This window comes from Sphingobium sp. AS12, assembly GCF_019097845.1.
Taxonomy (GTDB): domain Bacteria; phylum Pseudomonadota; class Alphaproteobacteria; order Sphingomonadales; family Sphingomonadaceae; genus Sphingobium.
In genome coordinates, this window is sequence record NZ_JAHRGM010000035.1 from 331005 (window position 1) to 386687 (window position 55683).

The following is a 55683-nucleotide window of genomic DNA, read 5'->3' on the forward strand; positions in this document are numbered from 1 at the left end:
GCCTGGGCATTTTCCCGAAAATCTCCTGCATCGATGATCTGCTGAACCCGCAGCAGGTGCCCCGGCTTCACGTCATCAAACGGATCGGGCACCTTCCACGGCTCGACAACGCCAATGCTGTCGCCAGGTGCGTGCCCGTCCATGGGGCCATTGCCCAAATCTACCGATACCAACTTATACCAGTCCGCCTTTTCGGCTGGCGCACGGTTGGCCTTGTCGTCTGCCACGCTGATGTACCGACGCCGGTCTTCCTGCGGGATGCCCAGCCGTTCAGCCTGTTCCGGCTCCATGCGGTTGATGACCAACGTCGAGCGCGACGCATTGATGAGCGCCACCGCGCCGCGCGCCGACAGCGCTGTGACCTCGCCAGCACCCGCCTTGCTAGTGTGGTGGACAAGCACGATGACGCAGTTCGCCGCCTTCGCGACCCGTCCCCATGCTTTAGCAATCTTGTCGATCTTGGTGTTCGCGTTCTCTTCTGCCTCATGGCTGGAGACGAAAGGATCTACTACCAGCACGTCGATCTTGCGCCGGAGCAGTTCGGCGGTAAGCGCCTCATAGACTGGGAGCAGAAGGCGGAACCCGTTGTCATCCTCTACTGCGGTGCAGAGGGTCGATCCTTCCATCCCGCTATCCACAAACAGCCGCCCCTCGACCTCGACCGGCTCAACGGCATAATGCTTTGCCGCCGCCTGTATCGACCGGGACAATTCGTCCAGATCATCTTCCAGGTTCCACAGCCAGACGCGCTTAGGTCCGTCCCAGACCGTCTTCCCGAGCAGCGACCGCCCCGACGCCAGGGCGAGAGCCGTACCCGCCAACATGGTGGACTTGCCGACGCCACCCGGCGCGACGACGCACGCGATCGTGCCGCGCAGGAACCAACGACCATAGGCCCATGGCCGAGGTGGGATGCTGGACGGATCGCGCCAGACGTAGGGCGTCGCGGTGATTGCATCGCTGTTGGCCGGAATAGGGCGCGCGGCCTTGATCGCCGCCCTGATGACATTGTCGCCCATATCTTTGCCGACATCCGCGAAGTCCCGCGCCTCCTGTTCGGTCATGCCGCCACCCCGCGAGGCGGCAATGCCACCCGACCACCGACAGCCGCCGCAGCCGCATAGGCAGCCTCCATGCCGAGATTTTTCCGAATGTTCGGATTGTCGATCAGGTGCGGGTCGTCATCGGCCAGGGCGATAATGTCGGAATCGGGATAGAGCGACCGGCAGGCGGTTGCCGTACGAACCATGTTGGCGGACGAGAAGGAAACCGCCACTGCCTCACCGGTGGCCCGACGCACCACGGCACAGGTCCCGTAGCCTTCGCCGATGCAGATAACGCCCTGCGGCTCGCCAATGACGCAGAACAGGCCTCGTTGCCGCCCGCCCTTGGCAAAGCGCTTCGTGCCGTCTGGCGCGATCCGCTGGAGATTCCAGAGCTTGCCGGCTTCATCACTCATCGGCACCAGTAGCAGGTTGCCGCGCTGGCGCAGGCCTTCGCCGTCGATGCCCTTGGCGACAAGATAGCCGTGACACGGATTGACCGGCCCGGCCCGCTCCCATTCCTGCTCGACTGCCTGCGCAGCCTGAACCTGCAAGCGAATGCGGTCTGCGGCCCGCGCTTCCTGTTCCTCTCGGATTGCGGCCGACCGTTCGCTCCGCTGCGCAGGCGAAAGCTGCTCCGCCACGCCCGCGCACCATTTCTGGGATAGGCCCAGTCTGTAGTTACCGAAGGCACCAGCGGGCACGCCGTCCAGATGCAGGATTGCCCAGCCGTTGAGCTTGCCGGGCTTGTCGCCCTCACATCGGAAGCGAAGCAGATCAGGGCCGAGCCGCGACAGAATGCCCTCGACGGGCTTCATGCCAACAGCTTCCATTGCAGACAGGAAGGCGAGCCGTGTGTCAGATTCCGACATGGGCGCTGATTTGGCCGGACTTGCCACGCGATGCTGGGGGAAGGAGTTTGTGACCATCATTCCGACCCCTCCGTTTTATCAATGACCGGCCAGCCATGGGCAGCATGGCGAGCATCTGCACACGCCCTAGCCTCGCCAAAGGTGCGGAATTCCAGGCTGGGCCACGCGATCGACCGCGGTTCGAACGTGACGACATAGCGTCCGCCAAACACGCACGCGCCGATGGTGATAGTGCGATCTTCCGTCATGCTGCACCGCCAGTCGGGTCAAAGGCAGGGCCCAGGATGTCGTCGAGCGAGGGTCGCGTGAATTGGACAGGCCCGGCGTAGAGTTCGCGCAGAATGGCGCGCTCACGGGCTGCACGACGCTCGCGCGCAGCACGCCAATGAGATTGGTCCAAGATGCGCGCAGTCATGCCGCACCTCGTTCAGCGAGAGGGGGCAGGCCGTGCTTGTCCAGCAGGATGCGAAGCCACTCATCCTGCTTCTCGGTCAGCGGGTTAAGGTCGAAGGCGATCCCGCCCAGGAATTGGCCTTCCTTCGGGCGAAGGTTTGCGCCGCTGACGATCACGGCCATGGCGGCTTCGCGATGGGTGGCGAACATCAGCGCACCTCCCCCACGACAACCCAGACGATCGCCTTCTTGCCGTTCGCATTCAGGCGACGCTGGCGAGAATCCCGGATGCGACCCTTGGCCCGAAGCTCCGACGTGCGCGGCTGAACGGAACCACGATCAATGCGCAGTGCGTCGGCCAGTTCGTTAGTTGTAAGGCCGCGAGACGCTGCGTCTGCAATGGCACGAAGCACCTTCGCCTGAAGATAGCTGAGCGAAGAAGTGAGGGACGCCGCAGCCGCCGCGCTGGTGTCGACCCCACGGTGGCCGGGGACAGATGGATAGTCGTGATCGTGCATCATGCGGGCTCTCCCCAGATCAGGCTGGAAATGAGATCAGCGCGTGGACCAATCAGACCAAGAGGCATCAGCCGTTGAAGGCGGACGGCGGCAATGCTATCCTCTACACCGCTGCTGATGAGCAAATTCGTGGAGGGTTGGACTGTGGCGGTCCGGCCCTTCCGCGTCTTACGGGCGACAGCCCCTGCTGCTGTGAACATGATCGATCACGCCGCTTCCAGCAGTGCGCGAATACTGGCAGTTTTTACCAAGGTGCGACGGCCGATCTTGACCGTGTCCAGTTTCCCTTGGCCGATCAACTCATAGATCTTGGTGTGACCGAGGCCGGTCACTTTCTTGGCGTCGTCGATGGTGAGAGTTAAAGGTTCCATCTCGTCCTCCGTGGCAGCGAATGGCGGTCATTCGCGAATGAGGACGAACGTGGGCGGAGTTCAGAATTTAATTGAGGGTGAAGAAAAAGGCTAAAATCGAATGGTAGATACCACGATCGGCAAGTACCGCCTTGTGAGGGGGGCATCGGTCCCTAAACAGACCAGCGCTTCGCTTAATTTTTCGATTTTCAACCGTGCCCGGAGGCGACGCACATGGCGCTCGTCGCTGCCTCTATGCCCTGCAATATGACGCGCAAGCGCTGATCCATTGTATTTTGGAGGGCCCTTCTTTCGGCGCGTAAGAAGTACGATCTTCTTCACCACTGGTTTCAGGTGTGCGGGCGTCGTTAGCACGGGGATAGAGCGTTGCATTTCCTCAATGCACTCACGAGATAGGCTGTAGAGGGAGACGACAGTACGTGGTCGCCCCTTAGAAGCCGGCTCCAATGCAGCGGCCAAGGCGTGCAGTCGTTGGTAGCGAGCCGACATTTGTAGAGAGACCTGTTCATCAGTGAGACCTGCGCGACCTAGCGCTGTAGGCTCCTGCAAGACCGCACGCCGCAAGAGCCCTGCAACAGCGAACGCTCTGTGCTGGGCAAGCCGTATTTGGACTGTCCCCCGTGGTCTCGTCATTCACCCACGCCCCTTCGTCGGGAAGTTCAAGATCGCCGCACCGGCGCGCAACTGGTCGAGATGATCCGACCACCATTGCGCCATCTCGACTCGCTCTTTCCAGTGTGCGCCGCGATGGTATGCGGCGCGGACATTATCGCTGTCCTGATGCGCCAATGCCCGCTCAATGGCGTCCGAATGCCATTTCCCGCTCTCATTGAGCAGGGTTGATGCCATGGCGCGGAAACCGTGCGCAGTCATCTCGTCGCCGGTGAAGCCTAGCCGCCGGAGCGCCGCGTTGACGGTATTTTCCGACATGGGACGGGCGGTGGAACGGATCGATGGGAAAACCAGCCCGAGCCTGCCGCCAGTCAATTCGTGCAACTCGTTCAATAGGGCGAGCGCCTGGCGGGAGAGGGGTACGTGATGCGGCTTGCGCATCTTCATCTTTTCGGCCGGGATCGTCCAAACAGCGCCCTCAATGTCGATCTCCTTCCACATGGCCGAACGTAATTCACCGGGGCGCACGAAAACATGCGGCGAGAGCTTCAAGGCATAGAGGGTGACATGGTTGCCATCGTAGCCATCGATCGCGCGCAGCAGTTCGCCCACCTTCACCGGGTCGATGATCGCGCCATGGTGTTTGGGCTTCGGCGCGATCAGCGCGCCCTTGAGATCGCGGGTGGGGTCAGATGTCAGCCGAGTCGTGGCGACCGCATAACGAAAGACCTGGCTGGCGAATTGGAGCATCCGTCGCGCTGTTTCCAGATTGCCCTTGCCCTCAACCCGCTTGAGAACAGGTATCAGATCGGCTGGCATAATCTCGGCCACTGGCATCCGTCCGATCGCGGGGCTCAGGTTGCCCAGCAGATATTCGGCTTTGGCCAGCGTGTTTTCCGCCCAGCCTTCCTTGGTCCGCTTGTTGATGAACTCAGCGGCGACCGTGGCAAAGGTGTTATCGGCGGAGATGCGATCCTGAACCTTCTTCCGCACCTTCTCGACACCGGGGTCTTTGCCTATGGCGATCAGCTCACGGGCCTTGTCGCGGCCCTTGCGTGCATCCCCAAGACTGACTTCGGGATAGGTGCCCAGACCCAGCTTTTTCTCCTTGCCATCGACACGGTATTTGAGCCGCCAGAGCTTTCCGCCGCTCGGCTGGACCAACAAAAAAAGCCCACCGGCGTCACCCATTTTATAGGGCTTATCCTTGGGCTTGGCATTTTTGATTGCCGTGTCGGTCAACGCCATCGTGGGGGCCATTTCCATGTCGCCAGGGGCCACGCAGAAAGTGGACCCCAATCTGGCCCCCAAAATCTCCGGCTGTCAGCGAATAACAGCGAATGCCAGCGAAGGAGCCGCCGCTGAATATGGCTGATTTGCTGGGTTTGTAAACCCGTCAGCGAATGATGGCGAAGGGGAATGTGGTGCCCGGAGACGGATTCGAACCGCCGACACAGCGATTTTCAATCGCTTGCTCTACCAACTGAGCTATCCAGGCACAGCCAACTGCGGATGGCTCCGCCCGATGGAAGCGTGCCTATAGTCGTCAATCTGCGTCGCTGTCTAGCCCATAATCGCTGCTTTTTTGCATCCCTTCTTCCGCTGGCGGACCGGGTACGCGATAGCCCTCGCCCAGCCATTGCAACAGGTCGCGGTCGCGGCAGGCGGGGCTGCAAAAGGGGCGGGTTTCCGGCTTTGCGGGCTGGCGACAGACCGGGCAGGCAGCCGCTTTAGGCGACATGGCCCGCCCCCAGCGCCAGCGTCGCGTCGGCCGTCAGGGTGATGGCCCCGCCGCGCCGCTTGGCCAGTTGTTCGATCCAGTCGCTCTTGCGATAGAGCAGGTCGATGATCGCGGGTGCGGCCGTCAGCGTCGCCGGGCCACCATTGCCGTGCCGCTCCGCCCGGCGCAGCAGCGCCAGCGCTGCCGTTTCGACCGGATCGGCGCGCAGCAGTTCGATGAGGTTGGCCCGCTCGCGCTTGCGGATGATCTGGAGGAAGCCGAAGCCGTTGACCGCAGTGCGCTCGAAGGGAAGCGGCAGATATTTGTCGATCTGCGCCGCCGCGATCATCCGCTCATCCTTGTTGTTCATCGTCGGAAGATCAATGCCGATCGATCCCGACAGCCCCATGCGGCGAATCGTTTGCGCCGCGATCTTGGCACCCTTCGGCCCCAACTGCGCAGGCGGCAGCGATCCGTCCACGTCGATCAGCAGCATGGCGGGCGTGACATAAAGGCGCAGAGCCGCGGCTTCGGTGCCGACATCGCCGCTGATCGCCTCTTCCATCAATTCGGTCCAGCCGACCGCCTCCAGCCGATCCTCCTCATGCGCGGGGCAGGGGACGACCGGGGTACCGGTGGCGCGCAGCCGTTGCAGCAGGCTTGGCCCGGCATGGGGCTTGCTGCCCGGCTGGGCGATGCGGCCCTTGGCGCGCTTGGGGCGACCCTCTTCGGGAATCGCTTCGCGCAATATTTCGACCAGCACGGTCGATCCTTCGGACGTGCGTGGCGGCAGCGGCTCGATCAGCACTTCTTCCTGGCTGATCAACCGCACGACGCCGCGCTTCTTGGGGATCAGCGTCTGGGTCAGGCGACCCTGCGCAACGGCACCTGCGCGCACGCCGCCGGTCTCGCGCTCGATCAGCGCCTCGACCAGGCGGCCTTTTTCCACCAGCGCGGCGCGGGCCTCGCCAATGCCTTCTTCATAAAGCCATTCGGCCATGTCAGTTCCTAATCGATTGCATAGCCCGCCGCCTTCAACAGCGTGCGGGTTTCATAAAGCGGCAGGCCCATGATTGCGCTGTGGCTGCCCTGAATTGCGCGGATCAGGCCTGCGGCCCGCCCCTGTATGGCATAGCCACCCGCCTTGCCCCGCCATTCGTCGCTGGCCATATAGCGGTCGATCTCGCTTCGCTCCAGCGGCTTGAAGGTGACGATATTGGTGGACAGGCGATGCCGCGCCTTGCCTGCGGCGTCGATCAGCGTGATCGCGCTCAGCACGCGATGCCGCCGCCCCGACAGCAAAGTGAGGCAGGTGCGCGCTTCCTCCTCCCTCTCCGCCTTGGGCAATATACGCCGACCCGCCGCGACGACCGTATCGCCCGACAGGATCAGTGCGCCCGGATGGCGCGCCGCGACGATCGCCGCCTTGTCCGCCGCGACCCGCGCGGCATAGACGGACGGCAATTCGCCCTTACGCGGGGTCTCATCGCAATCGGCCGGGTCCACGGCATCGGGCGCAACGCCGATCTGTCCCAGCAGCGCCAGGCGCCGGGGGGAAGCGGAAGCAAGAATGAGCCGCATCGGGCCTGACACCCGGTGGCTTATTTGAAGCGGTAAGTGATCCGACCCTTGGTCAGGTCGTAGGGCGTCAGTTCGACCAGCACCTCGTCCCCCACGAGGACGCGGATGCGATTCTTGCGCATTTTACCAGCGGTATGGCCGAGGATCTCATGATCATTCTCAAGCCGGACGCGGAACATGGCGTTGGGGAGAAGCTCCACAACCTGTCCGCGCATTTCAAGCAGTTCTTCTTTGGCCATAATATCCCGAATTCAAAAAATCGCGCCGCCATAGCGCCAATTCATCCAAAATGAAAGGCGGCTTCATGCGCTGAAATGATCGCCCGCTGCGACGAGCGCGGCAAAGACGCAATCAAGCTGCTGCGCGTCGATGCAATACGGCGGCATCAGATAGATGGTGTTGCCCAATGGCCGCAGCAAGAGGCCGTGTTGCAGGAAGAAGGCGCGCAGCCGCGGCGCGAGATCGGACAGATAGCCTGCGTCTGGCGTGACGATGTCGATCGCCGCGATCGTGCCCAGCTGGCGCGGATGGGCGAAGGCGGGGTGCTGCGCCAGTGTTGCGAGTCGCGTTGCAATCCCATCGGCCAATGCGGCGATTCGCCCGCGCACATCCTCTTCGCGCCAGATGGCGAGATTCGCGACCGCTGCGGCGCAGGCGATGGCGTTGGCGGTGTAGCTGGACGAATGGTAGAAGAGCCGGGCGCGATCGGTCGATCGGTGCGCCTCGAAAATGCGCGCCGTCGCCAGCGTTGCGGCCAGCGGGATCGCGCCGCCGGTGATCCCTTTGGCCACGGCCATGATGTCCGGCACAACGCCCGCCTGCTCGCAGGCGAACAGCGTGCCGGTGCGGCCCCAGCCGGTCATCACTTCGTCGGCGATGAACAGCACGTCATGGCGTCGGCAGATCGCCGCCATCTCGCGCAGCACATGCGGCGGATAGAGCAGCATCCCGCCCGCGCCCAGGATCAGCGGCTCGACGATGAAGGCAGCAGGTTTCTCGCGACAGGCGGCGTCCAGCGCGTCGAGGCAGGCCTGCTCCCGCCCCGGCGCGGGGAAGGGGATAGTGCCGACATCGAACAAGAGCGGCGACCAGGCGGCATTATAGACGCCGCGCTCGCCCACCGACATCGTGCCGATCGTGTCACCATGATAGCCATGTTCCAGCACGAGGATGCGGCTGCGTGGCTCCGCCAGCCCGTCGAGTGCCAGATTATGCCAGTAACCCAGCGCCATTTTGAGCGCGACCTCTACCGCCGTCGATCCGCTGTCGGAGAAAAAGACGTGGGCAAGCGTGTCGCAGTCCGGCGCATGGGGCGCGATCTCGATCAGCCCGCGCGCCACCGTTTCGGCCGGTTCATGGGTGTAACCGGCAAAGATCAGCTGATCGAGCTGCACCGCCTGCTGCGCAATGGCGGCGGCGATGCGCGGATGACAATGGCCATGCGTCGTCACCCACCAGCTGGAAATCCCGTCGATCAGCGTGTTCCCATCAGCCAGATGCAGCAACGCCCCCTCCGCGCGCACGACATGGGGGATCGGCTCGTTCAGGCCATGCTGGGTGAAAGGGTGCCAGACGGGGGAGGTCATGGGGCGGCTTTATCGGGTTGGCGGCAATTGACAAGGCAAGGCTGAAACCGCCATGATTCCGCCAAGGGGAGTCAAGCCGGGGGGCACATGCGGGGATTTTTCAAGAGCTTGGTGACGGTCGCGTTGCTGGCGACGGCTTTGCCGACGGCGGCGCAGGAAAAGACCGGCAACAAGCCCGGCTTTACCCTGACCCCCGGCACGGCACGGATCGTGCTGATGCGTCCGTCGATCCGGGTCGGCGAACAATCGACCGGCGGCATGTTCGAGCCGAACGCGGACTGGACGCTTCAGGCGCGCGATATGCTGGGCCGCGCGATCGGGTCGGTGCAGGGGCAGTTGGGCAACAGCGTCGTCGATCTGGTCGAGCCTGTCGGCGCGGACGCCAGCGCGCTGGCTGAATATCAGGCATTGTTCACGACGTTGGCAGACAGCGTGATCGTCTATCAATTCTTCCCCGGCAACCGCCTGCCCACCAAGAAGCGCAAGGGCCAGTTCAGCTGGACGCTGGGACCGGGCGTTGCCAGCCTGCCGGGGCTGAAGGGGGCCGACTATGCATTGTTCGTGACGACAGACGATCAGTTTGGATCTGCTGGCCGGAAAGCTGTGCAACTGCTGGCGGCCCTGGGCGGTGTTGGCATAACATCGGGCGTGCATAAGGGTTTCGCCGGACTGGTCGATATCAAGACCGGCGATCTGGTGTGGCTGAACGCGGACCTGCAAATGGGTGGTGATGTGCGGACCGAAGAAGGCGCGCAAAAACGGGTCGCGCAGTTGTTCGAGGGCTTTCCGGGGCGACCCGTCGCGTCAGCGGCAGGGCAATGAAGCGGCTTGCCGTCCTGTCGGGAATAGCTTTTGCGCTGACCGCCGCTGCGCCACTTCCGCCCTATACGCCCGCCTATGAACCGACCGGCGTGGATGAGCGCGGCATGTGGATGCAGGCGGACGAAGCCGAACGGCAGATGCGCGATTCGCCCTTCGTCCTGCGCGACCCGGCGCTCAACGCCTATGTGCGGGGGATATTGTGCCGGACAGTGGGGCAGGACCGTTGCCAGTCGACCCGGCTTTATATCCAGCGTTTGCCTATCTTCAACGCCACCATGTATCCAAACGGGATGATGACAGTCTGGTCTGGCCTGTTGCTGCGTGTGCGCAATGAGGCGGAACTGGGCGCGGTGCTGGGCCATGAATTTGGCCATTTCGAGCAACGCCATACGCTGGAAGGGTTCAAGCGGGCGCGGGGTCTGGGTGATTTATTGACCTGGACGGCCTTGCTGTCACCCACGCTCTATTCGTCGATGGCGACCAGCGTGATCGGCGGCTTCTATTCATTCAGTCGCGGGCAGGAAACCGAAGCCGACCTGCTTGGCCTTGCCTATCTGGCGCAGTCACCTTACCCCGCCGCTAGCGCTACGCCGGTCTGGGAACGGCTGATGGCGGAGGCGGACGCGACCGCCGCCGGGCGCAAGCGCAAGGTCAAGACGCATCGCTACAGTGCCGGTTTCTTCGCCAGCCACCCGACCGAACTGACCCGCGCCACCTATTTGCGCGACGCGGCGGCCAAGGCGAATGATCCCGGTGATCCGGCCGCAGCGGCCTATCGCGCGGCGCTGGCTCCGTTCATAGCGGACTTTCTGACCGATCAGATCAAGCTCAACGATTTTGGCGGCACCGATTATCTGCTGGCGCAACTGGCGGCGGATGGCTGGACGCCGGACCTGCTCTATGCCCGTGCCGAACTCTATCGCCAGCGGGGTAATCCGCGCGATCTGGCGAGCGCGGCGCAATTTTATCAGCAAGCGATCGACGGCGGTTTTGCTGGGGCGGAAGCGCAGCGCGGGTTGGGCCTGTCGCTGCTGCGGAGCCAGCAACTGGAAGCGGGCAAGGCGGCGTTGCGGCGCTATCTAGACGCCAAGCCGGGTGCGCCCGATGCTGCGATGATCGGGGCGCTGGTCGGACAATGAAGGGGATGGGGATGATCAGGATGATGGGCGCGACGGTCGCGCTGCTGGTGGCCGCGTCGCCGGTGCAGGCGGGTAACAGCCTGATCGCGCCGGGGGCCAAGATTCTCGTGGCGAAATCGGCGCTGGCCGTGACGCCCGCGAGCGAATGGAACAAGCTGGGCGCGCGGCCGGGGCGTAATTCGGAAAGCTGGACGCTGGATGGCGATGGCCTGAATGAGATCACCTTCTATGGCGGCATTCCCGACGGTCGCACGCTGTTTCGCGAGGTGGACAAGCGTAATCGGCCGTTGCCCAAAGTATCGGGGACGATGCTGATCACCGACATCCCGGCCTTGTTGGAAAGCAGCTACCGGATCGCACTCAATACGCCGCTGATGAGCATCGACAGTGTCGAACCGGCGCGCTTTGCGGGCGCGGCGGGGGTGCGCTTCACCTACAGCTATACGCGGCCCGATAGCGAAGTCCGGCGGCTGGGCGAGGCGCGTGCGGCGATGATTGGCGGGCTGCTCTACATGACCACCTATGAAGCGCCTGCGCTCTATTATTTCGAGCGTGACCTGACAGCCTTCCGCCAGATCGCGGACAGCGCCGCGCTGTAAGTTAAGGGGCGCGTCCCGCAACGCGCCCCGTTTTGTCCCTTACCAGATCTTCACCCGCTCGTTCGGCTTCAGGCTAAGCTTGCCGTCGGGCGCGGGTTTGAAGGCGTCGTACCAGGCGTCGAAATTGCGCACGATGTCGGCGCGATATTGCGACGGGGCGTGCGGATCGGTCACCAAGCGCTGGCGCAGGTTCGCCTCGCGATAATTGCGCCGCCATACCTGCGTCCAGCCCAGGAAAAAGCGCTGGTCGCCGGTCATGCCGTCGATCACCGGCGCGGGCTTGCCACCCAGCGAGGCATGATAGGCGTCGAGCGCCACCGCGAGGCCACCCAGGTCGCCGATATTCTCGCCCAGGGTGAAGGCGCCCTTCACATGCGCGCCGGGGAAGGGTTCATAGGCGTCATATTGCTTGACCAGCTTGTCGGTCAGTCCCTTGAAATTGGCGACGTCGGCATCGGTCCACCATTGGTTGAGCTTGCCGGTCTCGTCATATTTCGCGCCCTGATCGTCGAAATGATGGCTCAGTTCATGGCCGATCACCGCGCCGATACCGCCATAATTGACCGCCGGATCGGCATGGGGATCAAAGAAGGGCGGTTGCAGGATGGCGGCGGGAAAGACGATCTCGACCATGCCGAAATTGGCGTAAGCGTTGATCTCCATCGGGGTCATGCCCCATTCCCAGCGATAGATGGGCTTGCCCAGCTTGCCGATATTATAGTCGAAATCAAACTGGCTGGCGCGCATCGCATTGCCCAGCAGGTCGTCGCGCCGGATGGTCAGGCCCGCATAGTCGCGCCATTTGTCGGGATAACCGATTTTTGGGGTGAAAGCGGCCAGCTTCTTGTGCGCGCGCGCCTTGGCGGTGTCGCTCATCCACGGCAGGCCGTCGATGCGGCGACCCATGGCGGCAATCACATTCTTGACCAGAACGTCCATCGCCGCCTTGGTTTCGGGCGGGAAATATTGCGCGACATAGGCCTTGCCGACTTCCTCGCCGAGCGAATCTTTGAGGAAATCAACGCCCCGCTTCCACCGTGCCTCGCGCTCCGGCGTGCCGGACAGGGTGGTGCCGTAAAAGGCGAAATCGGCGTTGGCGATGCTGTCGGGCAGCTTGTCGGCATAGGCGTGCAGGCTGCGCAGCAGCAATGCGTCCTTCAGCACGCCGATCGGCGCGCTGGCGATCAGCGCGGCTTCCCCGGTGATCGCCGACGGCTGGGCGACGAGCAGGTCGGTGGGGGTCAGGCCGTTGGCCTTGAAATAGGCGGCGAAGTCGAAGCCGGGCGCGGCCTTTTGCAGCGCGGCCAGCGTCAGCTTGTTATAGGTCTTGTCGGCGTCGCGGCTGTCAATCTGGGTCCAGTGGACTTTGGCAATTTCCGTCTCGAACGCCATCAGCGCGGCGGCGCGGGCCTTGGCATCGCTTTCGCCCGCCAGCGTCAGCATGGTCTCCAGATGCGCGACATAGGCGGCGCGGATCTTGGCCATTTCCGGCTTTTCATCCAGATAAAAGTCGCGGTCGGGCAGGCCTAGACCGCTCTGGCTCATGGAGAGGATATAGGTTTCGGGGTCTTTGTCATCCTGCCCGACATAGAAGCGGAACGGGCCACTGATTCCGGTGCGGGCGGCCTTGGCAGCGACAAGCGCGTAGCTGGCCTTGTCCTTCACGCCCTTGATCTCGGCCAGCCAGGGCTTGATTGGGGCCAGCCCCTTCGCCTCGACCGCAGCGGTATCGAGATAGCTGGCATAGGCCGCGCCGATCTTGCTGTTGGCGTCGCCCTTGGCCGCGTCCAGGATCGCGCGGGTGCGGGTGCGCGACAGTTCGTCGAGCGTGTTGAACGCGCCATAGTTGGACTTGTCGGCGGGGATGGGCGTGTTTTTCGCCCATGTGCCGTTGGCATGGAGGTAGAAATCATCGCCGACCTTCACCGACGGGTCCATGCCTGCGGCGTCGAAGCCATAGCTGCCATAGGTCGGCTTGGCAGGTGCGGTAGCGGTCGGGGTAGCAGGCTGTTGCGCGTGCGCGATGGCGGCGGTCAGCGCGAGCGCGGAGGCGGCAGCGCGCAGGAGGAGGTGGTTCATCAAAGCATCCCTTGCTTGAGTGGGCGCGGCGAACCGCACCCTGCATGACGGGACTTGAACGCCTGTCCAACTATCCTGTCCATGTCGTTGGTCGAATATTATCAGCCGTTGAAAGGATCGGAAAGCCGGATATGCGTGGCAAAGGCGGCGGCCAGCGTGGCGGGATGGAGAGGATCGAGCAAAGGCAGGCGGCCAAGACTGGGAATATTGGCCAGTTGCGGGATGATCCGCTCATTCTCTTCATGGCGTTCGCCGATGAAGGCGATGCCTGCGATCGGCACATTGCGGGCGCGCAGGGCTTCGATGCTGAGCAGGCTGTGGTTGATCGTGCCGAGCGCGGTGCGGGCGCACAGTATGACCGGCTGACCCCAATGGGCGAACAGGTCGGCCATCAGCAGCGTCTCGCTGACCGGCACCAGCACGCCGCCCGCGCCCTCCACTACCAGCGGGCCATCGACCTGTGGCAGCGCCAGCCGGTCGAGAGAAATTTCCACCCCGTCGATCCGCGCGGCGAGATGGGGGGAGGCGGGGGTGGTCAGGCGATAGGCTTCGGGCAGGATATGGCTGGCGGGCAGGCCGGAAAGGCGGGCGACCTCCTCCTTGTCGCCGTCAGGATCGATGCCCGCCTGGATCGGCTTCCAGTAATAAGCGCGCAGTGCCGCGGCCAGGCCAGCGGCGAACACTGTCTTACCGATGCCAGTGTCTGTGCCGGTGACGACGAGGATGGTCATTTGACGATCCGTTGCAGCTCGCGGCCCAGCGCGGCGATGTCGGCGCGGCTGACGTTGAGGGTGAGCGAGATGCGCAGTCGGCTAGTGCCGGGCGGGACGGTGGGCGGGCGGATGCCGCGCACGTCGAAGCCTGCCTCCTGCAAGTCGGCGGCGACGGCCATGGTGCGGCTGTCCTCGCCCAATATGACCGGCACGATCTGGCTGCGCGGGGCGGGCAGGCCGAGCGGGCCGCAGATAGATTCGGCCGCGTCCTGCCGCAAAGTCGTCAGCCGGTCACGCAGGTCGCCCGCCTCCTCGATCCGGTCGAGCGCGGCGGAGACGGCGACCGCCATCAGTGGCGAGGGCGCGGTGGAAAAGATGAAGGCGCGGGCGCGGTTGATGAGATAGTCGATATGGATGCGCTGGCCGCAGATCAGCGCGCCTTCGACCCCCATCGCCTTGCCGCAGGTGTGCAGGGTGATGACATTGTGCAGGCCATCAAGCCCGGCTGAAAGCCCGCGCCCGCCCGGACCGAACACGCCGGTGCCATGGGCTTCGTCCAGGATCAGCATCCCGTGATGCTTTGCCGCGAGGCGGGCGAGATCGGTGAGCGAGGCGATGTCGCCGTCCATCGAATAGAGGGTTTCGGCCGCGATCCAGATGCGGCCCTTGCCCCCTTCGGCGCGGAAGGCGGCGATCAGATCGGCGAAGCTCTGCACGTCGTTGTGGCGGGCGAACACGGCGGCGGCCTTGCTCATGCGGATGCCGTCATGAGCGCTGGCATGGATCAGTTCATCGGCGACGATCAGGTCGCCGCGCTGGGGCAGGGTGGCGAACAGGGCGAGGTTGCCGACATAGCCATTGGCGACGAACAAAGCAGCCTGAGTGCGGAAGAAATCGGCGGCCTTCGCCTCCAGCCCTTCATGTTCGGGCGCATTGCCGCGCAGGAGGCGCGATCCGCCCGACCCGACCGGCACGCCGCGCCCGATCGCGTCGGCGACAGCGCCCGCAATGATCGGATCGCCTGACAGGCCCAGATAGTCGTTGGAGGCAAAATCGCGGCCCGACCGTGGGATCAGGCGGCGCAACCGGCCGCGCGATTCCAGCGCGGCCAGCTGTCTGGCAAAGGGTTCGGCAGTCATGGCCGGGGCTATAGGCGCGGGGGCGGAACTTCGCAAACTTCGCCCATGTTCATATATGCACATTTCAGGCGAAACTGTGCGCGGCCCCCGGTGCAATGGCAGGGGCGGGACGGACGATGGGAAAGAGCGGAGCGGGCGGAATTGTAGCAGGATGGGGGGATGTAGGACAGGGTGAGGTTGGCCTGACCGCAGGGCCATCGCATATGACTTTCCGTTATCCCCACACCGTCATGCTGAATTTATTGCAGCATCCATTTCTCGTCGCGAGCGGCGGCTTTTGCGGCACGATGGATGCTGAAACAAGTTCAGCATGACGTAGTAAAATATGGGAATGTTCTATATGCGACAGCCCTGCGCTTACCGGTTTTCAGAACGCAAAGCCCAGCGACAGCGACGCCACATGGTCGTTACTGTCGTCGGCACCAGGGCGGAAGCCGTGCTGGTGGAGATAGCCGATTTCCATGTTCACATTTTTGGCCAGCGGCGTGGAGATGGCGATCAGGTTGCGCATCCGCTCTTCGCCCTGCACCCGCTGGAAATTGGTCTTGTTCAGATCGAAAAAGCTCTCATGGCTCAGCACCAGCGCGGTCTTGCCGCCCTCCTGAAAGGGCAGGACGAATTTCACATAGGGGCGCAGGCGATAGGCGGTGCCGTCCACCCCGTCGCGCCATCGCTCCTCGATCCGCATCCGCGCGCTGAGCGACCCGCGACCGATTTTCAGGATATTGTCGGCGGTGATCTGCTGGCGGCCGCGATGCTCCATGACGGTGAAGTCGCCCCCTGCATATTGCGGGTCATGGGTGTAACCGGCCCAGAGCGTGACCTGCTTGCTCAGCTTGTAGCCGATCAGCGTGTTGGACTCGATCTCATACAACCCTTTGCGATCGTCACTGAAGCGGGCGACGACTTCCTGCGACAGCCGCCATTTGTCGCCCAGCTTCACTGTCGCATTGGCGGTGGTCCAGAGCTGCTCATCCTCGCTGGCACGGGCTGTCGTCGGCAGCGCCAGCACGGCGAGAAGGGGCAGCAGGGCAAAAGGCAGGCGCATGGATCATCGTCTCCGCCGCCAGTGTGGCGGTGCGGCGCCTCTATGAACATTGCGTGACGTTACAGTGACTAAAATGTTTCTTTTTTGTGACTAATCATTGCCATTAGGGCCTATCATGCCGGATTATGGGCCTTGAGAAATGCGTCCATCTGTTCGAGAAATTCCACCCGATCCGCCTCGCGGGAAAAATGATGATCGGCCAGCGGTTGTTCGACATAGATATAGTCGCGTCCCTGGACCTTGCCTGCGGCCTTCAGCTTTTCCGCCATCTCGCGTGATTGGTTGACCTGCACGCGACGGTCTTTCTTGCCGTGCATCAGCAGGATCGGCGTCACAAATTGCGCGGCGAAATGGACCGGCGATACCGCCACGAAATCGGGCGCCTGTTCCTTCAGCCAGGCCTTGCGCGTGCCATGGTTGAGGAAGCGACTGTCATAGCGCATCATCGCTGCCAGGTCCGATACGCCAGCATAGGAGATGGCGCAGCGATATTTCGCCGGGTCACGCTGGGCCGCGCGCATCGCGGCATAGCCGCCATAGGACGCCCCCACCATGCAGACGCGCTTGGGGTCGGCAATCCCTTGTTCGACCGCCCAGTCAACCGCATCATTCAGGTCGTCCTGCATGGCCAGGCCCCATTGTCCTTCACCCTTTTCCGCAAAGGCGGTGCCATAGCCCGACGACCCGCGATAATTGGGTTGCAGGACGGCATAGCCGCGCCACGCCAGGAATTGCACCCACCAGTCCCAATCCTCGCTGTCGCGGGCGAAGGGGCCGCCATGGGGCATCAGGATGAGCGGCAAGCCTTTTGCCGTCGAACCGACAGGGAGGGTCAGGACGGCAGCGATCTCCAGCCCATCGCGCGCCTTGTAGCGAATGGTCTTGACCGGACCGAGATGTGCCTTCGTGCTGAACCGGTCGCTGACCTTGGACAAGAGGCTCATCGCGCCAGCGTTGGTATCATAATAATAATAGGCACCTGGCTGATCGGCAGAGCCGACATGGACGATCATCCTTTGCCGGTCGCGGCTGAGCGATATGATACGCGCGCGCCGATCAGGAACCGCCTTGTCCAGATCCGCCTGAATCTTGGCCAGCGTGGCGTCGAACCAATGGACCGACGGCGCGTCTGCGGTATAGCCGACCCCGGCGAGCGCCATCCCGCTGCTGTCGGCCGATATGCTGCCTATATCAAAGCCCGGAACGGAAAAAATCTTTTTCCCCAGTTCCAGCGTGGCGAGGTCCAGTTCGTAGAGAGCATCGGTGCCTTCCCGATCATCCTCTGCAATCGCCTTGTTCGGATCAGCGGTAAAGAGCAGCGGCGAGACAAGCGATTCGTCACGACGGCGATCGGCGCGATCAATCGTGCGGAAAGAGGCTTTTCGGTCCGGGCGATAGAGCAGCGTCGCTGTCCGAGTGGCATCATTATAGCCCACGCCCATCCGAACAGTGCCGGTCGCGTCGGTAAACCAACGCCCGACATGGGGCTTTGGTGAGACGACACTGTGCATCCGTCCGGTGCTGACGTCGATTTCATCGACGCTGGGCCAGAAGCCCGGATCGTTGGAATATATCGAGCTTTGGTATGAAAGCATGATGCGCGGCGTTTCGTCGCGGGCAATCCAGATGACATCGTCGGCATTTTGCGCGGCGACTTTTTTTGCCAGCAAATTTACCTTGCTGCCGTCGCGCTTTATGCTGGCGACACGGCTGATATACCATGGCATCCCCTGCACATTGGTTTCGGTGCCGACGCCGGCTATCAGCCAGTCGTCATTGACCCATTGCCACCAGTTCAGGTCGTTTTCGCCCAGCCCTATGGAGCGCAGACCGTCACTCCCTTCAAATATGTCGGCGATGACGAGCCGTTGTACTCCGCCGATCGCAACACGGCTGGCGACATGCCGTCCGTTGGGCGACAGGGCCGGCGTGTTCATCAGCGGCAGGGCGGCGAAATCCTTTAACGTATAGGCGGGTTGAGCAGGCGGGGCCGGTGCAACGGTGGCATCGGTTTGCGCCATCGCGGCGAAAGGCAGGGCGGTGCCGACAAACCATGCAAAAACTGCCTTCATTCCTACCCCCAGAAAACCATCAACCCCGCCCTGGGAAATAGGGCGGGGTTGGCGCTTCGTCACGATTTTTTTGTTATCGTTTCAGTCCGTTGTGGAGCCTACATCCCCCCATGCGCCAGCGCGGCCAGCAGCAGCAGCGCAACGATGTTGGTGATCTTGATCATCGGGTTGACCGCTGGCCCGGCGGTGTCCTTGTAGGGATCACCCACCGTGTCGCCGGTGACGGCGGCTTTGTGGGCTTCGCTGCCCTTGCCGCCATGGTTGCCATCCTCGATATATTTCTTCGCATTGTCCCATGCGCCGCCGCCACTGGTCATGGAGATCGCAACGAACAGGCCCGACACGATGACGCCCAGCAGCAGCGCGCCCAAGGCGGCAAAGCCGTTGGAGACGCCCGCGACGGCGGCGATGATGAAATAGACGATGATGGGTGCCAGGACGGGCAGGAGCGAGGGGATGATCATTTCCTTGATCGCCGCCTTCGTCACCAGATCGACCGTGCGGGCATAGTCGGGCTTGCTGGTGCCGTCCATGATGCCCTTATTTTCCGCAAATTGCGCGCGGACGTCCTTCACCACGTCACCGGCGGCACGGCCCACGGCGGTCATGCCCATCGCCCCGAACAGATAGGGAAGCAAAGCACCCAGCAGCAGCCCGACGATGACATAGGGGTTGGAGAGGCTGAAATCGACCGGGGCGGTCAGGCCCAGCGCCGAATTGTAAAATTTCAGATCCTCCGTATAGGCGCCAAACAGCACCAGCGCGGCCAGGCCCGCCGAGCCGATGGCATAGCCCTTCGTCACCGCCTTGGTCGTGTTGCCGACCGCGTCCAATGCGTCGGTCTTGACCCGGACGCTGTCGTCCAGATGCGCCATTTCGGCGATCCCGCCCGCATTGTCGGTAACCGGGCCATAGGCGTCGAGCGCCACGACCATTCCGGCCAGCGCCAGCATGGCGGTGGCGGCAAAGGCGATGCCGATGAGGCCCGCCAACTGGTGCGCGACAATGATGCCTGCGACGATCACCAATGTGGGCAAAGCGGTCGATTCCAGGCTGACGGCCAGCCCCTGAATGACGTTGGTGCCGTGGCCGGTTTCCGATGCCTTGGCGATGGAGCGGACCGGGCGGTAATTGGTGCCGGTATAATATTCCGTGATGACGACCAGCAGCCCGGTGACGGCCAGGCCGACCATCATCGACCAGAACAGGTCCATGCCGGTATAGCCGCCGACCCCGTCCAGATCCGCGCCGAACACGGCGTGCATGTCGCCCAGCGTGCGCCAGGTGACATAATAGATGGCGGGGATGGACAGGATCGCTGTGACCCAGAAGCCCTTGTAGAGCGCGCCCATGATCGACTGGCTGGCCCCCAGCCGGACGAAATAGGTGCCGATGATGGAGGTGATGATGCACACGCCGCCCACGATCAGCGGGAGCGACATCAGGTTCATCTTGAAGGCGTTGTCGACCCCAGCAACCAGCAGCGCGATCAGCACCATGGTTGCGCCGACGGTGACAACATAGGTTTCAAACAGGTCGGCGGCCATGCCTGCGCAATCGCCGACATTGTCGCCGACATTGTCGGCGATGACGGCGGGGTTGCGCGGGTCATCCTCCGGTATTCCGGCCTCGACCTTGCCCACCAGATCCGCGCCGACGTCAGCCGCCTTGGTGAAGATGCCGCCGCCCAGACGCGCGAAGATGGAGATGAGGCTTGCGCCGAAGGCCAGCGCGACGAGGCTGTCGATGACGAGCCGGTCGTCAGGCGCATGGCCAGCCGGGCCGGTCAGATACCAGAAGAACAGGCTGATCGCGAGCAGGGCCAGGCCTGCCACGAGCATCCCGGTGATCGCGCCCGCCCGGAAAGCGACGGTCAATCCGCTTTGCAGCGTGCCGCGACAGGCTTCGGCGGTGCGGACATTGGCGCGCACCGAAATGTTCATGCCAATGAATCCCGCCGCGCCCGACAGGATCGCGCCGATCAGAAAGCCGACCGCCGAAGTCAGCCCCAGAAAATAGAATACCAGCAGCGCGACGACCGCGCCGACAATGGCGATGGTGGTATATTGGCGGCCGAGATAGGCCTTGGCCCCTTCCTGAATGGCGTCCGCGATGGATTGCATGGTGGCATTGCCCGCAGGGGCGCTTAGCACCTGGCGGCTGGTGAACAGGCCGTAGAGCACGGCCAGCAGGCCGCACCCTATGGCGATGGTGACAATTTGCATGGATGTTCCTCTCCCCCAATTATGACTTTCATCGGCCGCTCCGCAGGGAATGACGGGCGGACGAAGGGCGCATCGACGGGCGGCCGGACGGGTGGGGTCCGGCATCTGGCACCGCGTCAATCAGCATCAGGCACACGCACATAAGCGGTCCAACCGGGCTGAGAATAGGGTGAGATGAAGCTACAGGCCCGACAGCGCGCGTCAAGCGGGTTGGGGGACTATCCGTGTTCCCAGCCAAGTCTGGCCGGTAATGGCACGGTTGCGCCGTCGATCATCAGGGTCAGGCCCGCGCCGGTGCCGACATGGCCGATGCGGATGGCGCGCACCGGGGGCGTGGTGCCGCGCGGCAGGGTGAAGAGCAGTTCATAATCGTCGCCCGCTTGGGCCGCCGCGATCTGAACGGCGGTGCTGGCCCCGCGCACGCTTTCCAGCGCGGGGGAGAGCGGGATATGATCGATGGTGATGGCGACGTCGCTGGCCTGCGCCATGCGCTGCGCGTCGATCAGCAGCCCGTCCGACAGGTCCATCATCGCGGTGGCCAGCGGGGCGATCAGCGCGCCTTCGGACAGGCGGGGCCGGGGGCGGCGATAGGCGTCGACCAGCGGGCCTGCCGCGGCGGGATCGGCACGGGCGAGAGAGAGGCCAATGCCAGCGTCCCCCACCGGGCCAGTGATATAGAGCATGTCGCCCGGCTCCGCGCCCGATCGCGTGGGGATGGGGCCGCTTGCCTCGCCGATGGCGGTCAGGCTGTAGCTGCGTGGGGCACCGTCGGGCATCTTGACCGTATCGCCGCCCAGCAGCGGCAGGCCGTGCCGGTCGAGCGCCTCGCCCAGCCCGGCGAGAAAGGCGGCGTCCCAGCCTTCATCCCCCGACAGCGCATAGTTGAGCAGGCAACCGATGGGGCGCGCGCCCTTGGCCGCCAGGTCCGACAGGTTCACGGCGGCGAGTTTCCAGCCAATGTCGGCGGGCGGATCGGTGGGGAGATAATGGACCCCCTCCACCATCGTGTCGCTGGTGAGGATCAGGTGGGTATCGCCGATTGGCAGGACCGCGACATCATCCATCAACCCCTGCGCGGCAGGGTGGTTGGCCAGCAGGCGCAGCAGGGTGAGGAAGCGGGATTCGGCGGACATATTCTTTCCGTTCGGGCTGAGCCTGTCGAAGCCTTGTCCTTCTTATCGAAGAAGAACAGCCCTTCGACAAGCTCAGGGCGAACGGAGGGGCGTTACCCCCGCGCGTCCTTGGCCACCGCATCCAGCAAGCCGTTGACGAAGCCGGATTCGCGCTTGTCGTAAAAGGCGTGGGCGACGTCGACATATTCGCTGATGATCGTCGCGGTCGCGATGTCCGCGCGGGCCAGCAGTTCATAAGTGCCTGCGCGCAATATCTGGCGCATCGGCTTGTCGAGCCGGTCGAGGCTCCAGCCGCTCGACAAGCGGGCGACGATCAGCGCGTCGATCTCGTCGCGGCGCTTGTCCACGCCGGACACGACATCGTCGAAAAACGGCTCCTCCGCCGGGGCGTAGGTCACGTCCTCGATGGTGGCACCCAGGCGATGGGCATGAAATTCGTGCAGCAGGACATGGACGGGGGTTCCCTCCATTTCGAGCTGATACAGCGCCTGCACCGCGGCAAGGCGCGCGGCGGAGCGGGATTTGGAGCGTGCGTTCATAATGTCTTCCTTAGCCGTTCGGGCTGAGCTTGTCGAAGCCCTCTGCTGAGCGAAGCGAAGCGGCTTCGCCTTCGGCTCTGCCCAGCCCTTCGACTTCGCTCAGGGCGAACGGAATTTATGTTAAACGGAGAGATACTGACGCCGCGTGCGCTGGCAGGCCTTCGGCTTCGGCCAGCGCCACCGCCGCCGGGCCGATCGCGCGGATCGCGGCATCGTCGAGGCTCAGGAAGCTGGTGCGCTTCATGAAATCGAGCACCGACAGGCCCGACGAGAAGCGCGCACGGCGGCCGGTGGGCAGGACGTGGTTGGGACCGGCGACATAATCGCCGACCGCTTCGGGGGTCATGCGGCCCAGGAATACCGAACCCGCATGGCGCACCTTGGCGAACAAAGCGTCGGGAGCATCCACCGCCAGTTCGAGATGTTCGGCGGCCAGCCGGTTGACCAGCGGCATCGCCTCTTCAAAATCGCGCACGATGATGATCGCGCCATTGGCGGCCCAGCTGGCGCGGGCGACCTTTTCCGTGGCGAGCTGGCCAAGCCGACCCTCGACCGCGCGTTCGACCGCATCGGCAAAGGCCGCGTCATCGGTGAACAGGATCGACTGGCTGGTCGGGTCATGTTCGGACTGGCTCAAAAGGTCGGCGGCGATCCAGTCGGGGTCGTTCTTTGCGTCCGCGACCACCACAATTTCCGACGGACCAGCGACCATGTCGATGCCGACCACGCCATAAAGCTGGCGCTTGGCTTCAGCGACCCAGGCGTTGCCGGGACCGGTGATGACGTCCACCGGGGCGATCCGGTCCGTGCCATAGGCGAGCGCGGCGACGGCCTGCGCCCCGCCGACGCGCCAGATTTCCCCGATCCCCGCAATGTGTGCGGCGGCCAACACCAGCGGGTTGATCTCCCCATTGGGAGTCGGCGTGACCATGGCTATGCGCTGCACGCCCGCGACCTTGGCGGGGATGACGTTCATCAGCAGCGAGCTGGGATAGGCGGCGCGACCGCCCGGCACATAGAGGCCCGCTGCGTCCACCGCGCTCCAGCGCGCGCCCAGCCGCACGCCCGCGCTGTCCACGCCGTCGCTGTCCACGGGACGCTGCTTTTCATGATAGGCGGTGATCCGCGCGGCGGCGAGTTCAAGCGCGTCGCGCAGCGTGCTGGAAATGCCGTCGAGTGCGGCGCGGGTTTCCGCTGGCGTGACCGCCCATCCGGTGACGTTCAGGTCATGATGGTCGAAGCGCTGCGTATAGTCGGCCAGCGCCGCGTCGCCGCCAGCGCGCACGGCTTTCAGGATGGCGGTGACGTCGCGCGAGACATCCTCATCGGCTTCGCGGCGCGCATCGACCAGCGTGGTGAAGGCGGCGGCGAAATCGGGGGCGGTGGTGGTGAGGCACTGGGTCATTATATTATACTCGTCATCCCAGCGAAGGCTGGGATCTCATTTTTCTCGACCGAAGCGCGGAAAAGGAAGTGGGATCCCAGCATTCGCTGGGATGACGGAGCGGGTTCAAGCCGCATCCCGCACCCCCACCGCCTTGCGGAACGCCTCCACCATCGGCGCGAGTTCGGCCGAGCGCATCTTGAAGGCGGCGCGGTTGACGATCAGGCGGGCGCTGATCTGCATGATGATGTCGGTTTCGACCAGGCCATTGGCCTTGAGCGTCGCGCCTGACGAAACCAGATCAACGATCCGGCGCGACAGGCCAAGCGAGGGGGCCAGCTCCATCGCGCCATTCAGTTTGACGCATTCGGCCTGAAGCCCGCGCGCTTCATAATAGCGGCGCGTCAGGTGGGGATATTTGGTGGCGACGCGGACATGGCTGATCGCGGCTTCATCCTCGTCGGCCAGGTCCGCGGGCTGCGCGACCGACAGGCGGCAATGACCGATGTCGAGGTCCACGGGCGCGTAGAGTTCGGAATAGTCGAACTCCTCGACCACGTCGGAGCCGACAATGCCGATCTGGGCCGCGCCATGGGCGACGAAGGTGGCCACGTCGAACGCGCGCACGCGGATGATCGACACGTCGGGGTGATTGGTGGCGAAGCGCAGCGCGCGGCTTTTCTTGTCATGAAACTCCGCCTCCGGCTCGATACCGGCTTTGGCAAGCAAAGGCAGCGCCTCATCGAGGATGCGGCCCTTGGGAATGGCGAAGGTGAGGGTGCGAGTCATGACGCGCGGGCCTTAGCCGGGCGCGGGGGGGAGGGCAAGGATTTGGGGGATCGATAGCGCGGGTTGCAGATGCTACGCTTTGCGGTAACTTGCCTCATGACGGAAATTTATGATCTCGATGGCGATTGGTATGTAATCACCAGCGACACCGAACGCAGCGAACTTGAGAATGAATTGTCGCGCGAAATTTGTTCAGATCATATCTTGCATGGCGTAGCTGCGTCGGCAGTTGCACGGCGCTGGAGACGGGACGATGTTCTTTTCAAGCTGGGAGATGGCAAATTTGCACAACTCCACCTGACTCGTCGGCCTGAGAGCAATCCAACATTCCCAACTACGGACATCTACGAGACATTCGCCCATTGGAAGGCGGTTCCCGAAGAGGACCGCTGAAAAACGGCATCTTTCAACCGTCATCCCGGCGAAAGCCGGGATCCCGCTTCTTCTGTGGCTTACGAAGAAAAGCGGGATGCCGGGTCAGGCCCGGCATGACGGGGTGGGTGGAGGTTACGCCACTTCCACCATCGCACTCTGCGTACTGGCGATCCAGCCGCCGCCCAACACATGGTCGCCATTGTACAGCACCGCCGCCTGTCCCGGCGCGACGCCATATTCGGGGGCGTCGAACAATAATTGCCCGTCCACGAGCCGCGCGGGCACAGGTTTCGCCATCGATCGTACCTTGGCCGTCAGTGGCCCGGCAAAGTCGCGGCCCAGCCAGTTGATGTCGCTCAACGTCGCGCCCGATACCGCCAGCGCCGCCTTTGGTCCCACGATCACGCGCTTGCCCGCCGCATCCAGCCTTATGACGTAGAGCGGGTCAGGCTGGCCGCCAATGTCCAGCCCCTTGCGCTGGCCCACGGTGAAATGGATCATCCCCTTGTGCCGACCCAGCGTGCGGCCATCGATATGGACAATGTCGCCGCCCTCATCCGCGTCGGGGCGCAGTTTGCGGACGATCTTGGCATAATCGCCGTCTGGGACGAAGCAAATGTCCTGACTGTCGGGCTTCAACGCCACGGCCAGACCCAGTTCCGCAGCAATTTCGCGGACTTGTGGCTTGGGCAACCCGCCCAGCGGAAAGCGCAGATAATCAAGCTGCGCCTGGGTGGTGGCGAACAGGAAATAGCTCTGGTCGCGCGCGGGGTCGGCGGCGCGGTGCAGTTCCGCGCCGTTCGCGCCTTCGACCCGGCGAACATAATGGCCGGTGGCCAGGCAGTCGGCGCCCAGATCGCGCGCGATCTGGAACAGGTCGGTGAATTTCACCCCCATATTGCATTTGACGCAGGGGATGGGGGTGCGCCCGGCCATATATTCGTCGGCAAAGTCGGCGATCACCGAATCGCGGAAGCGGCTTTCATAGTCGAACACATAATGGGCGATGCCGATGCGGTCGGCGACCGCGCGCGCATCACGTATGTCCTGCCCCGCGCAACAACTGCCGGTGCGGCCGACAGCCGCGCCATGATCGTAAAGCTGGAGCGTGACGCCGATCACTTCCGCGCCGGTTTTGGCGGCAAGCGCGGCGACGACGGAGGAATCGACCCCGCCGGACATGGCAACGACAATGCGCCGCGCATCGAGCGGCTGGGTTAGCTGAAACTCAGGCTGCATGGCTGTGCCTATAGGGATGATGGGCGTCGGGTGCCAGTGTTTCAGCTTTGCGACAAAGCGAGCGCCCATTTACCGACCCTTATCCATTGCCGCGTAGAAGCAGCTTCATGGATTTGAGTTTTCTTCGGACAGGCGGGCTTACCCCCGCCAATGCCAGACCCCTAGGCCGCACGCGCGTGCCGGTCTGGCCGTTCCTGCGCGCTGCCTGTGCAGCACAGCAGGCGGCCAGCCCGACCGCCCAGGCGGTTGCGGGCGTCCTGCGGGGGCAGGATGGAACGGAGGACTGGATCCAGGAACTGGCGGGAATTTTCGCGCCACGTTCCGGCGGCATGATCGAAGCCGTTCGGCTCGCAGGAAGCTTTAATCCGCTGATCGCGAACCGTTTAGCTGTGGGGAAAGGATGATGAAGGTGGCGTTTACCTTGGCGCTTTAGCCGTTCTTCAGGGCTGATGTGGATAAGGGGTTCGCTGCTGGATTTGACAACGCCAGCGCCGCTTTTGAGGGTAGTAATGATCGAAAACCAGAAAATACGGCCAGCCCAGGTCGTCGGGCCGCTCGGAGAACCGCTGACGCTGGACAGCCTCCCGCCACCGGACACGACCCGCTGGGTCGTGCGGCGCAAGGCCGAAGTCGTGTCGGCCGTCAATGGCGGTTTGCTGACTGTGGACGAAGCGTGCGCGCGCTATAATCTGACGCTGGAAGAATTTGCCGGCTGGCAGCGGGCGGTCGACCGGTCTGGGATGCACGGCCTGCGCGTGACGCGCATCCAATATTATAAATCCCTCTACGAACGGCAGCAGAAATACTGATCCGCGCAGGCGGAGATATATTCAGACCAAGCAAAAAGGGGTCGCCGGGCAAGGCTCGGCGGCCCCTTTTGCTCACTGATCAGGAAAAACCGCCTGTAACGACGCGGGACGGGGATGGTTTCCCGCCCGGAATCATTTTTGGCTCATGGAACGCTCCGCCCCGTGCACCGTTAATCCCGCAGCACCCAACCCGCTGGGGGCGTGGTCAAGGAGAGTATCATGGGCATCATTATGTGGCTTGTCGTTGGTGGCATTATTGGCTGGCTTGCAAGCATGGTCATGCGGACTGACGCGCAGCAGGGCATCCTGCTCAATATCGTCGTCGGCATCGTCGGTGCGTTCATCGGCGGCATGATTTTCAGCGGCGGTTCGATCAACAATGCGGGCCTGACGCTGTACAGCTTCCTGGTGTCGCTGGTCGGCGCGATCATCCTGCTGGCGATCGTCAATCTGGTCCGTCGCGGGTCGGTGCGCTAACCGCACCTGTCACGACTGACCGCCCAAAAGGCCGCGCTCCTCACCGGGCGCGGTCTTTTTTGTTGGATACTGTCCAAAATGCGCCCTTCCGCGCATTTTCAAAAACTATCTCCGCGCGGCGAACCAGCGGTAGAGGGCCAGCACGGCGACCGATCCCAGGATCGCGGCGATGAAGCCTGCGCTCTGGCCCGGCGCATAGAAGCCGGCGAGTCGGCCGACAAAGCCCGCCAACAGCGCCCCGGCGATGCCCAGCAACATGGTGACGATACAGCCGCCAGGGTCGCGTCCCGGCATGATCAGCTTTGCGATTGCCCCGGCCAGCAGGCCGATAAAGATCCAACCCAGCAAATCCATGGCGCGCTCCTCTCCCTCGATGTTTCGCACCCGGCACATATAGCGCCATAATCGAGGGCTTTTGGCAAATGAATCCCGTTCCAGGCCGCCGCCGGTCGCGTTCGCGCCCAACGAACCATCGTGCCATTTCCGCCGGTTTGGCTTATACAGTCGCGCAATATCGCTTTGCCCTCCCCCTTTGACCCATGATATTGGGGCTTGAGGGCGGTGCTATATTCATATAATACAGTTGGTGGATGGCGAAGCGCCGGAGAGACAGAATCGCATGAATTACGAAACCCAGGTCATGGCCGACTCAGCGGTCGTCATCGACGACGAGGATGCGCGCACGCGCAAGCGGCGGCTGTGGCTGGTCGCGGCGGTGATCGTCGTGGCACTGGTCGGCAGTGCGGTGTGGATTTCGATGCGGGGCGGCGGTGCAGCAGCGCCTGCCGTTACAGCGCAGGTGCCGGTCGTCACGGTCAGCAGTCCGGGCCAGTCGACCGTTGCGCGCACGGTGACCGCCACTGGATCGCTTGGTGCGCGGATCGACATGCCGGTCGGCGTCGTAGGTGAAGGCGGCATGGTCAGCAGGGTGCTGGTGCAGCCGGGCGACTGGGTCCGCGCCGGACAGGTGCTGGCGGTGATCGAACGGTCGGTGCAGGTGCAGCAGGGCAATTCGCTCGCCGCGCAGGTCGAGGTTGCTCGCGCCGACGCCAAGCTGGCACAGGCGCAGCTGGATCGCGCCAAGGCGCTGGTCGGGCGCGGTTTCATCAGCGCGGCGGACATAGACCAGCGCACGGCGACCCGCGACGCGGCCAATGCGCGCGTCAACGTCGCCGTCGCCCAGCTGGCCGAACAGCGCGCCCGCACCGGGCGGCTGGACATTCGTGCGCCCGCCAACGGACTGGTGCTGACCCGCGCGGTCGAACCTGGACAGATTGTAGGGTCTGGCAGCGGCGTGCTGTTCCGCATGGCCAAGGATGGCGAGATGGAATTGCTGGCGCAGGTGGCCGAGGGTGATCTGGCGGTGCTGCGTCCGGGCAATAGCGCCATTGTAACGCCGGTGGGTGGCAAGGATCAGTTTGCCGGACGGGTATGGCAGGTGTCGCCCGTGGTCGATCCGCAGACGCGGCAGGGCATTGCCCGCATTGCGCTGCCCTATCAGGCGGCGATCCGGCCGGGCGGCTTTGCTGCCGTCACTATCACCAGCGGGTCGGGGAGCGCACCCTTGCTGCCGGAATCGGCGGTGCAGAGCGATCCGAAAGGCAATTATGTCTATATCGTCAATGGCAAGAATGAGGTCGAACGGCGCGCCGTGACCGTAGGTCAGGTGTCGGAGGCGGGGGTTGCCGTGACCAGCGGCATCACTGGCAATGAAAAGATTGTGACGTCGGCAGGCGCATTCCTGACGCCGGGGCAGAAGGTCAAGCCGGAGCGCCTGAAGGCTTCGTAGATATAGGTTGCGCCCTGTACAGGGCGGCTGTGCGACGGGATGAAGGGACGGATTGCGTCCGGCGAAGGAAGCTGTAGCCCATGAATTTTCGGAATATATCGGCTTGGGCCATTCGCAATCCGGTGACGCCGCTCGTCATGTTCGCGGCGTTGTTGCTGGCTGGTCTGGTCAGTTTCAGCCGCATGGACATCAACAATAATCCCGACATCAGCTTTCCGATGGTCAGCGTCGTCGTCAGCCAGCCCGGCGCGGCCCCGACCGAGCTGGAAACGCAGGTTACCCAGCGGGTCGAGGCGGCGGTGCGCGGCATCAGCGGCGTCGATGAAATCACATCCTTCGTGTCCGAAGGCCGGTCGCTGAGCAACGTCCAGTTCGTGATCGGCACGCCGGTCGACCGGGCCGTCAACGACGTCAAAAACGCGGTCGACCAGATTCGCAGCGACCTGCCCGACGGCATTTTGGAACCGCAGGTCACCCGCATCGACATTGATGGCGGGCCGATCGCCTATTTCAGCGCCGAAGCGACCGACATGACGCTGGAAGAGCTGTCCTGGTATGTCGACAATACCGTGGCCAAGCGGTTGCGGTCGATCAGCGGCATGGCGGCGGTCAATCGCGGTGGCGGCGTCAGCCGGGAAATCCGCGTCATTCTGGACCCCGCCAAATTGCAGGCGTTCGGGATCACCGCCGCGCAGGTCAACCAGCAGTTGCAGCAGGTCAACATCAACGCGGCGGGCGGGCGTACCGAAATTGCCGGGGCCGAACAGTCGATCCGCGTGCTGGGCAACGCCGCCAATGCGCGTGATCTGGGTGCGACCCAGATCGCCATCAGCGGCGGTCGCACGGTCAAGCTGGCCGACATTGCCGACGTGCGCGACATGTATGCCGAACAGCGCAACCTGTCGTTGATGAACGGGCGTCAGGTCACCAGTTTCAGCCTGGAAAAGGCCAAGGGCGCGTCCGACGTCACCGTCTATGACGAAGCGATGAAGGAGCTGGACAAGCTGCGCAAGGAAAACCCAAAGGTCACCTTCAAGCAGCTCTATACCAGCGTCGACTACACCAAGGACCAATATCATTCGGCGATGGCCGCGATGATCGAGGGCGCGGTGCTGGCGGTCGTGATCGTGTTCCTGTTCCTGCGTGACTGGCGATCGACGATGATTTCGGCGCTGGCCATCCCGCTGTCGGCGATTCCCGCCTTCTGGTTCATGGACATGATGGGCTTCACGCTCAACTTCATCTCGCTGCTGGCCTTGAGCCTGGTGGCAGGGGTACTGGTCGATGACGCCATCGTGGAAATTGAGAATATCGTGCGCCACATGCGCATGGGCAAAAGCGCCTATCAGGCGTCGATCGACGCGGCCGACGAAATCGGTCTGGCGGTGCTGGCGACGACCATGGCGATCGTCGCGGTGTTCCTGCCCGTTGCGTTGATGCCGGGTATTTCGGGGCAATTCTTCATCCAGTTCGGCATGACCGTGGTTGTGTCCGTCCTTATGAGCCTGGCGGTGGCGCGGCTGATCACACCGATGCTGGCTGCCTATTTCCTCAAGGCCCATGGTGCCCAGAGCCATGGCGAGGGGTGGATGATGGACCGCTATATGGACGTGCTGCGCTGGTCGCTTGATGAGCGCCGTGCCATCGCCCATCGAGCGCGGGGCGGATGGCGGCGCTTTACCGCGATTTTTCTGGATCACCGGATGTGGACCGTCGGCATCGGTTTTCTGGCCTTTGTCGGCACGATCATTGCCTTTGCGACCTTGCCCATGACCTTCCAGCCGGTCACCAACACCGATTTCAGTCAGGTGAAGATCGAGACGGTGCCAGGCAGCACATTGGCGCAGACGACCGCGATTACCCGCCGGGTCGCCGACATGCTGGCGGCCGACACTGACGTGGTCGATGCGGCTTTTGCCGACATCGAAACCACCAGTGCCGACATTTTCCTGACGCTCAAGAAAGATCGTCCGATTTCCTCGGTGGACTGGGAGCGCAAGATCGCACCGAAATTCCAGACGATCGCCGATGCGCGGGTGAATTTCCAGTCGCAGTCCGGTGGCGGCTTTGGCCGCGATGTCATCCTGATGTTCGGGTCTGACGATCCGGTGAAGCTGGATGCCGCCGCCAACGAACTGGTCGCCGAAATGGCCAAGATTCGTGAGTTGCGCGCGCCGCGCGTGCAGGGCGACATGCAGCGCCCCGAAATCATCATCAAGCCGCGGCTGGACCTGGCCGCCAGCATGGGCGTGACCACCGCGGCGCTCAGCCAGACCATCCGCATCGCGACGATTGGCGATATCGACCAGAACAGCGCCAAATTCTCGCTGACCGACCGCCAGATTCCGATCCGCGTGTCGATTGCCGAGGATAGCCGCAAGGATATCGGTACGATCGAGAATATGCCGGTGCCTACGATCAATGGCGGATCGGTGCCGTTGAAGGTCGTGGCTGACATCAGCTTTGGCGCCGGGCCGACGCAGATCCGCCGCTACAACCAGATCCGCCGGATCGTCGTCGGGGCTGACCTGGCGCCGGGCATCGTTACCAGCCAGGCCAATGCCAAGATCAACGCCATTCCGATCATGAAGCAGATCAAGGAAGGCAAGTTGCAGGGCGTGCAGCAGATCACCGCAGGCGATGCCAAGTGGCAGGGCGAGATGATCGAGAATTTCATCATCGCGGTCATTTCCGGCATTCTGCTGGTGCTGGCGGTGCTGGTGTTGCTCTACAAGCGGATCATGCCGCCCTTCGTCAATCTGGGGTCGTTGTTGCTGGCCCCGCTGGGCGGCGCGCTGGCGTTGCATGTTGCGGGCCAACCCGTGTCCATGCCGGTGTTCATCGGCCTGCTGATGCTGCTGGGTATCGTCGCCAAGAACTCGATCCTGGTCATCGACTTCGCGCTGGAGGAGATGGAAAAGGGCGTGCCCAAATATGAAGCGATCATGGATGCAGGTCACAAGCGTGCCCAGCCGATCGTCATGACCACCGTGGCGATGGTCGCGGGCATGGTGCCGACGGCGCTGTCGCTGTCGGGCGACGGCGCATGGCGCGCGCCGATGGGCATCACGGTGATCGGCGGACTGATCCTGTCCACCGTGCTGACGCTAGTGATCGTGCCGGCGACCTTCAGCCTGGCGATCGCGATCGAAAGCTGGGTCGGGCAGCGCCTGGGCCGGGGTCTGCTGACCTACAAGCCGGGCGATGACAAGGAAACGCCGGGGCATGTCCAACCGGCGGAGTAAGGCGGGCAGCAAAACAACGCTTTGCCTGAACGAAACGGCGGCGTAACCGTTGGGGAGCCATGAAGTTGCTCCGCGTCCCCCGGTCGATCGGCGAAAGCCTGCCCAATCCCGCGCGACGGATGCGGTTGCTGGCGACGGGGATGTTGCTGGCGATGGCGGCGCTGTTCATCGCTGCGCGCAGCACCGCGCATCTGCACCCGGCCATCGGTTTCGTGCAGGCCTTTGCCGAGGCAGCGATGGTCGGTGGCCTGGCCGACTGGTTTGCGGTCACGGCCCTGTTCCGACACCCGCTGGGCCTGCCCATCCCGCACACCGCGATCATCCCGCGCAACAAGGACCGGATCGGCGAGACGCTGGCCATCTTCCTGCGCGACAATTTCCTGACCCCTGCGGTCGTCGCGCGGCGGATGCGCGGCATGGATGTCGCCGCCGCTGCCGGGCGTTTCCTCGCCAGCCCCTCGGCGGGCGACGGGCGGCTGCGCGAGGGCGCGTCGCGCCTGATCGCCGACATGCTGGAGGCGCTCGACCAGGAACGGCTGGGCGGCATGGTGAAGGGCGCGATCGGCCAGCGGCTGCGCGGCATCAATATCGGCCCACTGGTGGGGCAAGCGATCGAAGCGGCGATGCGTGATGGCCGCCACGCGCCTGTCATGGACGGCATCATCCATTGGGCCGACCGCACGCTGGAGGCGAATGATCATCTGATCCGCCAGATGGTGCATGACAAGGCGGGCAAAGTATTGCGCTGGACCGGGCTGGACGAAAATCTGGCCAATGCGATCATCGACGGGCTGCGCAAGATGCTGGCGGAAATGGCCGCCGATCCGGGTCATAGCCTGCGGCTGAAGGCCGAGGAGGGGATGGCGAAGCTCGCCTTCGACCTCCAGTTCGACATTGAGATGCAAGCGAAGGCAGCGCAAATCCGCGACGAAATTCTCGACAACCCGGCGATGCAGCGCTGGATCGACGGCCTTTGGGAACAGGCGCGCAGCGGGTTGCTGCGCGCGGTGCGTGATCCGGGCAAGGCGATGGCCGGGCGACTGGGCGAGGCGCTGCGTCAGTTGGGTGGCACGTTGCAGGAGGATGCGCGGCTGCGCCATGTCATCAACCGCTTCGTGCGCCGCGCGGCGGTAGGGGCGACCGCCACCTATGGCGACGCGATCGTCCGGCTGGTCAGCGACACGGTGCGCGGCTGGGACGCGGGCACCATCACCAATCGGCTTGAGGGCGCGGTTGGCCGCGACCTGCAATATATCCGCATCAACGGCACGCTGGTCGGTGGGCTGGTGGGGCTGATCATCCATGCCATCGACACGCTGTTCTAGGCCCAATCGACATTCAGCCCTGACGGCCTGCAAATGGCGGTTTCCCGTGCTTCCGGTGCTCACCTACTTTTAGTAGGCTGCGCTCCGGGTCACGACAAACCACCATTTTCGGCTCGTCATCATCTGAATTTCGACCGGCCCTAACTGGTAAAAGCATAGCATCTGCGGGACCTGAAAAATGATGTTGCAACATATCATAAAAATATGATGTAACATGTCATGCACCGTCCAGCAGCGGACGGGCAGGAGAGGAGTCGGGCGATGCGGATGAGCATGATGCAGGCAGCCATCGGGCATGGGAGAATAGCAGGTGCAGGCGAGAGGCCGACACCGTCGGGCTATCGCAGCGGCACTGGGTCGCCGGTTGGCATTGGCGGGGCGATCGCCGTCCATGCGCTGGTGATCGGGGCGTGGCTGCTGATCCCCAAAGAGGTGATCGATACCGTTTTCACACCACCGCCGTTGACGACGACAAATATCCCGATCAGTGAGCCGCCGCCGCCCGAACCCGACGAACAGACCGTCGAGAAACCGATCAAGACTCGCCCGACCGAGCAGCAACCCACCGCTACGGATCCGATCGTGCCGGGCGCGCAGGGCGATCCCGTCATCACCGGCGGCACCGGGACGGCAGACGGGATTGATCCTGGCCCCACCATCATCCTGCCGCCCATCGATCCGCCCCATGTGCCTGTGCTGGTCGATGCCGGTATCGATCCGCGCGCGCTGTCGCAGTTTCAGCCCGATTATCCCGGTGCGATGATCCGTCAGGGACTGGAAGGGGCGGTGACGGTGCGGGTCACGATCAGTGCGGAAGGGCGCGTCACAGACATCGCAAGGATTTCGGCGACCGACGAGAGTTTCTGGATCGCCACCCAGCGCCACGCCCTGCGCAAATGGCGCTTCCGCCCCGCCACGCGCGATGGCGTACCAGTGGCGACGACGAAAACCCTGACGGTGCGCTTCACCCTGACGGACCGGTGACGCGCGACGCCCATCTTCCCCACAAGGCGAGGATGGGCGTTGCATCACCCCTTTTGCATCCGGCCGCGGCCTGCACTATATGGGCGACATGGCGATTTTTCCCCGTCCCGTTTCCCCCAAGAGCGCGCTTGGCGATCTGTGGGGCTATTTCCGCCAGCCGCGCCAGCATAAATGGCCGCTGCTGGGGGTTTCGATGGCGTTCACCTGGGTGATCGTGTGGACCTTCATCACCGACGCCAACACCAACACCATGCCCACGCGCAACAAGATCATCTATGTCCAGAGTTGGGACGCGAATCGCAGCGATGCGGCGATCATCCTGCAACAGAAAATGGACTTGGCCCGGCGCGACGCCATATTGCAGAAAAATCAGGTGGAGATGCAGAAGATTGCCGATGCGTTCGGCATCGACTGGCGCAAGGATGAGGCGCGCAATACCGCCCGGCGCAAGGAAGCGGTCAAGCAGATCAACGCCATGCTCGACCAGCGGCTGGTGAAGGCGGAGGCTGAGAGCAAGCCGGGCGCGCAACCGGAAGTCGCCAAACCCTGAGCCAGACGTCCACGCCTGCCGCCGACCGGCGTTTCATGGCTGCTGCCATCGCGCTGTCGGGGCGCGGGCGCGGACTTTCTACCCCCAATCCCAATGTCGGCTGCCTGATCGTCAAGGACGGCCATGTCGTGGGACGTGGCTGGACGCAAAAGGGAGGTCGCCCCCATGCCGAAGCGCAGGCGCTGGGGCAGGCAATGGAGCAGGCCCATGGGGCGACGGCCTATGTGACGCTGGAGCCCTGTTTTCATCTGTCGCCGCGCGGGCCGCGCTGTGCGGACCTGATGGCGCGTGCCGGAGTGGCGCGGGTGGTGATCGCCCTGCGCGACCCCGATCCGCGGACCGACGGGCAGGGCGCGGCCTGGCTGCGCGAGCGTGGCATCACGGTCGAGATGGGATTGCTGGCGGAGGAAGCTGCGCGCGCCATGGCGGGCTTTGTGCTGCGCCAGACGCGCGGGCGGCCGCATGTGACGCTTAAACTCGGCCTCTCGCTCGACGGCCGAATCGCGCTGGCCGACGGCTCCAGCCGCTGGATCACCGGGCCGGATGCGCGCGCCCATGCCCATTTAGAGCGGGCGCGGCACGACGCGATATTGGTGGGCGGCGGCACACTGCGCGCCGATGCGCCGGGGCTGGACGTGCGGCTGGCTGGGTTGGAAGATCGCTCGCCGCGCCGGATATTGCTCAGCCGTGGCGAAGCGCTCGCCGGCTGGGAACGGATCGGCGCGCCCGACGAGATTGCCGCGCTCGACCGTGTCGATCATCTGCTGGTGGAGGGGGGCGCGGAAACGGCGGCAGCCTTCCTGCGCGCGGGACTGGTCGACCGGCTGCTGCTCTATCGCGCACCCATCATCATCGGCGCGGGACTGGCGGGAATTGGCGACATTGGCCTGATGAATCTGGGCGATGCGCATGGCCGCTGGCGGCTGACCGACGAGCGGCGGCTGGGGGTCGATCGGCTGGAGGTTTACGAGGCGGTGTCGAGCGCTTAGAGCCACTTTACAATTTCCGTTCGGTTCGGGCTTGTCAGAGAACAGTGCGCGTCATTCTCGACAAGCTCGAACCGAACGGATGTGGTTTATAAGGGCCTTTGCGTTTCATGTTCACCGGCATCATCACCGACATCGGCACCATCCGCCAGGCGGAGCAACGCGGCGACCTGCGGCTGGTCATCGGCAGCGGCTATGACATGGCGTCGGTCGCGATCGGCGCGTCGATCGCCTGTTCGGGGGCGTGCCTGACCGTGGTGGAAAAGGGCGCGGACTGGTTCGCGGTCGATTTGTCGGCCGAAACCGTCGCGCGCACCGCGCCGGGTCTGTGGGCGCAGGGCGGCCGGCTCAATCTGGAACGCGCGCTCAAGGTTGGCGATGAACTGGGCGGGCATATCGTCACCGGCCATGTCGATGGCGTGGGCCATCTGGTGTCGGCCACGTCGCAAGGCGATTCGATCCGGCTGGTCGTGGCCGCGCCTGCCGCGCTGGCCGCGGCGCTTGCGGCCAAGGGGTCGATCACGGTGGACGGCATCTCGCTGACCGTGAACAGCGTCGAGGATCAGCCCGATGGCAGCGTGCATTTCGGCTTGAACATCATCCCGCATACGGCGGCTGAAACGACGCTGGACGCGCTGCCGCAGGGGCGGGCTTTCAATCTGGAGATTGATGTGCTGGCACGCTATCTTGACCGAATGATGAGTGTTCGCAACCGCACAATGTGATTGCCTCTTGATATAATCACATTGCAATGTGATATACGGCCCATCCCGGCGATCGGGAAGGAGTCGTTTGCCATGTCCTCTGCCCTCATAGATACCGTCCGCAGCCTCATCACCGATGGCGGCATGTCGCGATCCGGCCTGGCCCGTGCGGCGGGGCTGCACGCCAATTCGCTGCGCAAGCTGGGCGAGGGGGACTGGAACCCGACCGCCGATACGCTGGGCAAGCTGGAGGCCTATCTGCTCAAGCGCGAGGGCGGCACTGCGCTCGCCAGCCCCGAAGAAATTATCAACGAAGCCCGCAACGGACGCATGTTCATTTTGGTCGATGACGAGGATCGCGAGAATGAGGGCGATCTTGTCATCCCGGCACAGATGGCGACCCCCGACGCGATCAATTTCATGGCCACCCATGGCCGCGGCCTCATCTGCCTGGCGCTGACCAAGGACCGGGTCGATGAACTGGGCCTGGGCCTGATGAGCCGCAACAACGGCACCCGGCATGAAACCGCCTTCACCGTGTCGATCGAGGCGCGCGAGGGGGTGACCACCGGCATCAGCGCGGCTGACCGCGCCCGCACCATATCCGTCGCGATCGACGGGTCGAAGGGCAGGGCGGATATTGTAACGCCCGGCCATGTCTTTCCGCTGGTGGCCAAGGATGGCGGCGTGCTGGTGCGCACCGGCCATACCGAAGCGGCCGTGGATGTCGCGCGGCTTGCCGGTCTCAACCCGTCGGGCGTCATCTGCGAAGTGATGAAGGATGACGGCACGATGGCGCGCCTCGACGACCTCATCCCCTTTGCCGCCAAGCACAAGATGAAGATCGGAACGATCCGCGACCTGATCGCCTATCGCCGCCGCCACGACCATATCGTCGAACGCCGCGCCGAAACCACGTTCCAGAGCCAGTGGGGCGGTGACTGGAAGGCGATGAGCTTTTACAACAAGGCGACCCAGACCGAGCAGTTGGTCATGCAAAAGGGCCATGTCGACCCCGACAAGCCGACACTGGTGCGGATGCATCAGTTCGCGCCGCTGAGCGATACGTTCGGCAAACAGGGGCCGCGTTCCGGCCTGCTGCAACGATCCATGGAAATCATCAGCGCGGAGGGCGCGGGCATCATCGTCCTGCTGCGCGGCGACGAACCCGACGTCCTCACCCGGATGCTCCAGCAAAATGCCGGTATCGCCATTGGCGACATGGATGAACTGCGCAACTATGGCGCGGGCGCGCAGATATTGGCCGAACTGGGCGTGCATGACATGGTCCTGCTGACCAACAGCCATCACAGCCTGATCGCGCTTGACGGCTATGACCTGGCCGTGGTTGGGCAGCGTCCGATCGAGCTGTAAAGGATTTATCATGGCCAAATTCCTGATCGTCGAAGCGCGCTTCTACGACCATCTCAACGACCTGCTGATCGAGGGCGCGAAAGCCGCCCTGGATGACGCCGGGCATAAATATGAGGTGGTGACGGTGCCGGGCGCACTGGAAATCCCCGGCGCGATCACACTGGCGGCCGAAAGCGGTCGCTATGACGGCTTCATTGCCATCGGCGTGGTGATCCGCGGTGAAACCTATCATTTCGAAGTGGTGTCTAACGAAAGCGCCCGCGGCCTGATGGCGCTCAGCATGGATGCGATCGCGATCGGCAACGGCATTTTGACGGTTGAGAATGAAGCGCAGGCGCTGACCCGCGCTAAGCGGACCGAAAAGGACAAGGGCGGCGAGGCCGCCAAGGCGGCCATCGCGATGCTGGCCCTGCGCGAACGCTTCGGAGCATAAAAGTGCGGCAATAGTCCACCTTCTGTGGTGGACGGTTATCGCCTATGACTTTTCGTTATCCTCCAACCTCATGCTGAATTTATTTAGCTGCGCTGGCCTGCGGCTCAGCGTCCATCGTGCCCCAAAAGCCGCCGCTTGGAACGAGAAATGGATCCTGAAACAAGTTCAGGATGACGATGAAGGAGGGGACAGTTTCAAATGCGATAGTCCTCCCCTTGCCAAGGGGAGGATCAATCGGATCAGGCAGTAGCGGGTTCCTGCTCCAGCGCCGGATAATTGGTATAGCCGTCTTCACCCGGACCATACCAGGTCGCCATACCCTTGATGGGGTTGAGCGGCGCATCGCTGCGCAGCCGTTCCACCAGGTCGGGATTGGCCATGAAGGGGCGGCCAAAACTTATCGCGTCGGCCAGACCGCTCTCCAGGTCGGCCTGCGCCCGTTGTTTGTCATAATCGCTGTTCAGGATCAGCGGTCCTTTGAAATGCTGGCGGATGAGCGGCGACTGGCGTGGCACGTCGGTTTTGCCGAACGTGCCGTCCGGTCCCGGTTCGCGCAGTTCAAGCGAAGCGATGCCGATGGCGTCCAGCACCTGCGCCGCATGAGCGAAGAGTGGTCCGGGGTTGCTGTCATTCACACCCTGCGAATCGCCGTTGGGCGACAGGCGCACCGACACCTTATCCGCGCCGATCGCATCGGCCACCGCCTGCGTGACTTCGGCCAGCAACCGCACGCGGTTTTCGATGCTGCCGCCATATTGGTCGGTGCGGAAATTGGCGTTGTCGCGCAGGAACTGGTCGATCAGATAGCCATTGGCGGCGTGGATCTGCACCCCGTCAAAGCCGGCGCGGATCGCATTGCGCGCGGCGGTGACATAGGCGTCGATCAGGCCTTGTATCTCTTCCGTCGCCAACGGCCGGGCGGTCTCGAACGGCGCTTTGCCTTCATAGGTGTGGGCGTCGCCCGCAGTTGCCGTCGCGCTGGACGACACCGGCTGCTCGCCGGTCACGCTGCTATGGACCTGTCGCCCCATATGCCACAGCTGGACGATGATCCGCCCACGAGCGTCATGAACGGCCTGCGTCACGGGCTGCCAGGCGGCGACCTGTTCGTCCGACCAGATGCCCGGCGCATAGGGCCAGCCCAGCCCCTGGCGCGAAATGCCGGTCGCTTCGGTGATGATCAGGCCCGCGCCGGCGCGCTGGCGGTAATAGTCGACCATGATCGGCGTCGGCACATGGTCACGAGTCGCACGGCCACGGGTCAGCGGCGCCATGATGGCGCGGTTGGAGGCGGTGATGGCGCCGATCTGGACAGGCTTGAACAGGCTAGACATGAAATCTCCCTTTATCAAAGTTGCAAATTGCAACGGGACTTGATGCTGAAAGCCAGCTAGGGAGCCGCCATGGCCAGTTCAACCCCTACCATGCGCGCGGATATTCCCAAATTCGCATTTCCTGCCCTGATATTGGCAAATCTCATCCTGCCGCTCGGCCCGGTCTTGGTACGGCTGGCCGATGTCGGGCCGGTGGCGGCGGCTTTCTGGCGGCTGACGTTGGCCCTGCCCTTCCTGATCCTGCTGGCGCTGCCGGGGCTGCGCCGCACCGCGCCGACGATCCGCGAATGGGGCGCGCTGGTCTGGTCCGGATTGTTCTTCGCCGCCGATCTGGCCGCCTGGCATGTCGGCATTCTTTATACCAAAGTCACCAACGCCACCATATTCGGCAATATGAGCGGGCTGATGTTGCCGATCTGGGGGCTGGTCGTACTGCGCCAGCGGCCAAAGCGGATGCAGGCAATCGCGCTCACTCTGGCGGCGGCAGGCGCAGCGGTGATGATGGGGGGCAGCTATGAACTATCGCCCCGCTACCTCCATGGCGACCTGCTCTGCCTGCTCGCAGGCGCGCTCTATACCGGCTATCTTTTGATCGTGCAGGGGGTGCGCGGGCGGCTGGACAGCTGGTCGGTGCTGGCGATCTCCAGCGTGGTGAGTGCGCCGCCGCTCTTGCTGTGCGCGCTGTGGCTGGGCGAGCGGATCATGCCCGGTGACTGGACCCCGCTGGTGGTGCTGGCGCTGACCAGCCAGCTGATCGGGCAGGGGCTGCTCACCTATGCGATCGGCTGGTTCACCCCGCTGGTGCTGGGCCTCAGCCTGCTGTTGCAACCCGCGGTCTCGGCCGTGCTGGGCTGGATGCTGTTTGGCGAGTGGCTGAGCGTCACTGATATGATTGGGACGATGGCGGTTGCAGCGGCGCTGGTGCTTGTGCGGCTGCCCTCGCGTGCCTAGATTGAACTTATGAGCGACATTGCCGACATGACCCTTGATGAAATCCGCACCCTGCTGGCGCCCGTGCTGGCGCGCCATGCCGCCTTTGATGGCTGGCGCAAGGAAGCCGTCGCGATGGCGGCAGCGGAAAAGGGCGTCGATCCAGACATTGCCGCGCTCGCCTTTGCCGATGGGCCAGTCGATATGATCGATGCCTGGTTCGCCAGCATCGACATGCGGATGCTGGATGCGCTACCGTCCGAAACGCTCGACGCGCTGTCGATCCGGCGCAGGATCATCGCGCTGGTGGAGGCGCGGCTCGACCTGCTCGCGCCCGACCGCGAAGCGCTGCGCCGCGCCATCGCCATCCTTGCGATGCCGACCAATGCAGCGCGCGCGACCCGGCTGGGCTGGCGCGCGGCCGATGTCATGTGGCGCGCGGCGGGCGATAATGCCACCGACCTTGCCCATTATACCAAGCGGATGACGCTGGCGGGGGTGTATGCCGCCACGCTGCTGGTATTCGTGGACGACGAAAGCGAAGGTCATTCAGACAGCCGCGCCTTCCTCGCCCGGCGGATCGAGGGCGTGATGCGGTTCGAAAAGCTCAAGGCACAGGTCAAGGGTGTGGGCGGCGGCGAGCGGCTTAGCCTGGCGCGTTTCATCGGGCGGCTGCGCTACCCGGCGATATGATCTGCCGCGCCGGACGCCATTTCCTTCTGGTCTTTCCTAATCGGTATTGATAGTCACTCGCAGCAACTGCCCTGTGAGTATCCATTCCCGTGCGCCTGACCGAACTCCCCCTGCGCCAGCCTGCCTTTGTTGACCTGATCGACTGGTCCGTCCTGTCCCCGTCGGAAGGCCAGCGCCTGCGCGAATTTGGCCTGTGCGAAGGGGCGAGTGTCGAGGCGCTGCACCATGGCGGCCTGTGGGGCAAGGGACCGATCGCCTGCAAGGTTGGCCGCATGACCATCGCCATGCGCCGCAACCACGCCGCCGCCGTGACCGTCCGCACCGGACCGGACGCCGTGCCATGAGCGTGCTGCCGCTTGTCGCGCTGGTCGGCAATCCCAATGCGGGCAAGAGCGCGCTGTTCAACGCGCTGACCGGCGCGCGGCAGAAGCTGGGCAATTATCCCGGCGTCACGGTGGAGCGCAAGGCGGGACGGCTGGCGCTGGCCGATGGTCGTCCGGTCGAACTGGTCGATCTGCCCGGCACCTACAGCCTCAACGCCGCCAGCCCCGACGAACAGGTCACGCGCGACGTCGTGATGGGCAGACAGGCGGGCGAAAGGCGGCCCGATGCGCTGGTGATCGTGGTCGATGCGTCCAACCTCGACAATCATCTGCGATTCGCGCTGGAACTGATCGCGCTGGGCCTGCCGACGATCGTGGCGCTCAACATGGTGGACCTTGCCACCCGCGACGGGCTGGAACTGGACGCTGCCGTGCTGGCGCGCGAACTGGGCGTGCCGGTGGTTGCGACCGTGGCGGTGCGCAAGCGCGGCCTCGATCATCTGCGCGAGGAACTGGCCGGGCTGCTGGGCAGCATTGCGCCGGAGGCCAAAGCCCTGCCGCCGGAACGCGATTTCGATGCGGTGCGCGGCGAAGCCCGCCGCATCGCCCGCGCCGCCATCGTACGCGAAACCCCTTCGCGCCGCCTGACCGCCGCCGTCGATCGCGTGGCGCTGCATCCTGTGTTCGGGTTGCTGCTGTTGCTCGGCCTGCTGTTCGTCATGTTCCAGGCGGTCTATGCCTGGTCCGAAGCGCCGATCGCGATGATCGAGGGGCTGGCCGAGGCCGCCGCCACCGCTACTCGCAACGCACTGCCCGACGGGATGCTGCGATCCTTCCTGGTCGATGGCGTCATCAATGGCGTGGGGTCAGTGGTGGTGTTCCTGCCCCAAATCCTCATCCTCTTCTTCTTCATCCTGATGCTGGAGGCGACCGGCTATATGGTCCGCGCCGCCTTCCTAATGGATGGCATCATGGCCAAGGTCGGCCTGTCGGGACGCGCCTTCATTCCGTTGCTCTCCTCCTTCGCCTGCGCGATTCCGGGCATCATGGCGACCCGCACGATCGCGGACCCCAAGGACCGTTTAACGACGATCCTGATTGCGCCGCTGATGACCTGCTCGGCGCGGCTGCCGGTCTATGCCGTCATCATCGGTGCCTTCATCCCCGCCCGTGACATAGCGCCAGGGGTGGGGTTGCAAGGCTTCGTCCTCTTCTGCCTCTATGTCGCGGGCATTATCGGCGCGATGCTGGTGGCGCTGATCCTGCGCATGACCGTGACCAAGGGCGCAAGCGGCGGGTTCCTGATGGAAATGCCCAAATATCAATGGCCCCGGCCGCAGGATATCTTGCTCGGCCTGTGGCAGCGCGCGGTCATTTTTCTGAAACGCGCCGGCACCATCATCTTCACCTCCACCGTGATCCTGTGGGTGCTGCTCTCCTATCCCAAGCCTCCGGAAAGCAGCGCCGTCAGCCAGGTCGATTATTCGATCGCGGGGCGGATAGCAGGCGGCCTCAACGTCATATTGGAGCCGATAGGCTTCAACCGCGACATCTCGCTGGCGCTGATCCCGGCCATGGCGGCGCGCGAAGTCGCCGTGTCGGCGCTGGCCACCGTCTATTCGATCGACGCGGGCGATGACGAGGCGCTGCTGGAACGCAGCCTTGGCGACCGGTTGAAGGACCAGTGGCCACTGCCGACGGCGCTGGCGTTTCTGGCCTGGTTCATCTTCGCGCCCCAGTGCATCTCGACCATCGCGGTCACCCGGCGCGAAACCAATGGCTGGAAATGGCCCTTGTTCATGCTGGGCTATCTGTTCGTGCTGGCCTATGTCGCGGCCGGCGTCACTTACTGGACTGCGACCGCCGCAGGACTATAAGGGGCCGCTTAACGCGTTTCGGAGGAATCATGGCAGGCTCGGTCAATAAGGTCATTCTGGTCGGCAATCTGGGCGCCGATCCGGAGGTCAAGAGCTTCCAGAATGGCGGCAAAATCTGCAATTTGCGCATTGCCACGTCCGAAAACTGGAAGGATCGCAACACCGGTGAGCGCAAGGAGCGCACCGAATGGCACACGGTTGTCATCGGCGGCGAAGGGCTTGTCGGCGTCGCTGAGCGTTTCCTGCGCAAAGGCTCCAAAATCTATATTGAAGGCCAGTTGCGCACCCGCAAATGGCAGGACCAGAGCGGCAATGACCGCTATTCGACCGAAGTCATGGTGCAGGGTCCAGGCGCGGTCCTGACCATGCTGGACGGTGCACCCGGTGGCGGCGGTCAGGGCGGCGGCGGTGGACGCGCGCAGCAGGGCGTCAGCGACTGGGGCGCATCGTCGGGCGGCTATGATGATTTTGGCGGCGGCAATAGCGGCGGCGGCTTTGGTGGCGGGCGTTCTTCGGGCGGCGGCGCATCGAGCGGCGGGCGCGGCAGCGCAGGCAGCCCCAATTTCGACAATGATCTGGACGACGAAGTGCCGTTCTGATCGGCGCGAAGCATTTTACAAAAAGGGGCGGTGGAAACCGCCCCTTTTTTTTGTCAGCCGCGTGCCAGTTCTTCGGCTGCGAAGGCGCGAATATGGTCGCGCAGATCATCCCGCTCCAGCGCCAGCGCCAGATTGGCCTCGATATAGCCGGCCTTTGACCCGCAATCGAAGCGGCGACCGTCGAAGGTCACGCCGTGGAAAGGCTGCTTGCCGATCAGCGCGGCCATCGCGTCGGTCAGCTGGATTTCGCCGCCCGCGCCTTTTTCCTGCGTTTCCAATATCTTCATGACATCGGGTTGCAGGATATAGCGGCCCGGCAGGATCAGATTGGACGGTGCGGTCCCGGCGGCGGGTTTTTCGACCAGCCCCTTCACCTCCGTCAGCACGCCATCGCGGACGCCCGGATCGATCACGCCATAGCTTGGCGTCTGTTCCATCGGGATTTCCAGCGCACAGACCAGATTGCCGCCGACCTTGTCATAGGCGTCGACCATCTGCTTCATGCAGCCATTGCCCGGCACGCCCTTCATGAACTCGTCGGGCAGCAGGATCGCGAAAGGCTCGTCGCCGATAATGTCGCGCGCGCACCAGATGGCGTGGCCCAGACCCAGCGATTCCTGCTGGCGCAGGAACACCGCATTGCCCGGTGCCAGTCGCGTCCCTTCCAGTGCGGACAGATCCTTGCCGCGTTCACGCTGCAACGTCTCGCATTCGAAGGCGATATCGAAATAATCCTCGATCGCGCCCTTGCCGCGCCCGGTGACGAAGATCATCTGCTCGATGCCCGCCTCGCGCGCTTCGTCGACCGCATATTGGATCAGTGGACGGTCGACTACCGGCAGCAATTCCTTGGGCACTGATTTGGTTGCTGGCAAAAAGCGTGTGCCCAGCCCAGCGACAGGAAAAACGGCTTTGCGAATCGGCTTATTCAAGATGGACTCCCCTTAACCCCGGCCCCCACGGCCATATATGATTTGCCGCACATGCGAAAAAGGTCAAGCGCGCAGCCAGAATTTCCAGTGTGCGCTGCACCCTATACTGCAAGCAAACGGTTCGCGACCGTTTCCAGATCGCCTATTTCCTGATCAAGTTGCTCGAATGTGACAAACTGATGGATATTTCGTTGATCGCGACAAATAAACCCGCCGGGCTGGGGCTGGTGAAAGCCCTGTATGATCAGCGCACGAAAGCGGTCGATCCGCTGGATGTCGCGCTCGATCGCCGCGATTTCGGTGAGCGCGCTGGCATTGCGCCGGTCGCGCATCGCCACCATCGTGCGCAATTCGGTCATCAGCTTGGCCATGGACGGGCGGGTGCGCGCGCCGACGGTGCGAATATCGCCCATCTTCTCGCGCATCAGGCCGATCTTGGTTTCCAGACTCTGTTCCAGCATAGTCCAGGCGCAGACCAACCGCCCGACCGCGCACAGCAACGCCGCATCCTCCGGCGCATAATCCGACACCGTTTTTCCATTCATATCCGCAACCAGATGTACGCCCACGCCCCATTCTCCTTATTGCCCCCTGTCCTGCGCAGGAGGGAACGGATAGGCCAGAGGGACAGGCGCCATCGCTCGCGGCGGTGGCACGGCACATCGGAAATTGTGCAATATAGGCGGCGAGCCGAAAGCGCTATGGCTTAGAAATCAATCGCTAAACCCTTGCGTTCCCAATCACCGTAGCGGACCGGGCTAAGCTCTTCCTGCTGTTGGGGCAGGCTGTCGATCGGGTCCGGTTGCGGCACCGGCGGGCTTTTCGACAGATGGGCGGGCGGCTGCACATGCGCGGGGCGCTTGCCATTATAATGTCCCATATAGCCGCCTTTCGATTGCGGAGCGCCGCAGCGACGCGCCTGTCCTCAAGCCGTCATTTGGGCGGCGACGCGCCCAAGCGCAAGGGTATGGAGGGGCGGCACGCTTTCTTATCCCTGCAAAATGGCCTAGGCGCGGGCGCATGGCTCAATCTCCCCGCCCCGCTGACGTCCCCGGCCTGCCTGCGCGTCGTTCCGCCCTCAAATTGCTCGACGCCGTCCTGCGGCGCGGCGACCCACTCGAAATCGCGCTGCATGGCGCCTGTCAGGGGCTGGCCGACCGGGCCGACCGGGCGCTGGTCCATGCCATCGCCGCCGAAGTGTTGCGCCATCTGCCCGATCTTGACGCGCTGATCGACGGCGCGACCCGGCTGCCGCTGCCTGATGATGCCAAGGCGCGCATGGTGCTGCGCATCGCGCTGGTGCAGGTGTTGGTGCTGGGCACCGCGCCCCATGCCGCGATCGCCACTGCATTGCCGCTGGTCGATGGCGGGCCGCGCAAGCTGGTCCATGGCGTGTTCGGTACGGTGACGCGCAGCGCGCCGGTGCTGCCCGTGCCGCCGACCCTGCCTGCTGCCGTTGCATACCGCTGGACTGCGCAATGGGGCGCAGCGATGGTGGAGGCCGCCGCGCGCGCCTATGCCATCCGCCCGCCAGTCGATGTCAGCCTGCGCGATACCGCCGCCACCGCCGACTGGGCGACGCAATTGGGCGGCGTCAGCCTGGCCCCCGGGCATGTCCGCCTGCCCGACGGGGCCAATATCCCTGATCTGCCCGGCTTTGCCGACGGGGCGTGGTGGGTGCAGGATGTCGCCGCTTCCTGTCCGGCGCGCTTGTTGGGGGCAGGGGAGGGGCGCCATGCGCTGGACCTGTGCGCCGCGCCGGGTGGCAAGACGATGCAGCTGGCGGCGGCCGGATGGCGCGTCACTGCGATCGATTCTTCGAAAAAGCGGCTAGAGCGTCTGACCGAAAATCTCGCCCGCACCGGCCTGCCCGCCGACGTGGTGCAAGCCGATCTGCGCCAATGGCAGCCGGACGAACCTGTCGACGCCATCCTGCTCGACGCCCCCTGTACCGCGACCGGTATCTATCGCCGTCATCCCGACGTGCTGCACCGCATCGGCCCGCGCCAGGTTGCCGAGTTGGCGGAATTGCAAGGCGAATTGCTCGCCCGTGCCGCCGACTGGCTGAAGCCGAGTGGCGTACTGCTCTACGCCACCTGCTCGCTGGAACAGGCCGAGGGCGAGGAGCAGATCGCCCGTTTCCTTAGCCAGCGCCCGGACTTCGCGCTTGTCCCGGCACAAGCCGATGAATTGCCCGACGGCATGGCCCCCACGCCGCAGGGCTGGCTGCGCACGCTGCCTGACACATTGGCGGATCGCGGCGGCGCGGACGGATTTTTTATCGCGCGTCTTGCCAAGGCGGACAACTAAGCCTTAACCATGAAGCACTTAGGATGACCATTCCTCGTCTGGAAGGTGCGCCGTGCGTCCGATCGAACCTTTGCCCCTGCACCATAGCTGGCCGCTCTACGACCTGCGCGAACATCTCGCCCCGGTGATGCTGGACTCGTCGCTGGCGCGCAACGATGCGGCGCTGGCGGAGCGGGGGCTGGGCCTGTGGCATTGCGACCTGACCGATGACAGCTTGACCTGGACCGCGGGCGTCTATGATATTTTCGGGCTGGAGCGGCATATATCGGTGCCGCGCGCCCTGTCTGTGTCGCTCTATGCCCCGGACTCGCGCGAAGCGATGCAGCGGCTGCGCACCTATGCCATCCGCCACAAGCGCGGCTTCACCCTGGACGTCGATATTCATCAGGCAGACGGCATGGGGCAATGCGCCATGCGGCTGATCGCCGCGCCGGTACTGAACGATGCGCAAGAGGTGATCGGCCTGCACGGCGTCAAGCAAATGCTGCCGCACGGCGCAGCCCGTTCTCACCGGCTCGATCCAACGATTTTCGTTATGTTATAGCGGCTTGGGTGCGCTCCAAGCGCCACCCCCAAATCACCCGTTGCCCTTGGACGGAGGCATAGCTAAGGCGAACGGTTAATGACACCCTCGATCCTCATCTCGCCGTCCATCCTCTCCGCCGACTTCGCCCGCCTGGGTGAGGAGGTACGCGCCATTGACGAAGCGGGCTGCGACTGGATCCATATCGACGTGATGGACGGCCATTTCGTGCCGAACATCACCATCGGCCCGGCGGTGGTCAAGGCATTGCGCCCGCACACGAAAAAGACGTTCGACGTCCATCTGATGATCTCGCCGGTTGATCAATATCTCGACGCCTTTGTGCAGGCGGGCGCGGATATCTTGACCGTCCATCCCGAAGCTGGGCCGCACATCCACCGCTCGATCCAATATATCAAGTCGCTGGGCGTGCAGGCGGGCGTGGTGCTGAACCCCGGCACCCCGGCCAAGATGCTCGATTATCTGATCGACGACGTGGACCTGATCCTGGTCATGAGCGTCAACCCCGGTTTTGGCGGGCAGAGCTTCATCGAAAATCAGCTGCGCAAGATCGAGGCGATCCGCAAGATGATCGACAAGAGCGGGCGCGACATCCGCCTACAGGTCGATGGCGGCATTGATTTTACCACCGCGCCCAAAGCCATTGCCGCCGGGGCCGACGTGCTGGTCGCAGGCACCGCCACCTTCCGCGGCGGGCCAACGGCCTATGCCGATAATATCCGGAAGCTGCGGGGCGGGTGAACGAGGTCCGGCGCATGTCTGCCCGCAAGACGCCCGAAACCGCCGCTCCAGAGAGCAGCGACGACGGTATAGAACAGGGCAAGCGTCTCATCCGCGTCGCGGATGACAAGGGGCTGTCGCTGGCGCAGAGAATCGCCAATCATTTCTATCTGCTCAGCTGGAAAACGCCGATTCACGGCCGCAAGCTGCGCGGCAAATATCCGCTCAAGCTGCTGGCCGTCCCCGATGACGAACTGCCCGGCGACACGCGGGCGGGGCAGGCGATCCGCGCGGGCTATTTCCTGTTTCGCGGCAAGAAGCAGATTATCGACACGCTCGATTTTGCCCGGATCGACCTGGACCCCGCCTTTGCCGATTATCTGCACAGCTTTCGCTGGCTGCGCGATCTGGCCAGCGCCGCCAGTCGTGAACAGGCCGCACCGATCGCCGAAAATGTCATGCGCAAATGGCTCGCCGCTCATGCCGAAACGCCGAGCGAACCGGCCTGGCGCGCCGACAATGCGGGCTGGCGGCTCTTCTTCTGGACCGCTCACGCGCCGCTGATCCTGTCCTCCAGCGATCTGGTCTATCGCTCGCTGGTCCTCAATTGCATCGCCCGCACCGCGCGGCATCTCGATCGCATCGCGGACAAGGCAGCGACGGGCCTGCCGCGCCTTGTCGGCTGGAGCGCGATCGTTGCAGCCTCCATGCTGATGCCCGGTGGCGGCGCGCGCAAATTGTTCGGCGAAGCGGGTTTGAAGCGCGCGATCGACAGCGGCTTCTACCCCGATGGCGGCATCGTCTCGCGGTCCCCGCTGGCGCAGTTGGAGGCGGTGATGGCGCTGTCCATGCTGCGCGCTGTCTATGATGTGCGGCGCGAAACCGCGCCTGCTTTCCTCAATGACGGGCTGACCCGGATCGTCCCGGCGCTGCTGGGCCTGACCCATGGCGATGGCGGCCTTGGCAACTGGCAGGGCGCAGGCGCGATTGATCCCCTGATCGTCAATGCCGTAGTCGCCGCCAGCCGGGTGCGCGCCCGGCCGCTGCGGCAGGCACGCGACTGGGGCTATCAGCGGATCGCGGCAGGCACGACCGTGGTGCAGATCGACGCCGCGCCGCCACCGGTCGCCCGCCTCGCCGACGCAGGCTGCGCCTCGACCGGCGCGATCGAGATTAGCGACGGGGTGCATCGCCTGATCGTCAATTGCGGTGGCGCTGGGCTGGAAGGGGCGTGGATACCGCGCGATCTGGCGCAGGGGCTGCGCACAACTGCCGCGCACAGCACGCTGGTGCTGGACGATTGCAACAGCACCGCGCTTATGCCCGACGGTACGCTGGGGCGCGGCGTGACCGAAGTGGAGCTGAACCGGCAGGAACTGGACAATGGCAGCCGGGTGGACCTGTCCCATGACGGCTATGTCCGTCGCATCGGCTATGTCCACCGCCGCCTGCTGCTGGTCAGCGGCGACGGCAAGGAAATCCGCGGCGAGGATATGCTGACCCCCGCGCAGCGCCGCCGCAAGCCCGCCAAACTACCGGTCCTGCTGCGCTTCCACCTGGCGCCCGGCGTCGAACCGACGCTCACCGCCGACAATCAGGGCGCACTGCTGCGCATCGACATGGGCGCGCTGTGGCAATTCCGCACCGGCACCGGCGTTCTCACGGTAGAAGACAGCCTGTGGGTCGACGGCGACGGTAGGCCGCATCCGACCAGGCAACTGGTCGTGACCAGCGAAGCGCTGCCCGGCGGATCAAGCATTGGGTGGCTGTTCAAGCGGGTAGGGTGAGGATGGTAGTGCGTAACGGAAACGGCCCATTTGATCTGTTTCTCAAGCGGTATCTGATCTTCACTGGAACCCTGTCGGCCATCTTACTGATCGCACCAGGGCTTCTGATTTTCGGCTTGATGCTGATGGTCCTTCCCGGCGTTTTTCTGGCAGTCATGCCAACAGCGTTTCTGTGGGGCGCGATGTTCGCCGCCTTCTACTGGGCGGGCGGCTTCCTGCTGTCGCCATTGCGGGCTGCAATGCTGGCGATCGCGGTCACGGCCGGGCTTGTCTGGGCCATCCCGCAGCCCTCCATCAGCGCGGGCAGGCGACTGGCAGCGAACCATCAACTGACGAATGTGAAACCCGTCGGCCCGATAAAGCCCTTCGGCGATATCCGCATGGAATCCAGCATCCCGGATTATGGCCGTGATCCTTTCAGTTGCGACAGTCGCTGTGTCGCCCTTCTGTTCGAGGATTCAGTGCATAGTGTCACTGTCAACAGTAGCAGAGGCCTATCGTTCGACAATATCCAGCGTGGCGCCGCCCCCTTGTCTCATCTTGCGCAGACCTATCGGCTCAAACCATTGAGTGAATGCCCGGCAAGCCCAACCGTCGATCGCAACTTGAAATCGCCATTTGGCGAAACAGAACAGGACAGATGGAAGCTGGGTCGCCTGCATGAGGAATATCTCGCAAACGACGTGTGTCTTATCGCGGAACCGCCGCTGACTGATTATGATCTGCTTCTGCGGGAGGGCCTGTGGGGGCGTGGATGGGGCGCGGGTAAGCATTCTTGGCTGCTATCCCGCAATCGCATTATACTGGCCTATGTCGAAATCAGGGACCGGTCGCATCGCCCGCTGTTTCGGGCCGCAGATACGGCCGTGGAAATGCCTATCCCCGTGCTGACCATTCTGCCCAATATGGAGCATGTCTTTGATTATCAATGGGAATGGGGTCGGCACTGGATGCCTCGAGAGCTAATAGGCTGTCTCGACTGTTCTTTGGAGAAGATCGACGCGATGCTCCAAGTCCGGCGCAAGCGAGATGACGGCAGGGCTGTATTTTTCCAGCCCACGCGACTAAGGGACCGGCGCAAAGTCGTCCTGCAACCAGAAAGCCTTTCCTCATGACTGATTATCCCATCAAGCGCGCCCTCTTGTCCGTGTCGGACAAGGCTGGCCTTATCGAACTGGGGCAGGCGCTGGGGAAGCATGGGGTGGAACTGGTTTCGACCGGTGGCACGGCCAAGGCGCTGCGCGACGCAGGCCTCACTGTCATGGATATTTCCGACCTTACCGGCTTCCCTGAAATGATGGACGGCCGGGTCAAGACGCTGCATCCCAAGGTGCATGGCGGCCTGCTCGCCGTGCGGAACAACCCGGAGCATATCGCGTCGATGGACGAACATGCCATCGGCGCGATCGACCTGGTGGTGGTCAATCTCTATCCCTTTGCCGCGACCGTGGCCAAGGGTGCCGAGCGCGAAGAGATTATCGAAAATATCGACATTGGCGGCCCGTCTATGGTGCGCTCCGCGGCCAAGAATCATGAGAGCGTGGCGATCGTCACCGATCCGGCCGACTATGCCCGGCTGATCGCGGAAATGGACGCAAAGGGCGGGGCGACCAGCTACGACTTCCGCCGGATGCTCGCGGCCAAGGCTTATGCCGCGACTGCTGCCTATGATTCGATGATCGCCAGCTGGTTCGCCTTCGCCGATCAGGGCGTGATGTTTCCCGAAACGCTGGCCGTTGCCAGCACGCTCTCGACCACGCTGCGCTACGGCGAAAACCCGCACCAGTCCGCCGCCCTCTATCTGCCCACTGGCCCGTCCGCCAATGGCATCGCCCAGGTGAAACAGATCCAGGGCAAGGAACTGTCCTATAATAATTACAACGATGCTGACGCCGCGCTCGAACTGGTCAGCGAATTTCGCGACGGCCCGCCGACCGTCGTCATCGTCAAGCACGCCAACCCGTGCGGCGTGGCGACCGGCGCGACCCTGATCGAGGCCTATGAAGCGGCGCTCGCCTGCGACAGCGTATCGGCGTTCGGCGGCATCATCGCCGTCAACCGCCCGCTCGACGGGCCGACTGCCGAAGCGATCAGCGGAATCTTCACCGAGGTCGTCGCCGCACCCGACGCCGATGATGCGGCCCGCGCCATCTTTGCCAAGAAGAAGAATCTCCGCCTGCTGCTGACCGGCGACCTGCCCGATCCTGCGCGCCCCGGCCTTCAGCTCAAGACGATCGCAGGCGGTGTGCTGGTGCAGAGCCGCGACAATGGCCGGATCAGCCGAGACGCGCTCAAAGTCGTGACCAAAAGGGAACCGACGAGCCAAGAACTGGCCGACTGCCTTTTCGCCTGGACCGTCGCCAAGCATGTCAAGTCCAACGCCATCGTCTATGCCAAAGGTGGTAGCACCGCGGGCGTGGGCGCTGGCCAGATGAACCGCCTCGAATCCGCGCGCATTGCGGCATGGAAAGCCAAGGATGCCGCCGAAAAGGCTGGCTGGAGCGAACCCCGCACCATCGGCTCAGCCGTCGCCTCCGATGCCTTCTTCCCCTTCGCGGACGGCCTGCTGGCAGCGGTCGAGGCAGGCGCGACGGCGGTGATCCAGCCCGGCGGCTCGATCCGCGATGATGAAGTCATTGCCGCCGCCGACGAAGCGGGGCTCGCCATGGTGTTCACCGGGATGCGCCACTTCCGGCATTAATCCTCCGCGGGTGCGAAGCAAAAGCCTTCGCACCCGCAAAATAACGGTTTTCTGCCACTTTTTATCAACTGGCCTCTTTTCAACAACGGCCTGTGCGCTTATTTAGAGCGCGACCCTACTTCCACGTCAGACGTGGGGCGGACAATCAGAAAAACATGTTCGACAGGAGAAACAGGATGACTGCAAAGACGCTGGTGGCGCTGGCCGCCACGATGGCGCTAGCGCTGCCCGGTGTGGCAAGTGCGGGCAATGACAATATGGACGTGATCGTTGATGGCCGTTCGGGTACGGAAACCCGTTCGATCGCAGTATCGGTCGCTGACCTCAACCTGGCCAGCACTGCCGGTCTGCGTCGCGCAGACTATCGCGTCGTTCGCGCCGCCAAGCAGGTCTGCGGTTTCGTCAACGGTTCGATCATCCCGGTGAGCGACGATTATCGCAATTGCTTTGGTGAGGCGCTCAACGGCGCGCGCACCGACCTCAACGCCATGGCACAGCGCCAGGGTTAAGCGTCTGCCCGGTTCCCCTCACGAAGGGGACTGCAGGGGGCCGTTCCGCGCTGCGGGACGGCCCTTTGTCATGTGCCTCGTTTCGCGTGCGATCCTTACCGAGCGTTAACCAGTCCTTAGAATATTTCCTTCACTCCCATGGCGACGAAAGACCATCCGGGGGAATTGCCTGTCATGCCGCGTATCGATCAAAGCGTGGACGTCGCCATCATCGGCGCAGGCCCGGCGGGCCTGACTGCGGCCTATCTGCTGACCAAGCAGGGCTATAATGTCGCGGTGATCGAGAAAGACCCGGTCTATGTCGGCGGCATCAGCCGGACAGTCGAATTGGATGGCTTCCGCTTCGACATTGGCGGGCATCGCTTCTTTTCCAAATCGCAGCAGGTCGTTGACCTGTGGAATGAAATCCTGCCCGATGACTTCATCCAGCGTCCCCGGATGAGTCGCATCTATTATGAGGGCAAATTCTACAGCTATCCGCTCCGCGCGTTCGAAGCGCTGTGGAATCTGGGCGTCTGGCGCTCGACGCTGTGCATGGCCAGCTTTGCCAAGGCGAAGCTGCTGCCCAACCGCAATGTGCGCTCCTTTCAGGATTGGACCGTCAATGCGTTCGGTCACAAGCTGTTCTCCATATTCTTCAAAACCTATACCGAGAAGGTGTGGGGGATGCCGTGCGATGAAATGTCTGCGGACTGGGCGGCGCAGCGGATCAAGGGCCTGTCGCTATGGGGCGCGGTCACCGACGGGCTGAAACGCTCGCTCGGCCTCAACAAGAAGCCCAATGACGGCATGGCGACCAAGACGCTGCTCGAAACCTTCCGCTATCCCCGGCTTGGCCCCGGCATGATGTGGGAAAAGGCGCGCGACCATGTGGTCGATGGCGGCAATCAGGTGCTGATGGCGCACAGCTTCAAGCGGCTGGAGCAGGACCAAGGGACGAACCGCTGGCGGCTGGTGGCGCAGGGGCCGGAGGGCGAGGTCATCATCAACGCTGCTCATGTCATTTCGTCCGCCCCCATGCGCGAACTGGCAGGCCGCATCCATCCGTTGCCCGCGACGCTGCCCGAAGCCATGGACCTTAAGTATCGCGACTTCCTGACCGTGGCGCTGATGGTGAAGGGGGAGGATATTTTCCCCGACAACTGGATCTATATTCACGACAGCAAGGTGCAGGTCGGCCGCATCCAGAATTTCCGCAGCTGGTCGCCCGAAATGGTGCCGGACCCGACGCTGGCCTGTGTGGGCCTGGAATATTTCTGCTTCGAAGGTGATGGCCTGTGGGCCTCGTCCGACGCTGATCTGGTCGCGCTGGCGACGAAGGAAATGGCACTGCTGGGCCTCTGCAACCCCGATGATGTCGTGGGCGGCGCGGTCGTGCGGCAGGAAAAGGCCTATCCGGTCTATGACGACGCCTATGCCGCCAATGTGCTGGCGATGCGCACCGAACTGGAGGCCCGCTATCCCACGCTGCACATGGTCGGGCGCAACGGGATGCACCGCTATAATAATCAGGACCATGCGATGATGACGGCGATGCTGACGGTGCGTAACATCGTCGCGGGCGCGCGCGTGCATGACGTCTGGTCGGTCAATGAAGATGCCGAATATCATGAGGCCGGCGACGAGGGCCAAATTGATGGGGCTGATGCCGACGCGCAGGCAGCCCTCGCCAGCACCCGCGCCGTGCCGTCCCGCCTGAAGGCCGCCTGACCCGGTGCGCGTCCTGATGGCGCTGGTCGCGCGGCTGATGTTCGCCC

Annotated in this window: 58 protein-coding genes and 1 tRNA gene (2 of these 59 running past the window's edge); 30 read left to right on the forward strand and 29 right to left on the reverse strand. The window is 63.6% G+C overall.

What is annotated here, in order from left to right:
* From KRZ98_RS14915 to KRZ98_RS14975, 13 genes are all read right to left on the reverse strand, one after another.
* On the reverse strand, positions 1-1064 hold the 5' portion of the coding sequence (locus KRZ98_RS14915) for an AAA family ATPase (RefSeq protein ID WP_217674246.1). It extends 421 nt beyond the left edge of the window; the window shows 1064 of its 1485 coding nt (coding positions 1-1064); it begins with the start codon at positions 1062-1064; the stop codon falls past the left edge of the window.
* Positions 1061-1915: a hypothetical protein gene (locus tag KRZ98_RS14920; protein ID WP_217674247.1), complete on the reverse strand. Its 855-nt coding sequence runs from the start codon at positions 1913-1915 to the stop codon at positions 1061-1063. Before KRZ98_RS14920 ends, KRZ98_RS14915 begins: the two co-directional genes overlap by 4 nt.
* Positions 1916-1971: 56 nt before the next feature.
* A complete protein-coding gene (locus KRZ98_RS14925) occupies positions 1972-2163 on the reverse strand; it encodes a hypothetical protein (protein ID WP_217674248.1) in 192 nt (63 codons plus the stop codon).
* 163 nt (positions 2164-2326) lie between these two features.
* A complete protein-coding gene (locus tag KRZ98_RS14930) occupies positions 2327-2518 on the reverse strand; it encodes a hypothetical protein (RefSeq protein WP_217674249.1) in 192 nt (63 codons plus the stop codon).
* Positions 2518-2829, reverse strand: a complete 312-nt coding sequence (locus KRZ98_RS14935) for a hypothetical protein (RefSeq protein ID WP_254798453.1) — start codon at positions 2827-2829, stop codon at positions 2518-2520. The genes KRZ98_RS14930 and KRZ98_RS14935 overlap by 1 nt, the downstream gene beginning before the upstream one ends.
* 203 nt (positions 2830-3032) lie before the next feature.
* On the reverse strand, positions 3033-3197 hold the full coding sequence (locus KRZ98_RS14940; RefSeq protein WP_254798455.1) for a helix-turn-helix domain-containing protein: 165 nt from the start codon (positions 3195-3197) through the stop codon (positions 3033-3035).
* A gap of 633 nt (positions 3198-3830) precedes the next feature.
* Positions 3831-5057, reverse strand: a complete 1227-nt coding sequence (locus KRZ98_RS14945; RefSeq protein WP_217674250.1) for an integrase arm-type DNA-binding domain-containing protein — start codon at positions 5055-5057, stop codon at positions 3831-3833.
* Positions 5058-5231: 174 nt separating this feature from the next.
* Positions 5232-5307, reverse strand: a tRNA-Phe gene (locus KRZ98_RS14950).
* A 48-nt stretch (positions 5308-5355) separates the two neighbouring features.
* Positions 5356-5550 carry a DNA gyrase inhibitor YacG gene (locus KRZ98_RS14955; RefSeq protein WP_217674251.1) on the reverse strand — a complete coding sequence of 65 codons (195 nt, stop codon included), beginning with the start codon at positions 5548-5550 and terminating at the stop codon, positions 5356-5358.
* Complete coding sequence (locus tag KRZ98_RS14960) at positions 5540-6529, reverse strand: ribonuclease (protein WP_217674252.1); 990 nt, start codon at positions 6527-6529, stop codon at positions 5540-5542. Before KRZ98_RS14960 ends, KRZ98_RS14955 begins: the two co-directional genes overlap by 11 nt.
* An 8-nt stretch (positions 6530-6537) precedes the next feature.
* Positions 6538-7110, reverse strand: a complete 573-nt coding sequence (locus KRZ98_RS14965; RefSeq protein ID WP_217674253.1) for a nucleoside triphosphate pyrophosphatase — start codon at positions 7108-7110, stop codon at positions 6538-6540.
* A gap of 20 nt (positions 7111-7130) precedes the next feature.
* Complete coding sequence (gene infA, locus KRZ98_RS14970; RefSeq protein WP_003049127.1) at positions 7131-7349, reverse strand: translation initiation factor IF-1; 219 nt, start codon at positions 7347-7349, stop codon at positions 7131-7133.
* A 63-nt stretch (positions 7350-7412) separates the two neighbouring features.
* The gene (locus KRZ98_RS14975) at positions 7413-8696 is read right to left on the reverse strand and encodes an adenosylmethionine--8-amino-7-oxononanoate transaminase (RefSeq protein WP_217674254.1); all 1284 of its coding nucleotides are present in this window, start codon (positions 8694-8696) and stop codon (positions 7413-7415) included.
* An 87-nt stretch (positions 8697-8783) separates the two neighbouring features.
* Here KRZ98_RS14975 and KRZ98_RS14980 point away from each other — a divergent pair, with 87 nt between their 5' ends.
* From KRZ98_RS14980 to KRZ98_RS14990, 3 genes are read left to right on the forward strand one after another with little or no spacing between them, the layout of a single operon-like run.
* Positions 8784-9518 (forward strand): hypothetical protein, encoded by a 735-nt coding sequence (locus KRZ98_RS14980; RefSeq protein WP_217674255.1) that lies wholly within the window; start codon positions 8784-8786, stop codon positions 9516-9518.
* Positions 9515-10657, forward strand: coding sequence for a M48 family metallopeptidase (locus tag KRZ98_RS14985; RefSeq protein ID WP_217674256.1), 1143 nt, complete (start codon positions 9515-9517; stop codon positions 10655-10657). The genes KRZ98_RS14980 and KRZ98_RS14985 overlap by 4 nt, the downstream gene beginning before the upstream one ends.
* Before the next feature lie 11 nt (positions 10658-10668).
* Complete coding sequence (locus tag KRZ98_RS14990; protein ID WP_254798457.1) at positions 10669-11256, forward strand: hypothetical protein; 588 nt, start codon at positions 10669-10671, stop codon at positions 11254-11256.
* A gap of 39 nt (positions 11257-11295) precedes the next feature.
* Here the strand turns inward: KRZ98_RS14990 and KRZ98_RS14995 are convergent, their stop codons facing one another.
* The 10 genes from KRZ98_RS14995 to hisG all read right to left on the reverse strand — a co-directional run bounded on the left by KRZ98_RS14995 (position 11296) and on the right by hisG (position 24377).
* Entirely contained in the window at positions 11296-13335 is a 2040-nt protein-coding gene (locus KRZ98_RS14995) for a M13 family metallopeptidase (RefSeq protein WP_217674257.1), read from the reverse strand.
* A gap of 101 nt (positions 13336-13436) precedes the next feature.
* Positions 13437-14066, reverse strand: a complete 630-nt coding sequence (gene bioD / locus KRZ98_RS15000; protein ID WP_217674258.1) for a dethiobiotin synthase — start codon at positions 14064-14066, stop codon at positions 13437-13439.
* Positions 14063-15187, reverse strand: coding sequence for an 8-amino-7-oxononanoate synthase (locus tag KRZ98_RS15005; RefSeq protein ID WP_217674259.1), 1125 nt, complete (start codon positions 15185-15187; stop codon positions 14063-14065). The genes bioD and KRZ98_RS15005 overlap by 4 nt, the downstream gene beginning before the upstream one ends.
* A 367-nt stretch (positions 15188-15554) precedes the next feature.
* Positions 15555-16235: a DUF2490 domain-containing protein gene (locus tag KRZ98_RS15010; protein WP_217674260.1), complete on the reverse strand. Its 681-nt coding sequence runs from the start codon at positions 16233-16235 to the stop codon at positions 15555-15557.
* Between the two features lie 113 nt (positions 16236-16348).
* Complete coding sequence (locus KRZ98_RS15015; protein ID WP_217674261.1) at positions 16349-18307, reverse strand: S9 family peptidase; 1959 nt, start codon at positions 18305-18307, stop codon at positions 16349-16351.
* Between the two features lie 98 nt (positions 18308-18405).
* Positions 18406-20532 (reverse strand): sodium-translocating pyrophosphatase, encoded by a 2127-nt coding sequence (locus tag KRZ98_RS15020; RefSeq protein ID WP_217674262.1) that lies wholly within the window; start codon positions 20530-20532, stop codon positions 18406-18408.
* A 218-nt stretch (positions 20533-20750) separates the two neighbouring features.
* Positions 20751-21665, reverse strand: coding sequence for a thiamine-phosphate kinase (gene thiL, locus KRZ98_RS15025; RefSeq protein WP_217674263.1), 915 nt, complete (start codon positions 21663-21665; stop codon positions 20751-20753).
* Between the two features lie 92 nt (positions 21666-21757).
* Positions 21758-22204: a transcription antitermination factor NusB gene (nusB, locus tag KRZ98_RS15030; protein ID WP_217674264.1), complete on the reverse strand. Its 447-nt coding sequence runs from the start codon at positions 22202-22204 to the stop codon at positions 21758-21760.
* Between the two features lie 115 nt (positions 22205-22319).
* Entirely contained in the window at positions 22320-23609 is a 1290-nt protein-coding gene (gene hisD, locus KRZ98_RS15035) for a histidinol dehydrogenase (protein WP_217674265.1), read from the reverse strand.
* 105 nt (positions 23610-23714) lie between these two features.
* The gene (gene hisG, locus KRZ98_RS15040) at positions 23715-24377 is read right to left on the reverse strand and encodes an ATP phosphoribosyltransferase (protein ID WP_217674266.1); all 663 of its coding nucleotides are present in this window, start codon (positions 24375-24377) and stop codon (positions 23715-23717) included.
* A gap of 96 nt (positions 24378-24473) precedes the next feature.
* Here hisG and KRZ98_RS15045 point away from each other — a divergent pair, with 96 nt between their 5' ends.
* Positions 24474-24770 carry a hypothetical protein gene (locus tag KRZ98_RS15045; RefSeq protein ID WP_217674267.1) on the forward strand — a complete coding sequence of 99 codons (297 nt, stop codon included), beginning with the start codon at positions 24474-24476 and terminating at the stop codon, positions 24768-24770.
* A 114-nt stretch (positions 24771-24884) separates the two neighbouring features.
* Here KRZ98_RS15045 and mnmA read toward each other — a convergent pair whose 3' ends face one another.
* The gene (gene mnmA / locus KRZ98_RS15050) at positions 24885-25991 is read right to left on the reverse strand and encodes a tRNA 2-thiouridine(34) synthase MnmA (protein ID WP_217674268.1); all 1107 of its coding nucleotides are present in this window, start codon (positions 25989-25991) and stop codon (positions 24885-24887) included.
* Between the two features lie 107 nt (positions 25992-26098).
* On the opposite strand from mnmA, the gene KRZ98_RS15055 reads away from it, so the two are divergent.
* The 3 genes from KRZ98_RS15055 to KRZ98_RS15065 all read left to right on the forward strand — a co-directional run bounded on the left by KRZ98_RS15055 (position 26099) and on the right by KRZ98_RS15065 (position 27277).
* The gene (locus KRZ98_RS15055) at positions 26099-26395 is read left to right on the forward strand and encodes a hypothetical protein (protein ID WP_217674269.1); all 297 of its coding nucleotides are present in this window, start codon (positions 26099-26101) and stop codon (positions 26393-26395) included.
* Between the two features lie 105 nt (positions 26396-26500).
* Positions 26501-26800, forward strand: coding sequence for a DUF1153 domain-containing protein (locus KRZ98_RS15060; protein ID WP_006952381.1), 300 nt, complete (start codon positions 26501-26503; stop codon positions 26798-26800).
* A 219-nt stretch (positions 26801-27019) separates the two neighbouring features.
* On the forward strand, positions 27020-27277 hold the full coding sequence (locus tag KRZ98_RS15065; RefSeq protein WP_217674270.1) for a GlsB/YeaQ/YmgE family stress response membrane protein: 258 nt from the start codon (positions 27020-27022) through the stop codon (positions 27275-27277).
* Between the two features lie 105 nt (positions 27278-27382).
* Here the strand turns inward: KRZ98_RS15065 and KRZ98_RS15070 are convergent, their stop codons facing one another.
* Positions 27383-27631 (reverse strand): GlsB/YeaQ/YmgE family stress response membrane protein, encoded by a 249-nt coding sequence (locus KRZ98_RS15070; RefSeq protein WP_217674271.1) that lies wholly within the window; start codon positions 27629-27631, stop codon positions 27383-27385.
* A 265-nt stretch (positions 27632-27896) separates the two neighbouring features.
* Between KRZ98_RS15070 and KRZ98_RS15075 the strand changes: the two genes are divergently transcribed.
* From KRZ98_RS15075 to ribH, 9 genes are all read left to right on the forward strand, one after another.
* Positions 27897-29066: an efflux RND transporter periplasmic adaptor subunit gene (locus KRZ98_RS15075; RefSeq protein WP_217674272.1), complete on the forward strand. Its 1170-nt coding sequence runs from the start codon at positions 27897-27899 to the stop codon at positions 29064-29066.
* Between the two features lie 80 nt (positions 29067-29146).
* A complete protein-coding gene (locus tag KRZ98_RS15080) occupies positions 29147-32311 on the forward strand; it encodes an efflux RND transporter permease subunit (RefSeq protein ID WP_217674273.1) in 3165 nt (1054 codons plus the stop codon).
* 59 nt (positions 32312-32370) lie between these two features.
* Positions 32371-33636 (forward strand): DUF445 domain-containing protein, encoded by a 1266-nt coding sequence (locus KRZ98_RS15085; protein WP_217674274.1) that lies wholly within the window; start codon positions 32371-32373, stop codon positions 33634-33636.
* A gap of 261 nt (positions 33637-33897) precedes the next feature.
* Positions 33898-34620, forward strand: coding sequence for an energy transducer TonB (locus KRZ98_RS15090; protein ID WP_217674275.1), 723 nt, complete (start codon positions 33898-33900; stop codon positions 34618-34620).
* Between the two features lie 79 nt (positions 34621-34699).
* On the forward strand, positions 34700-35170 hold the full coding sequence (locus KRZ98_RS15095; protein ID WP_217674276.1) for a hypothetical protein: 471 nt from the start codon (positions 34700-34702) through the stop codon (positions 35168-35170).
* Positions 35171-35205: 35 nt separating this feature from the next.
* Positions 35206-36159, forward strand: coding sequence for a bifunctional diaminohydroxyphosphoribosylaminopyrimidine deaminase/5-amino-6-(5-phosphoribosylamino)uracil reductase RibD (gene ribD / locus KRZ98_RS15100; protein ID WP_217674277.1), 954 nt, complete (start codon positions 35206-35208; stop codon positions 36157-36159).
* 107 nt (positions 36160-36266) lie between these two features.
* Entirely contained in the window at positions 36267-36881 is a 615-nt protein-coding gene (locus tag KRZ98_RS15105; protein ID WP_217674413.1) for a riboflavin synthase, read from the forward strand.
* Between the two features lie 72 nt (positions 36882-36953).
* Positions 36954-38234 carry a 3,4-dihydroxy-2-butanone-4-phosphate synthase gene (gene ribB, locus KRZ98_RS15110; protein ID WP_217674278.1) on the forward strand — a complete coding sequence of 427 codons (1281 nt, stop codon included), beginning with the start codon at positions 36954-36956 and terminating at the stop codon, positions 38232-38234.
* A 10-nt stretch (positions 38235-38244) separates the two neighbouring features.
* The gene (gene ribH, locus KRZ98_RS15115; protein ID WP_217674279.1) at positions 38245-38667 is read left to right on the forward strand and encodes a 6,7-dimethyl-8-ribityllumazine synthase; all 423 of its coding nucleotides are present in this window, start codon (positions 38245-38247) and stop codon (positions 38665-38667) included.
* A 239-nt stretch (positions 38668-38906) separates the two neighbouring features.
* On the opposite strand, the gene KRZ98_RS15120 is transcribed toward ribH, so the two are convergent.
* On the reverse strand, positions 38907-40001 hold the full coding sequence (locus KRZ98_RS15120) for an alkene reductase (protein ID WP_217674280.1): 1095 nt from the start codon (positions 39999-40001) through the stop codon (positions 38907-38909).
* A 69-nt stretch (positions 40002-40070) separates the two neighbouring features.
* Here KRZ98_RS15120 and KRZ98_RS15125 point away from each other — a divergent pair, with 69 nt between their 5' ends.
* The 5 genes from KRZ98_RS15125 (at position 40071) to ssb (ending at position 44423) form a co-directional block, all read left to right on the forward strand.
* Entirely contained in the window at positions 40071-40952 is an 882-nt protein-coding gene (locus KRZ98_RS15125) for a DMT family transporter (RefSeq protein ID WP_217674281.1), read from the forward strand.
* A gap of 9 nt (positions 40953-40961) precedes the next feature.
* Complete coding sequence (locus KRZ98_RS15130; RefSeq protein WP_217674282.1) at positions 40962-41624, forward strand: COQ9 family protein; 663 nt, start codon at positions 40962-40964, stop codon at positions 41622-41624.
* An 89-nt stretch (positions 41625-41713) separates the two neighbouring features.
* Positions 41714-41968: a FeoA family protein gene (locus KRZ98_RS15135; RefSeq protein WP_217674283.1), complete on the forward strand. Its 255-nt coding sequence runs from the start codon at positions 41714-41716 to the stop codon at positions 41966-41968.
* A complete protein-coding gene (locus KRZ98_RS15140; RefSeq protein WP_217674284.1) occupies positions 41965-43824 on the forward strand; it encodes a ferrous iron transporter B in 1860 nt (619 codons plus the stop codon). The genes KRZ98_RS15135 and KRZ98_RS15140 overlap by 4 nt, the downstream gene beginning before the upstream one ends.
* A gap of 29 nt (positions 43825-43853) precedes the next feature.
* Positions 43854-44423: a single-stranded DNA-binding protein gene (gene ssb, locus KRZ98_RS15145; RefSeq protein WP_217674285.1), complete on the forward strand. Its 570-nt coding sequence runs from the start codon at positions 43854-43856 to the stop codon at positions 44421-44423.
* A gap of 53 nt (positions 44424-44476) precedes the next feature.
* On the opposite strand, the gene KRZ98_RS15150 is transcribed toward ssb, so the two are convergent.
* The 3 genes from KRZ98_RS15150 to KRZ98_RS15160 form a co-directional block, all read right to left on the reverse strand.
* A complete protein-coding gene (locus KRZ98_RS15150; RefSeq protein ID WP_217674414.1) occupies positions 44477-45358 on the reverse strand; it encodes a UTP--glucose-1-phosphate uridylyltransferase in 882 nt (293 codons plus the stop codon).
* 98 nt (positions 45359-45456) lie between these two features.
* Positions 45457-45900 (reverse strand): hypothetical protein, encoded by a 444-nt coding sequence (locus KRZ98_RS15155; RefSeq protein WP_217674415.1) that lies wholly within the window; start codon positions 45898-45900, stop codon positions 45457-45459.
* A gap of 161 nt (positions 45901-46061) precedes the next feature.
* Positions 46062-46235, reverse strand: coding sequence for a DUF1674 domain-containing protein (locus tag KRZ98_RS15160; protein ID WP_217674286.1), 174 nt, complete (start codon positions 46233-46235; stop codon positions 46062-46064).
* 140 nt (positions 46236-46375) lie between these two features.
* Between KRZ98_RS15160 and KRZ98_RS15165 the strand changes: the two genes are divergently transcribed.
* The 9 genes from KRZ98_RS15165 to KRZ98_RS15205 all read left to right on the forward strand — a co-directional run.
* Complete coding sequence (locus KRZ98_RS15165; RefSeq protein WP_217674287.1) at positions 46376-47665, forward strand: RsmB/NOP family class I SAM-dependent RNA methyltransferase; 1290 nt, start codon at positions 46376-46378, stop codon at positions 47663-47665.
* A gap of 52 nt (positions 47666-47717) precedes the next feature.
* Positions 47718-48209, forward strand: a complete 492-nt coding sequence (locus KRZ98_RS15170; protein WP_217674288.1) for a diguanylate cyclase — start codon at positions 47718-47720, stop codon at positions 48207-48209.
* Positions 48210-48287: 78 nt separating this feature from the next.
* Positions 48288-48950 carry a ribulose-phosphate 3-epimerase gene (gene rpe / locus KRZ98_RS15175; protein ID WP_217674289.1) on the forward strand — a complete coding sequence of 221 codons (663 nt, stop codon included), beginning with the start codon at positions 48288-48290 and terminating at the stop codon, positions 48948-48950.
* A gap of 14 nt (positions 48951-48964) precedes the next feature.
* A complete protein-coding gene (locus tag KRZ98_RS15180; protein WP_217674290.1) occupies positions 48965-50716 on the forward strand; it encodes a heparinase II/III family protein in 1752 nt (583 codons plus the stop codon).
* 2 nt (positions 50717-50718) lie between these two features.
* Positions 50719-51831, forward strand: a complete 1113-nt coding sequence (locus KRZ98_RS15185; protein ID WP_217674291.1) for a hypothetical protein — start codon at positions 50719-50721, stop codon at positions 51829-51831.
* On the forward strand, positions 51828-53417 hold the full coding sequence (purH, locus tag KRZ98_RS15190; protein ID WP_217674292.1) for a bifunctional phosphoribosylaminoimidazolecarboxamide formyltransferase/IMP cyclohydrolase: 1590 nt from the start codon (positions 51828-51830) through the stop codon (positions 53415-53417). Before KRZ98_RS15185 ends, purH begins: the two co-directional genes overlap by 4 nt.
* A gap of 176 nt (positions 53418-53593) precedes the next feature.
* Complete coding sequence (locus KRZ98_RS15195; RefSeq protein ID WP_217674293.1) at positions 53594-53926, forward strand: UrcA family protein; 333 nt, start codon at positions 53594-53596, stop codon at positions 53924-53926.
* Positions 53927-54100: 174 nt separating this feature from the next.
* Positions 54101-55636, forward strand: a complete 1536-nt coding sequence (locus KRZ98_RS15200; RefSeq protein WP_217674294.1) for an NAD(P)/FAD-dependent oxidoreductase — start codon at positions 54101-54103, stop codon at positions 55634-55636.
* A 16-nt stretch (positions 55637-55652) separates the two neighbouring features.
* A protein-coding gene (locus tag KRZ98_RS15205; RefSeq protein WP_217674295.1) for a GtrA family protein crosses the window boundary here: on the forward strand, positions 55653-55683 show its 5' portion. 353 nt of this gene lie beyond the right edge of the window; 31 of the gene's 384 nt are visible here — the first part of the coding sequence; the start codon lies at positions 55653-55655; the stop codon falls past the right edge of the window.

Excerpts from the sequence above, each read along its gene's own strand:
- KRZ98_RS14920 (WP_217674247.1), bottom strand. The coding sequence starts at position 1,915 with ATGTCGGAATCTGACACACGGCTCGCCTTCCTGTCTGCAATGGAAGCT.
- KRZ98_RS14925 (WP_217674248.1), bottom strand. The coding sequence starts at position 2,163 with ATGACGGAAGATCGCACTATCACCATCGGCGCGTGCGTGTTTGGCGGA.
- KRZ98_RS14930 (WP_217674249.1), bottom strand. The coding sequence starts at position 2,518 with ATGTTCGCCACCCATCGCGAAGCCGCCATGGCCGTGATCGTCAGCGGC.
- KRZ98_RS14935 (WP_254798453.1), bottom strand. The coding sequence starts at position 2,829 with ATGATGCACGATCACGACTATCCATCTGTCCCCGGCCACCGTGGGGTC.
- KRZ98_RS14940 (WP_254798455.1), bottom strand. The coding sequence starts at position 3,197 with ATGGAACCTTTAACTCTCACCATCGACGACGCCAAGAAAGTGACCGGC.
- KRZ98_RS14945 (WP_217674250.1), bottom strand. The coding sequence starts at position 5,057 with ATGGCGTTGACCGACACGGCAATCAAAAATGCCAAGCCCAAGGATAAG.
- KRZ98_RS14955 (WP_217674251.1), bottom strand. The coding sequence starts at position 5,550 with ATGTCGCCTAAAGCGGCTGCCTGCCCGGTCTGTCGCCAGCCCGCAAAG.
- KRZ98_RS14960 (WP_217674252.1), bottom strand. The coding sequence starts at position 6,529 with ATGGCCGAATGGCTTTATGAAGAAGGCATTGGCGAGGCCCGCGCCGCG.
- KRZ98_RS14965 (WP_217674253.1), bottom strand. The coding sequence starts at position 7,110 with ATGCGGCTCATTCTTGCTTCCGCTTCCCCCCGGCGCCTGGCGCTGCTG.
- infA (WP_003049127.1), bottom strand. The coding sequence starts at position 7,349 with ATGGCCAAAGAAGAACTGCTTGAAATGCGCGGACAGGTTGTGGAGCTT.
- KRZ98_RS14975 (WP_217674254.1), bottom strand. The coding sequence starts at position 8,696 with ATGACCTCCCCCGTCTGGCACCCTTTCACCCAGCATGGCCTGAACGAG.
- KRZ98_RS14980 (WP_217674255.1), top strand. The coding sequence starts at position 8,784 with ATGCGGGGATTTTTCAAGAGCTTGGTGACGGTCGCGTTGCTGGCGACG.
- KRZ98_RS14985 (WP_217674256.1), top strand. The coding sequence starts at position 9,515 with ATGAAGCGGCTTGCCGTCCTGTCGGGAATAGCTTTTGCGCTGACCGCC.
- KRZ98_RS14990 (WP_254798457.1), top strand. The coding sequence starts at position 10,669 with ATGATCAGGATGATGGGCGCGACGGTCGCGCTGCTGGTGGCCGCGTCG.
- KRZ98_RS14995 (WP_217674257.1), bottom strand. The coding sequence starts at position 13,335 with ATGAACCACCTCCTCCTGCGCGCTGCCGCCTCCGCGCTCGCGCTGACC.
- bioD (WP_217674258.1), bottom strand. The coding sequence starts at position 14,066 with ATGACCATCCTCGTCGTCACCGGCACAGACACTGGCATCGGTAAGACA.
- KRZ98_RS15005 (WP_217674259.1), bottom strand. The coding sequence starts at position 15,187 with ATGACTGCCGAACCCTTTGCCAGACAGCTGGCCGCGCTGGAATCGCGC.
- KRZ98_RS15010 (WP_217674260.1), bottom strand. The coding sequence starts at position 16,235 with ATGCGCCTGCCTTTTGCCCTGCTGCCCCTTCTCGCCGTGCTGGCGCTG.
- KRZ98_RS15015 (WP_217674261.1), bottom strand. The coding sequence starts at position 18,307 with ATGAAGGCAGTTTTTGCATGGTTTGTCGGCACCGCCCTGCCTTTCGCC.
- KRZ98_RS15020 (WP_217674262.1), bottom strand. The coding sequence starts at position 20,532 with ATGCAAATTGTCACCATCGCCATAGGGTGCGGCCTGCTGGCCGTGCTC.
- thiL (WP_217674263.1), bottom strand. The coding sequence starts at position 21,665 with ATGTCCGCCGAATCCCGCTTCCTCACCCTGCTGCGCCTGCTGGCCAAC.
- nusB (WP_217674264.1), bottom strand. The coding sequence starts at position 22,204 with ATGAACGCACGCTCCAAATCCCGCTCCGCCGCGCGCCTTGCCGCGGTG.
- hisD (WP_217674265.1), bottom strand. The coding sequence starts at position 23,609 with ATGACCCAGTGCCTCACCACCACCGCCCCCGATTTCGCCGCCGCCTTC.
- hisG (WP_217674266.1), bottom strand. The coding sequence starts at position 24,377 with ATGACTCGCACCCTCACCTTCGCCATTCCCAAGGGCCGCATCCTCGAT.
- KRZ98_RS15045 (WP_217674267.1), top strand. The coding sequence starts at position 24,474 with ATGACGGAAATTTATGATCTCGATGGCGATTGGTATGTAATCACCAGC.
- mnmA (WP_217674268.1), bottom strand. The coding sequence starts at position 25,991 with ATGCAGCCTGAGTTTCAGCTAACCCAGCCGCTCGATGCGCGGCGCATT.
- KRZ98_RS15055 (WP_217674269.1), top strand. The coding sequence starts at position 26,099 with ATGGATTTGAGTTTTCTTCGGACAGGCGGGCTTACCCCCGCCAATGCC.
- KRZ98_RS15060 (WP_006952381.1), top strand. The coding sequence starts at position 26,501 with ATGATCGAAAACCAGAAAATACGGCCAGCCCAGGTCGTCGGGCCGCTC.
- KRZ98_RS15065 (WP_217674270.1), top strand. The coding sequence starts at position 27,020 with ATGGGCATCATTATGTGGCTTGTCGTTGGTGGCATTATTGGCTGGCTT.
- KRZ98_RS15070 (WP_217674271.1), bottom strand. The coding sequence starts at position 27,631 with ATGGATTTGCTGGGTTGGATCTTTATCGGCCTGCTGGCCGGGGCAATC.
- KRZ98_RS15075 (WP_217674272.1), top strand. The coding sequence starts at position 27,897 with ATGAATTACGAAACCCAGGTCATGGCCGACTCAGCGGTCGTCATCGAC.
- KRZ98_RS15080 (WP_217674273.1), top strand. The coding sequence starts at position 29,147 with ATGAATTTTCGGAATATATCGGCTTGGGCCATTCGCAATCCGGTGACG.
- KRZ98_RS15085 (WP_217674274.1), top strand. The coding sequence starts at position 32,371 with ATGAAGTTGCTCCGCGTCCCCCGGTCGATCGGCGAAAGCCTGCCCAAT.
- KRZ98_RS15090 (WP_217674275.1), top strand. The coding sequence starts at position 33,898 with ATGCGGATGAGCATGATGCAGGCAGCCATCGGGCATGGGAGAATAGCA.
- KRZ98_RS15095 (WP_217674276.1), top strand. The coding sequence starts at position 34,700 with ATGGGCGACATGGCGATTTTTCCCCGTCCCGTTTCCCCCAAGAGCGCG.
- ribD (WP_217674277.1), top strand. The coding sequence starts at position 35,206 with ATGGCTGCTGCCATCGCGCTGTCGGGGCGCGGGCGCGGACTTTCTACC.
- KRZ98_RS15105 (WP_217674413.1), top strand. The coding sequence starts at position 36,267 with ATGTTCACCGGCATCATCACCGACATCGGCACCATCCGCCAGGCGGAG.
- ribB (WP_217674278.1), top strand. The coding sequence starts at position 36,954 with ATGTCCTCTGCCCTCATAGATACCGTCCGCAGCCTCATCACCGATGGC.
- ribH (WP_217674279.1), top strand. The coding sequence starts at position 38,245 with ATGGCCAAATTCCTGATCGTCGAAGCGCGCTTCTACGACCATCTCAAC.
- KRZ98_RS15120 (WP_217674280.1), bottom strand. The coding sequence starts at position 40,001 with ATGTCTAGCCTGTTCAAGCCTGTCCAGATCGGCGCCATCACCGCCTCC.
- KRZ98_RS15125 (WP_217674281.1), top strand. The coding sequence starts at position 40,071 with ATGGCCAGTTCAACCCCTACCATGCGCGCGGATATTCCCAAATTCGCA.
- KRZ98_RS15130 (WP_217674282.1), top strand. The coding sequence starts at position 40,962 with ATGAGCGACATTGCCGACATGACCCTTGATGAAATCCGCACCCTGCTG.
- KRZ98_RS15140 (WP_217674284.1), top strand. The coding sequence starts at position 41,965 with ATGAGCGTGCTGCCGCTTGTCGCGCTGGTCGGCAATCCCAATGCGGGC.
- ssb (WP_217674285.1), top strand. The coding sequence starts at position 43,854 with ATGGCAGGCTCGGTCAATAAGGTCATTCTGGTCGGCAATCTGGGCGCC.
- KRZ98_RS15155 (WP_217674415.1), bottom strand. The coding sequence starts at position 45,900 with ATGAATGGAAAAACGGTGTCGGATTATGCGCCGGAGGATGCGGCGTTG.
- KRZ98_RS15160 (WP_217674286.1), bottom strand. The coding sequence starts at position 46,235 with ATGGGACATTATAATGGCAAGCGCCCCGCGCATGTGCAGCCGCCCGCC.
- KRZ98_RS15165 (WP_217674287.1), top strand. The coding sequence starts at position 46,376 with ATGGCTCAATCTCCCCGCCCCGCTGACGTCCCCGGCCTGCCTGCGCGT.
- rpe (WP_217674289.1), top strand. The coding sequence starts at position 48,288 with ATGACACCCTCGATCCTCATCTCGCCGTCCATCCTCTCCGCCGACTTC.
- KRZ98_RS15180 (WP_217674290.1), top strand. The coding sequence starts at position 48,965 with ATGTCTGCCCGCAAGACGCCCGAAACCGCCGCTCCAGAGAGCAGCGAC.
- KRZ98_RS15185 (WP_217674291.1), top strand. The coding sequence starts at position 50,719 with ATGGTAGTGCGTAACGGAAACGGCCCATTTGATCTGTTTCTCAAGCGG.
- purH (WP_217674292.1), top strand. The coding sequence starts at position 51,828 with ATGACTGATTATCCCATCAAGCGCGCCCTCTTGTCCGTGTCGGACAAG.
- KRZ98_RS15195 (WP_217674293.1), top strand. The coding sequence starts at position 53,594 with ATGACTGCAAAGACGCTGGTGGCGCTGGCCGCCACGATGGCGCTAGCG.
- KRZ98_RS15200 (WP_217674294.1), top strand. The coding sequence starts at position 54,101 with ATGCCGCGTATCGATCAAAGCGTGGACGTCGCCATCATCGGCGCAGGC.